Origin of the sequence: Paenibacillus melissococcoides (assembly GCA_944800085.1) — a bacterium.
GTDB classification, from domain to species: domain Bacteria; phylum Bacillota; class Bacilli; order Paenibacillales; family Paenibacillaceae; genus Paenibacillus_B; species Paenibacillus_B melissococcoides.
In genome coordinates this window covers 461,374-518,772 of the sequence record CALYLO010000004.1, presented here as the reverse complement: position 1 = coordinate 518,772, position 57,399 = coordinate 461,374, and the positions used below count along the sequence as shown (strand labels likewise).

56 protein-coding genes and 1 pseudogene (2 of these 57 cut by a window edge) are annotated in these 57,399 nt (G+C 54.8%); 14 read left to right on the top strand and 43 right to left on the bottom strand.

Going from position 1 to position 57,399, the window contains the following annotated elements:
* The 5 genes from OCY70_RS17195 to OCY70_RS17175 all read right to left on the bottom strand — a co-directional run.
* Positions 1-88: the 5' portion of a hypothetical protein gene (locus tag OCY70_RS17195; protein ID WP_197258991.1), read on the bottom strand. Its footprint begins 65 nt before the window's first position; 88 of the gene's 153 nt are visible here — the first part of the coding sequence; the start codon lies at positions 86-88; its stop codon lies beyond the left edge, outside the window.
* A 1-nt stretch (position 89) separates the two neighbouring features.
* Positions 90-854: a hypothetical protein gene (locus tag OCY70_RS17190; RefSeq protein ID WP_213430165.1), complete on the bottom strand. Its 765-nt coding sequence runs from the start codon at positions 852-854 to the stop codon at positions 90-92.
* 130 nt (positions 855-984) lie between these two features.
* Positions 985-1,755, bottom strand: coding sequence for a hypothetical protein (locus OCY70_RS17185; RefSeq protein WP_261944994.1), 771 nt, complete (start codon positions 1,753-1,755; stop codon positions 985-987).
* A 67-nt stretch (positions 1,756-1,822) separates the two neighbouring features.
* Complete coding sequence (locus OCY70_RS17180) at positions 1,823-2,536, bottom strand: hypothetical protein (protein ID WP_213430167.1); 714 nt, start codon at positions 2,534-2,536, stop codon at positions 1,823-1,825.
* An 81-nt stretch (positions 2,537-2,617) separates the two neighbouring features.
* Positions 2,618-4,228 (bottom strand): hypothetical protein, encoded by a 1,611-nt coding sequence (locus OCY70_RS17175; RefSeq protein ID WP_213430168.1) that lies wholly within the window; start codon positions 4,226-4,228, stop codon positions 2,618-2,620.
* Positions 4,229-4,420: 192 nt separating this feature from the next.
* On the opposite strand from OCY70_RS17175, the gene OCY70_RS17170 reads away from it, so the two are divergent.
* Positions 4,421-4,684: a metal-sensitive transcriptional regulator gene (locus tag OCY70_RS17170; RefSeq protein ID WP_006675029.1), complete on the top strand. Its 264-nt coding sequence runs from the start codon at positions 4,421-4,423 to the stop codon at positions 4,682-4,684.
* A gap of 50 nt (positions 4,685-4,734) precedes the next feature.
* On the opposite strand, the gene OCY70_RS17165 is transcribed toward OCY70_RS17170, so the two are convergent.
* Positions 4,735-4,986: a hypothetical protein gene (locus OCY70_RS17165; RefSeq protein ID WP_213430169.1), complete on the bottom strand. Its 252-nt coding sequence runs from the start codon at positions 4,984-4,986 to the stop codon at positions 4,735-4,737.
* Positions 4,968-5,207: a hypothetical protein gene (locus OCY70_RS17160; protein ID WP_213430170.1), complete on the bottom strand. Its 240-nt coding sequence runs from the start codon at positions 5,205-5,207 to the stop codon at positions 4,968-4,970. The genes OCY70_RS17165 and OCY70_RS17160 overlap by 19 nt, the downstream gene beginning before the upstream one ends.
* Positions 5,208-5,498: 291 nt before the next feature.
* Here OCY70_RS17160 and OCY70_RS17155 point away from each other — a divergent pair.
* A protein-coding gene (locus OCY70_RS17155; protein ID WP_249725711.1) for an IS5 family transposase occupies positions 5,499-6,262 on the top strand; the annotation gives its coding sequence in 2 pieces (ribosomal slippage) (positions 5,499-5,835 and positions 5,835-6,262; 765 coding nt in all).
* Positions 6,263-6,278: 16 nt separating this feature from the next.
* Here OCY70_RS17155 and OCY70_RS17150 read toward each other — a convergent pair.
* Positions 6,279-6,938, bottom strand: a complete 660-nt coding sequence (locus tag OCY70_RS17150; RefSeq protein ID WP_213429359.1) for a topoisomerase II — start codon at positions 6,936-6,938, stop codon at positions 6,279-6,281.
* A gap of 1,211 nt (positions 6,939-8,149) precedes the next feature.
* Positions 8,150-9,064: an EamA family transporter gene (locus tag OCY70_RS17145; protein ID WP_213429357.1), complete on the bottom strand. Its 915-nt coding sequence runs from the start codon at positions 9,062-9,064 to the stop codon at positions 8,150-8,152.
* A 348-nt stretch (positions 9,065-9,412) separates the two neighbouring features.
* On the opposite strand from OCY70_RS17145, the gene OCY70_RS17140 reads away from it, so the two are divergent.
* From OCY70_RS17140 to OCY70_RS17130, 3 genes are all read left to right on the top strand, one after another.
* Positions 9,413-10,081 carry a 3'-5' exonuclease gene (locus tag OCY70_RS17140; RefSeq protein WP_213429356.1) on the top strand — a complete coding sequence of 223 codons (669 nt, stop codon included), beginning with the start codon at positions 9,413-9,415 and terminating at the stop codon, positions 10,079-10,081.
* Positions 10,082-10,216: 135 nt separating this feature from the next.
* The gene (locus OCY70_RS17135; RefSeq protein ID WP_213429355.1) at positions 10,217-10,477 is read left to right on the top strand and encodes a hypothetical protein; all 261 of its coding nucleotides are present in this window, start codon (positions 10,217-10,219) and stop codon (positions 10,475-10,477) included.
* A gap of 7 nt (positions 10,478-10,484) precedes the next feature.
* Positions 10,485-10,646, top strand: coding sequence for a hypothetical protein (locus OCY70_RS17130; RefSeq protein ID WP_213429354.1), 162 nt, complete (start codon positions 10,485-10,487; stop codon positions 10,644-10,646).
* 108 nt (positions 10,647-10,754) lie between these two features.
* Here OCY70_RS17130 and OCY70_RS17125 read toward each other — a convergent pair whose 3' ends face one another.
* From OCY70_RS17125 to OCY70_RS17105, 5 genes are all read right to left on the bottom strand, one after another.
* Positions 10,755-11,579 (bottom strand): aldo/keto reductase, encoded by an 825-nt coding sequence (locus OCY70_RS17125; RefSeq protein WP_283776773.1) that lies wholly within the window; start codon positions 11,577-11,579, stop codon positions 10,755-10,757.
* A 216-nt stretch (positions 11,580-11,795) separates the two neighbouring features.
* Positions 11,796-12,311: a spore coat protein GerQ gene (gerQ, locus tag OCY70_RS17120; RefSeq protein ID WP_213429353.1), complete on the bottom strand. Its 516-nt coding sequence runs from the start codon at positions 12,309-12,311 to the stop codon at positions 11,796-11,798.
* A gap of 90 nt (positions 12,312-12,401) precedes the next feature.
* Entirely contained in the window at positions 12,402-12,827 is a 426-nt protein-coding gene (locus OCY70_RS17115) for a cell wall hydrolase (protein WP_213429352.1), read from the bottom strand.
* A gap of 163 nt (positions 12,828-12,990) precedes the next feature.
* A complete protein-coding gene (locus OCY70_RS17110) occupies positions 12,991-13,626 on the bottom strand; it encodes an FMN-dependent NADH-azoreductase (protein ID WP_213429351.1) in 636 nt (211 codons plus the stop codon).
* 190 nt (positions 13,627-13,816) lie between these two features.
* Positions 13,817-15,445 carry a hypothetical protein gene (locus OCY70_RS17105; protein ID WP_261944993.1) on the bottom strand — a complete coding sequence of 543 codons (1,629 nt, stop codon included), beginning with the start codon at positions 15,443-15,445 and terminating at the stop codon, positions 13,817-13,819.
* A 206-nt stretch (positions 15,446-15,651) separates the two neighbouring features.
* Here OCY70_RS17105 and OCY70_RS17100 point away from each other — a divergent pair, with 206 nt between their 5' ends.
* Positions 15,652-16,494, top strand: coding sequence for a DUF368 domain-containing protein (locus OCY70_RS17100; protein ID WP_213429349.1), 843 nt, complete (start codon positions 15,652-15,654; stop codon positions 16,492-16,494).
* A 70-nt stretch (positions 16,495-16,564) separates the two neighbouring features.
* Here OCY70_RS17100 and OCY70_RS17095 read toward each other — a convergent pair whose 3' ends face one another.
* The 3 genes from OCY70_RS17095 to OCY70_RS17085 all read right to left on the bottom strand — a co-directional run bounded on the left by OCY70_RS17095 (position 16,565) and on the right by OCY70_RS17085 (position 19,669).
* Positions 16,565-16,783 (bottom strand): DUF2199 domain-containing protein, encoded by a 219-nt coding sequence (locus OCY70_RS17095; RefSeq protein WP_249725368.1) that lies wholly within the window; start codon positions 16,781-16,783, stop codon positions 16,565-16,567.
* Positions 16,735-17,142, bottom strand: a complete 408-nt coding sequence (locus tag OCY70_RS17090) for a hypothetical protein (RefSeq protein WP_249725366.1) — start codon at positions 17,140-17,142, stop codon at positions 16,735-16,737. The genes OCY70_RS17095 and OCY70_RS17090 overlap by 49 nt, the downstream gene beginning before the upstream one ends.
* A gap of 631 nt (positions 17,143-17,773) precedes the next feature.
* Positions 17,774-19,669 (bottom strand): PrkA family serine protein kinase, encoded by a 1,896-nt coding sequence (locus OCY70_RS17085; RefSeq protein WP_213429348.1) that lies wholly within the window; start codon positions 19,667-19,669, stop codon positions 17,774-17,776.
* Positions 19,670-20,018: 349 nt separating this feature from the next.
* Here OCY70_RS17085 and OCY70_RS17080 point away from each other — a divergent pair, with 349 nt between their 5' ends.
* A complete protein-coding gene (locus OCY70_RS17080; RefSeq protein WP_213429347.1) occupies positions 20,019-20,831 on the top strand; it encodes a DUF2161 family putative PD-(D/E)XK-type phosphodiesterase in 813 nt (270 codons plus the stop codon).
* 19 nt (positions 20,832-20,850) lie between these two features.
* Here OCY70_RS17080 and OCY70_RS17075 read toward each other — a convergent pair whose 3' ends face one another.
* A complete protein-coding gene (locus OCY70_RS17075) occupies positions 20,851-22,062 on the bottom strand; it encodes an aminotransferase-like domain-containing protein (protein WP_213429346.1) in 1,212 nt (403 codons plus the stop codon).
* A gap of 310 nt (positions 22,063-22,372) precedes the next feature.
* Here OCY70_RS17075 and OCY70_RS17070 point away from each other — a divergent pair, with 310 nt between their 5' ends.
* Together OCY70_RS17070 and OCY70_RS17065 are read left to right on the top strand one after the other, a co-directional pair.
* The gene (locus OCY70_RS17070; RefSeq protein WP_213429345.1) at positions 22,373-22,783 is read left to right on the top strand and encodes a hypothetical protein; all 411 of its coding nucleotides are present in this window, start codon (positions 22,373-22,375) and stop codon (positions 22,781-22,783) included.
* 15 nt (positions 22,784-22,798) lie between these two features.
* Positions 22,799-23,860, top strand: a complete 1,062-nt coding sequence (locus OCY70_RS17065) for a phosphodiester glycosidase family protein (RefSeq protein ID WP_213429344.1) — start codon at positions 22,799-22,801, stop codon at positions 23,858-23,860.
* Positions 23,861-24,226: 366 nt separating this feature from the next.
* Here the strand turns inward: OCY70_RS17065 and OCY70_RS17060 are convergent, their stop codons facing one another.
* The 4 genes from OCY70_RS17060 to trmL form a co-directional block, all read right to left on the bottom strand.
* On the bottom strand, positions 24,227-26,425 hold the full coding sequence (locus OCY70_RS17060; RefSeq protein WP_249725364.1) for a hypothetical protein: 2,199 nt from the start codon (positions 26,423-26,425) through the stop codon (positions 24,227-24,229).
* Positions 26,426-26,445: 20 nt separating this feature from the next.
* Entirely contained in the window at positions 26,446-26,571 is a 126-nt protein-coding gene (locus OCY70_RS17055) for a hypothetical protein (protein ID WP_261944992.1), read from the bottom strand.
* Between the two features lie 228 nt (positions 26,572-26,799).
* Positions 26,800-27,048, bottom strand: coding sequence for an AbrB/MazE/SpoVT family DNA-binding domain-containing protein (locus tag OCY70_RS17050; RefSeq protein WP_213429360.1), 249 nt, complete (start codon positions 27,046-27,048; stop codon positions 26,800-26,802).
* A 315-nt stretch (positions 27,049-27,363) separates the two neighbouring features.
* Entirely contained in the window at positions 27,364-27,831 is a 468-nt protein-coding gene (trmL, locus tag OCY70_RS17045; protein ID WP_213429343.1) for a tRNA (uridine(34)/cytosine(34)/5-carboxymethylaminomethyluridine(34)-2'-O)-methyltransferase TrmL, read from the bottom strand.
* Positions 27,832-27,973: 142 nt separating this feature from the next.
* On the opposite strand from trmL, the pseudogene OCY70_RS17040 reads away from it, so the two are divergent.
* Both OCY70_RS17040 and OCY70_RS17035 read left to right on the top strand, forming a co-directional pair.
* Positions 27,974-28,695 (top strand): annotated as a pseudogene (locus OCY70_RS17040) (response regulator transcription factor).
* Positions 28,696-29,048: 353 nt separating this feature from the next.
* The gene (locus tag OCY70_RS17035) at positions 29,049-30,299 is read left to right on the top strand and encodes a lytic polysaccharide monooxygenase (RefSeq protein ID WP_213429342.1); all 1,251 of its coding nucleotides are present in this window, start codon (positions 29,049-29,051) and stop codon (positions 30,297-30,299) included.
* A 175-nt stretch (positions 30,300-30,474) separates the two neighbouring features.
* On the opposite strand, the gene serC is transcribed toward OCY70_RS17035, so the two are convergent.
* The 15 genes from serC to liaF all read right to left on the bottom strand — a co-directional run bounded on the left by serC (position 30,475) and on the right by liaF (position 50,025).
* Positions 30,475-31,569: a 3-phosphoserine/phosphohydroxythreonine transaminase gene (gene serC / locus OCY70_RS17030; RefSeq protein ID WP_213429341.1), complete on the bottom strand. Its 1,095-nt coding sequence runs from the start codon at positions 31,567-31,569 to the stop codon at positions 30,475-30,477.
* A 179-nt stretch (positions 31,570-31,748) separates the two neighbouring features.
* Positions 31,749-35,255 (bottom strand): discoidin domain-containing protein, encoded by a 3,507-nt coding sequence (locus OCY70_RS17025; RefSeq protein ID WP_213429340.1) that lies wholly within the window; start codon positions 35,253-35,255, stop codon positions 31,749-31,751.
* Positions 35,256-35,538: 283 nt separating this feature from the next.
* The gene (locus OCY70_RS17020; RefSeq protein WP_249725370.1) at positions 35,539-35,712 is read right to left on the bottom strand and encodes an alpha/beta hydrolase-fold protein; all 174 of its coding nucleotides are present in this window, start codon (positions 35,710-35,712) and stop codon (positions 35,539-35,541) included.
* A gap of 186 nt (positions 35,713-35,898) precedes the next feature.
* Entirely contained in the window at positions 35,899-37,323 is a 1,425-nt protein-coding gene (gene glnA, locus OCY70_RS17015; protein WP_213429339.1) for a type I glutamate--ammonia ligase, read from the bottom strand.
* 768 nt (positions 37,324-38,091) lie between these two features.
* Positions 38,092-39,131 (bottom strand): IS630 family transposase gene (locus OCY70_RS17010; protein WP_213431522.1). Its coding sequence is split into 2 segments (ribosomal slippage): positions 38,092-38,625 and positions 38,628-39,131, totalling 1,038 coding nucleotides; the frame shifts between segments, so codons are not numbered across the junction.
* Between the two features lie 658 nt (positions 39,132-39,789).
* Entirely contained in the window at positions 39,790-40,851 is a 1,062-nt protein-coding gene (aroF, locus tag OCY70_RS17005) for a 3-deoxy-7-phosphoheptulonate synthase (protein WP_213429643.1), read from the bottom strand.
* A gap of 217 nt (positions 40,852-41,068) precedes the next feature.
* On the bottom strand, positions 41,069-41,536 hold the full coding sequence (locus OCY70_RS17000; RefSeq protein ID WP_249725406.1) for a DUF2062 domain-containing protein: 468 nt from the start codon (positions 41,534-41,536) through the stop codon (positions 41,069-41,071).
* Positions 41,537-41,593: 57 nt separating this feature from the next.
* A complete protein-coding gene (locus OCY70_RS16995; protein WP_213429642.1) occupies positions 41,594-42,544 on the bottom strand; it encodes a 4-hydroxy-3-methylbut-2-enyl diphosphate reductase in 951 nt (316 codons plus the stop codon).
* 48 nt (positions 42,545-42,592) lie between these two features.
* Positions 42,593-44,059 carry a sensor histidine kinase gene (locus tag OCY70_RS16990; RefSeq protein WP_213429641.1) on the bottom strand — a complete coding sequence of 489 codons (1,467 nt, stop codon included), beginning with the start codon at positions 44,057-44,059 and terminating at the stop codon, positions 42,593-42,595.
* Positions 44,059-44,748: a response regulator transcription factor gene (locus OCY70_RS16985; RefSeq protein WP_213429640.1), complete on the bottom strand. Its 690-nt coding sequence runs from the start codon at positions 44,746-44,748 to the stop codon at positions 44,059-44,061. Before OCY70_RS16985 ends, OCY70_RS16990 begins: the two co-directional genes overlap by 1 nt.
* A gap of 177 nt (positions 44,749-44,925) precedes the next feature.
* Entirely contained in the window at positions 44,926-46,560 is a 1,635-nt protein-coding gene (locus tag OCY70_RS16980) for a S1C family serine protease (protein ID WP_213429639.1), read from the bottom strand.
* A 247-nt stretch (positions 46,561-46,807) separates the two neighbouring features.
* Positions 46,808-47,224: a YugN family protein gene (locus tag OCY70_RS16975; RefSeq protein WP_213429638.1), complete on the bottom strand. Its 417-nt coding sequence runs from the start codon at positions 47,222-47,224 to the stop codon at positions 46,808-46,810.
* A 36-nt stretch (positions 47,225-47,260) separates the two neighbouring features.
* Positions 47,261-47,914 (bottom strand): response regulator, encoded by a 654-nt coding sequence (locus tag OCY70_RS16970; RefSeq protein WP_213429644.1) that lies wholly within the window; start codon positions 47,912-47,914, stop codon positions 47,261-47,263.
* A 14-nt stretch (positions 47,915-47,928) separates the two neighbouring features.
* Positions 47,929-49,062, bottom strand: a complete 1,134-nt coding sequence (locus OCY70_RS16965; RefSeq protein WP_213429637.1) for a HAMP domain-containing sensor histidine kinase — start codon at positions 49,060-49,062, stop codon at positions 47,929-47,931.
* A 3-nt stretch (positions 49,063-49,065) separates the two neighbouring features.
* Entirely contained in the window at positions 49,066-50,025 is a 960-nt protein-coding gene (gene liaF, locus OCY70_RS16960; protein WP_213429636.1) for a cell wall-active antibiotics response protein LiaF, read from the bottom strand.
* A 298-nt stretch (positions 50,026-50,323) separates the two neighbouring features.
* Here liaF and OCY70_RS16955 point away from each other — a divergent pair, with 298 nt between their 5' ends.
* The 3 genes from OCY70_RS16955 to OCY70_RS16945 are packed head-to-tail and all read left to right on the top strand — an operon-like array spanning position 50,324 to position 52,203.
* The gene (locus OCY70_RS16955; protein WP_213429635.1) at positions 50,324-50,704 is read left to right on the top strand and encodes a GntR family transcriptional regulator; all 381 of its coding nucleotides are present in this window, start codon (positions 50,324-50,326) and stop codon (positions 50,702-50,704) included.
* Positions 50,701-51,558, top strand: coding sequence for an ABC transporter ATP-binding protein (locus tag OCY70_RS16950; protein ID WP_213429634.1), 858 nt, complete (start codon positions 50,701-50,703; stop codon positions 51,556-51,558). Before OCY70_RS16955 ends, OCY70_RS16950 begins: the two co-directional genes overlap by 4 nt.
* The gene (locus tag OCY70_RS16945; RefSeq protein ID WP_213429633.1) at positions 51,559-52,203 is read left to right on the top strand and encodes an ABC-2 transporter permease; all 645 of its coding nucleotides are present in this window, start codon (positions 51,559-51,561) and stop codon (positions 52,201-52,203) included.
* A 156-nt stretch (positions 52,204-52,359) separates the two neighbouring features.
* On the opposite strand, the gene OCY70_RS16940 is transcribed toward OCY70_RS16945, so the two are convergent.
* From OCY70_RS16940 to OCY70_RS16915, 6 genes are all read right to left on the bottom strand, one after another.
* Positions 52,360-52,674, bottom strand: coding sequence for a hypothetical protein (locus tag OCY70_RS16940; protein WP_213429632.1), 315 nt, complete (start codon positions 52,672-52,674; stop codon positions 52,360-52,362).
* Between the two features lie 110 nt (positions 52,675-52,784).
* Positions 52,785-53,531, bottom strand: a complete 747-nt coding sequence (locus OCY70_RS16935) for a 3D domain-containing protein (protein WP_373871495.1) — start codon at positions 53,529-53,531, stop codon at positions 52,785-52,787.
* A 298-nt stretch (positions 53,532-53,829) separates the two neighbouring features.
* Positions 53,830-54,999 carry an FtsW/RodA/SpoVE family cell cycle protein gene (locus OCY70_RS16930; protein ID WP_213429630.1) on the bottom strand — a complete coding sequence of 390 codons (1,170 nt, stop codon included), beginning with the start codon at positions 54,997-54,999 and terminating at the stop codon, positions 53,830-53,832.
* Positions 55,000-55,158: 159 nt separating this feature from the next.
* On the bottom strand, positions 55,159-56,130 hold the full coding sequence (locus tag OCY70_RS16925; RefSeq protein WP_213429629.1) for an LCP family protein: 972 nt from the start codon (positions 56,128-56,130) through the stop codon (positions 55,159-55,161).
* A complete protein-coding gene (locus OCY70_RS16920; protein ID WP_213429628.1) occupies positions 56,117-56,659 on the bottom strand; it encodes an FG-GAP repeat domain-containing protein in 543 nt (180 codons plus the stop codon). Before OCY70_RS16920 ends, OCY70_RS16925 begins: the two co-directional genes overlap by 14 nt.
* Positions 56,660-56,744: 85 nt before the next feature.
* A protein-coding gene (locus tag OCY70_RS16915) for a sensor histidine kinase (protein ID WP_213429627.1) crosses the window boundary here: on the bottom strand, positions 56,745-57,399 show its 3' end. 728 nt of this gene lie beyond the right edge of the window; the window shows 655 of its 1,383 coding nt (coding positions 729-1,383); its start codon lies off the right edge, out of view; the stop codon is at positions 56,745-56,747.

The window sequence follows — 57,399 nt, the reverse complement described above, 5'->3', positions numbered from 1 at the left end:
CCTGCTCGGCGAAGCCCTCCACTGGCGTCCGGTTCAAAAACTGCAGCAAATTTTTCACCATATGATCCGATAATTCATACTTGGCCATCTTATTGCTCCCCCTTTGCTCCGCGTGCCGATGCCCGGGAGGATGACCGCGTTAACGGGGATGCCGCATCCGGCCCAGAGTCTCCTGTGCTTGCCGCGGTCTCCTTGCCTGCCTGATCTGCGCTGCGTGACTTGCTGCGCTTGCTTCCCTTCTCTTCCGCGATTTCCATATCGATTGCCTTATCCGTCTTCCCTGTCCTATCTGTCTTCTCTGCCTTACCTGTCTTTGTCTTACCTCTCTTATCGTCCTTTCCTGCCGCGCCCGTCTTACCGGTTGCCTTGACAGCCTTGACTGGCTTGCCCGCCTCGTCGGCGGCGTCCGCCTCTTTCGCCTTGGCCAGCTCCGCTTCCATCGCCCGGTTGAACAACTGCAGCGCGTCATTCAGCTCAGTGTACAGCGCGGCCAGTTCGTCCCGGTCGAAGGCTTCGAGGATGCGCTCGGTGTAGCCGCCGTCATGCAGCGCATGGAGCATTTCCATATAATCGTCGAGGGTCGCGGCATCCGTTACGATCGTCGTGAAGTGCTTGATCGCGAGCATCGTCTGCAGCCCGAGCAGCATGCCCGCATCCAGCGGCTTATTCTGCTCCAGCGCCTCCGTCAAGACGCGGATAAGCTCCTTCTTCACGTCGTTTTTAACAGATGGACGAAACCGCAGATCGATGTCCAGCTTCCGATTTTCCCCGAATTCAACCCGCTTCTTCTCCTTGTACCGGTCCTTCATCTCTTTTTTCACTTGCTTGATTGCTAAATTTTTCATCGCGCTCATATCGCTTCTCTCCTTATCTCTGGTAGAATAATTGATATCAAAAACTCTGACTCCGGCCAGAGTTTCTCAATCCAAGCATTCTCCAATGAAAAAGGGGAGTGCCGCCACTCCCCTGCAAAATTACAATCGATTATTCCTCGTAAATGATCATGTCCGCCAACGTATCCGTTCCATTTACCTTCACCGGGAAGATGTCGAAGGTCAGCGTAAGCGAGCTCGGATCGCCTGTCGGGCTCATCGCCAAGGTGAAGTTCGGCTGCAGCTTCGCCTTGTAATACGTCATCTGCATCGGCACCATCTCGCCCGCCGCTTCATCCGCATAGAGCGTATCGCCCACAATCTTCACGTATTTCGGGAAGCCCTTGGCCGTGAAGGAGAGCTTGTTCGCGGAAGCCGACTGGAATTGGTAGTAGACTTCGACCTCCTCGCCTGCCGCTACGGTCGCTTTGTCCGACAAGGCGATTTCGCTGCCGGTGACGGTTTTCACTTCTTGCGCCGCCCCTTTGACGCCATTGGTGAAGGCAAATACCGACACGGCCGTGCTGCCGCCCTGCGGAGCTTTGCTCAGCTTCACTTTTGTGCCGCCGGCGCCATCCTCCTGCACGGTCAGCACTTCCCGCTTATAAATGGTCTGCGGGCCAGTCACAATCTCTTCCCCCGCCAGGAGCGCAAGATGCTCCATCGTAAAGATTTGCGTCTCGATGGTCAACGTCGCTCCCTTTTCCCCATTCCACGCGATGCGCTTCGGGTTGCCGTTGCCGCCGCGGGCATAGACCGTCTCCGCCGTCCATTCATTGGTGGCCGATGTGGCATAATCCATATACATAATCGGTTCATTGGTCGCATAGTCGATAACCTGCGTATTCAAAATCGCTCTAGATCCGTAACGTCCTTGTTCCATAAATCGTTTCCTCCTCGTGGTTGAAGCCCGTGCTTCTTCCATGCTTGTTCTGATTTACAATTTGCTTTTACAATTTGCTTCTTGTCATCCATTCAGGCAGCGATTCATCGCGGCCCAAATATCCATTCGCCCATACCTTCAGCAATCGGGTATGGCGCTCGCGCACATTCAAGCGCTCAAAATGCTCATACACCTGATAAATCGTCAATTCACCCACATTAAAAATATGGATGCCATTGCCCTCCGCATGGCAGAGAATGGACAAAATATCCTTCAAATGAAGCGTATTGTCGTTATCCCGGGCGTGCTTTGCCTTGAAATGCTGAAGCTTGGCGTACAGCTCTTTTGCCTTCTCGTTCTTGAAGCGGACCGGCGGCGTCTCCGCAGCCGCAATGCCGTTCACCAGCTTCACGGCGTGAACGATGTCCCGGTAATTATGCCGATCGATCACCGCCACGTCGCTCACGAAGGCTTGATCGTCCTCATCATAGGCGAACTCCCTTCTCGTAAAAAAACGCAGCGCATCGCAAATACTAACCTGAAGCGCCGGTATCGAGCAGAGCAGCAGGAAATCATCCTCCGCTTCGAGCTGCGCCCAATTGTCATCGTCTACCGAGAATAGCCGCTTCACAACCTCCTCCTTGTCGAAGGTCGCCAGCAAAAGATACAAATTATACAGCGGCTCGCCTATCTCGCCGATCTGATCGACCGTGGGCGAATAGACGCTCACCTTGCCGGCCGCAATCGGCTTCCCGAGAAAACAACGCAGCCGTTCTGTCATCGTGTCATATCTGCACTCCTCTCTATCCCCATGCTTCGGGGAAATGGTCGGGGGGGCGGCCGCTCCAGTCCGGTTGCCTTGTTATGCCAAGGTCCGGCGATGATCCCCTGTACTATAGCTAGTGTCCGAATTCAAACCTGTTTTGCCCGTTTTTTGTGCATCCTTCTTATAGATGCAGGAATATTTGATCAATTGATTGACATGATGCTGGTTCTCCTTGAGATACTGCCTGAAAATCGTCCCGACCCGCTCCATGATTCGCTTTTTCTGCTGCGCCGTCAGAATCGAGAGCGGAGCGTCATGATGCACGATCTCGGCCACCTGCTCCCAATATGTCGCCAGCTTCTGCTGCAGCAGCCGATTCAACGATCCGTACCGCTGGTTCAACCAATTTTCGACAACCCACTCATAGGGAGAATCATCGAAGCTGTAATCCCGCTTGAAAAAGTCAATCTCCTCGTCATCCTCGTCCAGATTATCCTTCAACCAATTGACGAAGATCTGGAACAGCAGCGGATATGCTTTCGTCTCCTCGCCGATGCTGTGGTACACGGTCATATATTCATTGATTTTTTGCGGCAAAGGAACTCGCTTGACGAAGCGGTATTCCTTCCATTTCAAATACGCCTTGCGTATCGTTTCTTTAATCGCGAGCTCGTATTTGCGCACCATCTCCGCCGAGATGCGCCATTGGTACACGCTGTAGAGCTCCGCCGCGATTTGCTTGTACGGCAGCTTGTCCTGCCGCTCGAAGCTTCGGCCCCGATCCGCACCCGCAGATTTATATTCGATATTGCTTTTGATCAAAATGTAGGGATACACCCTCAGCTGCTTCTCCGTCAGCAGCGCCTCAATCTCGATTTCCCGCAAAAATTTGGCGAAGCTGCTCTCTCCCCGGATTTGCTGAAATCTTGCGAAAGCGTACGTATCGTAAGGAGAGTACGCCTGGTCTTCCAGATCCTTGCCGTTCCTCGCCGCCGCTCCATCCTCGAAGCTCCGTTCCCGGCGATCCGGCTCCTGCTCATTGCCCGGAATGATCTTGCCGAAGCTCTTCTCCGTGAACCGCTCCAACGAGTACTTCACATGATGATAGAGCCGGGCCCGCAGCTGGGATTCCGTAAACAGCAGGTTCCTGTCATTTTGGAGAAATTCGATCACGCATTCTACGAAATATCCTTTGATCTCATCGGCTCCGAAATAGTTGATATACTTGCGTTGAATCGAATGGTACATCTTGCGCACCACGCTATGCTTGATGTCCAGCCTGACCTGCACCCCTTGTTTTTGACGTATGATGTGTTGGACAAAAATCCGCTTCAGCGCCGACTCCTTGCTTCCCGCCTGATATTCGGCCACGATGAACGCGAGATCGCGCTCTTGACGAAGTGCGGGTTCATCCTGCCGGAATTGGGCATCCATCCAGCACTGGAATTGATCCGGATGCGCCTCCTCTTCTGCTACCGCCCGCGCGGCCTGCTTGTCCAGGAACAGCAGCAAGTATTCCATAAAGCGGATATCGATCTCATCGCGCTCCATACCGGGGTGTTGCTGCCTTATCGCTTGCAGCACCTCCTGCACATCCTCCAGCTCGAACCGTATGACGCGATTGCGTTCGGATACAATTCCATTGAGCACCGCCTTGTTGCCGCGGCGATATTCTTCCAGCAACCATTTCAAATTCTGTAGTTCCATCGCTCTCAACCCCTTTCTTTCTATCGTAAAGCTGTTTTCGGGATCGAACTTAAACGGGAACGATAGATTTGTTATTATTATTTAACAGAAATATTTAACGTTATTTTTAGTAACCTTATAACGCTTTTTGTCGGATTTCGGGTATACTATACCTATACGCGTATGTGTGTGAGCAGAAAGGAGGGAAATCGTATGAATCATTACTCGGATGACGTGAAAAAACGGCTGAAGCGGATTGAAGGGCAAGTGCGCGGAGTGCTGCGCCTGATGGAAGAGGGAAAACCGTGCAAGGAGGTCGTAAGTCAGTTGTCGGCTGTGCGGAACGCGTCGGACAAGGCGTTGGCCCAGATCGTGGCCGATAATTTGCAGCACTGCCTGCTGGAGGAGCAGGCTTCCGGCGGAGACACGGGGAAGATCGTGAAGGAAGCGGTAGAACTGCTGGTCAAGAGCAGATAACGAAAGGGAGGGCATCGCTGCCGCTCCCTTTCTTCTTGCGCCGAATCGCTTTACGTGCATTGAACCGGGGGCGCGTCCGGCCGGAGACTGTGGCCGCTCGCGGCCGTGTCATGGGCTTGCTTCCGTTCCCGCATGCGCCGCGCCCATTCCTTCATCTCCCGCTCGGTCATCGCGTTATAGGTGCGAATCTCGATCTGCGAACCATCCTCAATCCGCAGCAGGAACTTCGCGAATTCCGGCTTGAACAAGATGCCGACTCGCGCGCCTTCGGCCGTAATCTCCTTCACCTGCGCCCATGGCATAGGCCGATCGCCATCACTCCAGACGGCGGACTCGTCATAATGGAACAGAACATTGCGCGGCCGGAGAGCGCCAGGAACGAGAGAACGAGATTGCTGCCGAAAAATCCGATTCCGGTGAGAGCCGCAGCCCAGGCGGCGATCCGCACGGACAAGGAGAGAGAACCGAACACAGCCCCATAGATTAACCCGGCCGCCCCGGCCAGGCCCAGCATCGACACCAACAGCTAACCGCGGCCCCCCGCCGCCGGTAGCATACATATTCCATCCGCTTATCACCCTCTGCCCGCTGAACGATAAGTTGGAAATGCGTTGCCTGCTTCCGTTCTTGCTCTCTCTTACCGCCTATGTTATCTCCTTTTCCCCTCGTCCAGCAAGCCCGAACCAGCGCCGCTATGGCCTTTTTGTGTTACATTTTTGTTAACGTTCCGGAAGCTCCGCCTGGAATTAAAGCGTAGTTCCTAGGGCGTGTACGCAAACTATCGAAATAGCCAAATATCTGGTAAACTTATCCTATGAGAAGACGATATGAGATACGAGATGACCAATGGGAACGACTCAAAGACCTCTTGCCACCGGAACGGAAACCACAGGGTGGACGTCCGGCAATCGATAACCGAAAAATGTTCAATGCCATGCTTTGGGTGATTCGTTCTGGTGCGCCTTGGCGAGACTTGCCAGAGCATTATGGCTCCTGGAGCAGTGTCTACAGTCGTTTCCGCCGCTGGGAGAAAGCAGGCATCTTTGATCGAATGCTAGAGGTTCTGGCTGCCAATCCCGATGACGAAAGTGTTATGCTCGATGCTTCCATCGTTCGTGTTCACCAACACGGCGCGGGGGCAAAAGGGGGCAGCAATTCCAAGCCATCGGACGATCACGCGGAGGCTTAACCAGCAAGATTCATGCCGTTGTAGACGGCCTTGGCAATCCGCTACGCTTCGAAGTAACCGCAGGCAACATCAATGATTGTGTAACGGGTTATGAGATCCTGCAAACCCAAGACATACAAGGTAAACATGTTTTGGCGGATCGCGGATACGATACCGATAAAATCATTGCGCTTTTGGAAGAGAAACTGGCCCATTCCGTCATTCCCAGTAAGAAGAATCGCACGATCCAACGTACAACCGACTGGTGGTTGTATAAAGAGCGTCATCTGGTCGAATGCCTGTTCAACAAACTCAAACATAATCGTCGGCTGGCAACTCGGTACGATAAATTGGCCTGTACTTTTGTTGCCTTCTTAAAGCTGGCCTCTTCCATGATCTGGTTGGCTTAAGGTTTGCATACACGCCCTAGGCATGCAGCGATGATTCTACCACCTGGCTAATATGCTCATACATTTCCAGGTACAGATCCCGCAGCTCGTCATGGGCCTGCACCGCCTCCAGCACAATCTCGTCCAGCTGCCGCTGAATGGTCCAGTAGGCGCTGGCCGGATTGCCCTCGCGGAGCGGCTCCAGAATGAAGTTGAATTCCGGGAGCTCCCGGAACCATTGCTCCCTTCTCGCGGCAAGCTGATCCGCCTCCTCGTCAATCCGCGGCAGGTCATCCACATTCAGATATACTCCCTGCCGCTCCAACACCAGGCCGCCAGCGGGAACAGAGAGCTCGCAATGGGCTGCCAGCTGCATTCCCGATAAATCCCCGCTTTCTTCCTTTTCGCATTTCAGCACGACCAGCCGGAAGCCGTCCGCTTCCCATGCTCCCAACGGCACCGTCACCTGCTCCGCCCCGGGCACGGCCGGGAAGCCATAGACTTCGCGCACAGTGACCGACCGATGCGGGATGACGGTCAACTCCAGCGGCTCCCCCGCTCCCCAGCCGGCCGGGCTGCCGAAGGACATCTCATTCCCCCTGGCCCAGATGAGAATAATCATAAAAAAAGTGCGGGTCCGCCCCATAAACACATGTCCGCCGCTGCATACGATGCGCATAGAAGGGTTGACTGCCAAGTCGCATTCCTCTTTTCATCTCATAATATTTGAAAATTTAAAGAATTAGAATGAATACGCATATTTCTCTATTATGGACCATTCTCCCTGTATAGTCACCCTTATTTTCCTCCGCTGCCGAAAGTACCCGCAGTCGCGGGCGATAGGCGGGTATGAAGCGCTCCTTCCTGCGCGTGGCAGGAAGGAGCACTTGGCGTTCAGCCGCATAGCGGGGCCGCGGCTGTGCAGGCTGCCCGCTCCGCGCGGCTGCAGGTTGGAGCCGGCTGTGGGGCGGGCGCGCTGCCGCAGGGGGCCGCTCCTACTGGCGGACTGGGCATGCAGCGCAGTCGCAGCTTCCAACCGGGCAGGCCGGATATCAGCCTGATGCGGCAACTGCCCAAGGGCGGACTGGGCACGCAGCGCAGTGGCAGCTTCCCCTGTCCAGCCTGAACCTGCCGCTGCCGCAGAGCAATCCTGCATATGTGCATGATTTTCCCAGCAACCCCTTTTTACGGCAAGAAATCCTGCAAAAATACATCAATTTCACTAAATATCGCCACAACTACAGCTAAATAGTAGAATTCCTGTAGTTTTGCAATAATTTTTCAATATATAGCTATAAAAAGCAATAAAATGCTGTAAATTTGCAGGATTCGCGCTTTTATTGATGCATTCATAAAGACAATTACAGCCGTGCGACTTATCCGTATTACTCCCTCATTTGGCATTCAAGAGCACATTCGCTGTTCTTCACCAGCATCCAGCACACTGAAGCTAGTTCAAGGCAACTTATTGAGTATCCCGAAGTTATTTCAAAGTCCACGCGCTAACAGCCGACTCACCAAAACTACCCCAAGTCCCACGCTCCATTAGCCCGCTCGCCAAAGCTACTACAAGGTCCATAACCCATCATCCGGCTCACATAAACTACCCCAAGTCCCACGCTCCATCAACCGGCTCACAAAACCTACTTCAAAGACTTGGACGAGCGCTCGACGCACGGAAGCTGCTTCCAGACACGTTCCCTTCATCAAGCTTACCGCTGCATCTGCAATCCCGCCTACTCTCACCCGGCGCACCATAAAGCCGCGCCCTCAACATGGCGCATCCAAACACATAAGGTTCCCTTATGCGCACAAAAACCGGAAGCCCTCGGCTCCCGGCCTGTCCCGCGCCAGCAGCGGATTCTCCGCCGCTGGCTGCAAATTCGTCCGCGCCGGCACCTTCGCCAGCTACAGATTCGCCTTCGCCCGCGCCGGCGCGCGCCGATGCCGCTCCTGCCGCACATACGCGAGCTGCGGCAGGCAGATGCCCGCGAAGATCAACGCGATCCCCGCCCATTGGAGCCAAGAGACCTGCTCCTGCAGCACGGTGACGGACATGATGACGGCGGCGGGCAGCTCAGCCGCGCCCAGAATCGTGCCGAGGCCGGGGCCGATCTTCGGCACGCCAAGGCCGAAGAAGACGCCGGGAACGAGCACGCCCAGCAGCCCCATGACGAGGCCGTATTTCCACAAGCCGGACACAAGCGCGCCATCGGCGAGGAAGGCCGGCGGGAATACGAGGAACAGGCTGGCCGCCGCTCCGGTGGTCAGCGACAGGCTCTTGTTCAAGATGGGCATCTCGGTGGCGACACGCCCGTTCACCATAATGTAGAAGGCGAACGATACGGCGGAGATGAGGCCAAAGATCGCGCCCTTCGCGGTCAGGCCGGACAAGCCGTGGTCGGCGAGTCCCCCTGCCAGCACCGTGCCGATGAGCAGGATCAGGACGGAGAGGAGCTTGGCCCGATCCGGCCAGGACCGGTTGATCAGCGCCTCCAGCAAGACGCCGATCCATGTAAATTGGAACAGGAACACGACGGCGATCGAAGCGGGCAGCTGCTCCACCGCGATCCCGTAGGAAATCGAGGTGCAGCTCACCGACAAGCCGCATGCGAGCAGCACCAGCACCTGCTTCCCGCTGACCCGGCGCCGGGAGAACAGAAGCGCGGCGGCGGCCAGAAGCAGCCAGCCGAAGAAATACTGGCTCCCGATAATCTGGGGCACGGTATATCCCTCTCTTATCCCAAGCTTCATAATCGAGGATAATGTCCCATAGCTGCATGCGCCAATAAAGACCAGCAGCGCATAACGGAATAATTTCATATCCTATTACGCTCCCTTCTTGTTGAAAAAACCGTAAATCCACGCAAAAAACCCCCTGTCGCTTGACAGGGGGCGAACGAAACCAGATGCGCTCACGAAGCGGTAACCCATGCGCGCCTCCGCAAAATTTCGCCGCTCAATCCATTGGACTGAGTTTGGTTCATGCCGTACACACCGTACACCGTATTCCATCCGTATTGTATAAATCGGCCTGGAAGATGTCAATGCTTTTTTGCGGACAGGCATGCAAATTGCTCTGTATCCAGCGAGTCCCTTCGGTATTGCCCTCCATCTTATGATAGAATATAAGAATCCAATTTAACTCGGACACAGAATAGGGGATTACTTATGTTAGCCATCATCTATGACCTGGAAATGACCGTAAAGCGGAAAAAAGGGGAATTCGCGGAGATTATCGAGATCGGCGCGGTAAAAGTAGCGGAGCAGGACGGCAAGGCGGCCATCGTCGACACGTTCCAAGCCTTCGTCAAGCCGACGCTCTCCCCCAAGCTGTCGCAGGATACGGTCAATTTCACGGGCATCCGCCAGGAAGACGTCAACGCTTCTCCCGTCCTGCAGAATGTGCTGGATCAATTCGTCGCCTGGATCGATACAGAGGATTACGCGCTCTGTTCCTGGGGACCGGACGACAAAGCCCAATTCCTGAAGGAATGCCGCATGAAGCGCATCCCGCTCCACTGGCTGCGCAACCACAACAATTTGCAGAAGCCGGTGTCTCAGGTCATGAACCGGGGGAGCCACCAGCAGGTCGGACTGAAGACGGCGCTTGACACGCTGCAGGTTCCGTTCGTCGGCACGCAGCACCGGGCGCTCGATGACGCATACAATACGGCGCTGATCTACATCCATATGATCGATCATATCCAGCTTCAGCGGAATGAAGTTCAGGAGCATCCGAGCTATGAGAGCGCGGTCGTCTATCGGGACGAGCCGGAAGACGATACGGATGCGAATCCGTTCGCGGCGCTCGCCCGGCTGCAGCTGCCGAAGGAGTGAGCCGGGGAGAAGCGCCGGCAGCCGGCAGCCGAACGAGCCGGATCGTTCCGCCCCAGCTCTGGCTATCTGCTCCTTGTACGCCGCTTGTCGCTGATCCACGAAAACGGAATGCCCGGCAGGAGCAGCCAGCAGGAGATGACGAAGTTGCGGCTGAAGGCACGGGTTGCCGCAGCGCAGCCGCCTCACTTCCTGCATCTGACCGCCAGATGCTCCGCGAACAACTCCCGCTGCTCCGGCGGAAGGCTCGGCGGCGGCATGGGCACCCTGTTCCCCGATTCCGGCAAGCGCCGTCTCGGCCGACAGCTTCGGCGATGCCATGTTGGCTGCCGGAGCGGGAACGGCCAGCTTCTCCGCCAACTGCCCCTTAAGCGCAGCATCAAGCACCGCGCTCGCTAGCAGCGTATTGGCCGCGAGCATGCGCGCCTCTTCCAGTTCCTCCGTCATATTGGACTGCAGCATCGGGACGATCGGAGCGACGCCAAGCGCGCTGCCCGTCTCATCCGAGCGGATCAAGGCGGAGACCATCGACATGATTGCCGCTTATTTGCTTGGCGCGAAGGAGTAATGCCGCCTGTTCCGATTCCTCGTTCTCCAGGCATATGCAAGAACCGCCCGGCATCTGCCGGACGGTTCCCTGTCCTCGGGACATAGGTCCCGCATATATCAGGTTTTTTTACGCATTATTGAATTCATCCGGATTCGGACCGACGCGCTTATCCTGATTCAGCCCGTTGATATCGGCCATTTCTTCTTGCGTAAGCTCGAAGTCGAATACATCGAAGTTTTCCCGGATGCGCGATGGCGTGACCGATTTCGGAATGACGATGTTGCCCTTCTGCAGATGCCAGCGGATCACCGTCTGCGCAGGCGTCTTCCCATGCCGGCCCGCGATCGCTCCGATCGTCTCGTTCGTCAATATATCGCCGCCCTGCATCAGCGGGCTCCAGGCCTCCAACAGAATCTCGTTGCGCGTGCAGAATTCCCGCAGCTCGTTCTGAGCCAGGCGCGGATGGCATTCCACCTGGTTGACGGTCGGCTTCACGCTGCACTCCTCCAAAATCAGCTCCAGATGCGGGATATGGAAGTTCGATACCCCAATCGCCCGCACGCGGCCGTCGGCATACAATTTTTCCAACGCTTTGTATGTATCGACATATTTATCGTTCGCAGGCACCGGCCAATGAATCAGATACAGGTCGACATAGTCGGTTCCCAGCTTTTCCAGACTGGTCTCGAACGCCCGCAGCGTCTCGTCGTAGCCTTGATCGGAATTCCATACTTTAGTCGTCAGGAAAACATCTTCGCGCTTTACGCCGGACTCGCGCATTCCCTCGCCTACGCCTGCTTCATTCTGATAGATCGCTGCCGTATCAATGAGGCGGTATCCAATCTCCAGCGCCGTCTTGACCGATTCTTTGACTTGCTGCCCTTCTTCTACGCGCCATACCCCCAGGCCAAGCTGCGGCATGCGCACACCATTATTCAAAGTAACGATCACCTTAACAACCTCCTCATTCGTAAAAAAGTGAGTTCATACAGATACTGCGCGATGGCGCTCCCTCTATCCAGTATAGCCCCATTCCGAGCCCCAAATCAAACACTGCCCTATATTACCCGAACCGCGCTGCATCCAATCTTGCCCCCCTGCCGCCCCCCGGGACAAGCCCGCGTCAGAAGAATAGCCGCATCCATGGGAAGCGGCTTGGAATCACGATTATGCCTCATCCTGCAGGCGCGGCGTCACGCCCGGATATTGATACGCCAACGGCTCGTCGAAGGTCGCATAATCGAAATTGACCATCAGCATCACGATACGCTGGCCCGTATTCGGATCGCTGATAATAATATGATCGCGTCCCGCTGCCTCCAGCACGCCGCGGAACACCTTCGCGTTCCATTGGGAGTTATTTTCGTAGGTCATGTAGAAGGTGCCGATTTTTCCCAGATTCAGCCGAAAAATGTTTTCGATGTAGGACTCCTCAAAGAGCTGGGGCGGCGCGACCATCACCGTTCCGCTTGGCGTCATCATGCTGCCGCTTGGCACCGACGGCGGAACCGCGGCCCCCTGCACCTGCTGCGGCGCCATGTATACGGACGTCGTCGGGGCGCCCATATACGGGGTCGGTGTCGGAGCTCCCATGTACGGGGATATACATTTCGACCCGCCCCAAGGTTGCGGCTGATACGCCTGCGGATTGGAATATCCATACGTGGAATAGCTGTAACTCATCTTGCACTCTCTCCTTATCAGCCTTTACGGCTTTTTATTTGTTGTGTCAGAAGCGATATTCATGCTTGACAGCCACTGCAGGATGGAGACTTACCGGTACACATCCGGACAATCGTCGCCAGACGGGGCAAAGAAGCAGTGCGCCTTATACCTGCCGGCATTCGGCTGATTGTACCAGGTTGCCGGACATTCTCCCGACGGGCGGAAGAACCACAGCGCGTAAGTAGCTGGCCATGTACGCTCCCCGTTGATGACACGCCTGGCCAGACGGATTTCGGACTCACGCGGCCTTTGATAGAAATAGCTTTTCTGAACCGCTTCGTATCCTCCCGGGCTCTGATATACCATATCTCTCATCGTCCTTACATTCCTAAAATCAAGACAGTTCGCTAAGATCCGATTTACCCCTACATTGCCAACCATCAGCATGCCGAGTTCTCCTTCGCCTTCCGCTTCGGCCCGCACCAGCCGCGCCAGCAGCCTTGCGTCTTCGGAGTTTGCTTTGATGACCGCCATCTTCGTCCGCTCCCCTCCTTTCTTTCGATATCATCATATGTGCAGGCGCCTATTTGGTGACAACGGACAAGGGCCGCAAAGCAGAAAAGACCGGCTCTCGCAAGAGCCGGTCCGGTAAGACCTCTATAAATCCTATTGATAAGGTCAAATCCTCTACTATTTGTTACACAGAAGCGTACAAACGTGCTACGCTTTCTTCCGCCACGCGCTTGGCATTCTCCAGCAATTCTTCGGCACGGTCCGGAACGGCGTTCATGCCTTCCACGACAATGTTCTCATACTCCGTAATTCCGATGAATCCCATAACCGCCTTCAGATACGAATTCGCGAACTGCAAGGCCTGTGCCGGGCCTTCGGAATAGAAGCCTCCGCGCGCTTCGATATGCACGACGCGTTTGCCTTGAAGCAGGCCTTGAGGGCCTTCGGCCGTATATTTGAACGTGCGGCCAGCAATAATGACATTATCGATATAAGCTTTCAGCATCGTTGGATAGCTCAGGTTCCACATTGGCGTAATGAAGACAATCAGGTCTGCGGCAATGAATTGCTCCAAAATCTCGTTCATGCGGCCGAGCACTTCCGTTTGCTGCGGAGTCAGCGCTTCGCCTTTCGCTGCTTTGCCCCAGCTGTCCAGCACGCTGCCGTCAATGAGAGGAATCGTATCTTCATACAGGTTCACGCGTTCGATGGCAACGTCGCCCTTCGCTTGCAGCGCAGCCAGGTAATGCTCGCCCAGGCGCAGTCCATAGGACATTTCCGTCGGCTTCGGATTGGAATTCACAACGAGTACTTTTTTCATCGTTCTTTCACCTCTGTATCAAATTTGCTATCAATGATCGAGTTGTTGATGTTGACTCAGCACTGTCGCTCATTAAATAACATGAACTTACTTTATGTAAGTATAATAACGAATGTTACTTACGAATGTCAAGCTATATTTTTTAGGCGACAATGAAATAGAAAGGCGGCTCTGGAGAGCCGCCGTGTCGTTACCCCAATTGGTTGTCGGACTGGACGCTTCGCACAAGCTCCGCCGCGCTCGAAGCAGATGCGTTGGAAGACAGCGACGACGTGATGCTTTGCGTTTGACCGCTTGGCTGGAAGCTGCTTGGCACTACATTTTGCTGCGCGCCATGAGTTTGCGCTGTAATGCTTTGCGTTTGGCCGCTTGGCTGGAAGCTGCTTGGCACTACATTTTGCTGCGCGCCATGAGTTTGCGCTGTAATGCTTTGCGTTTGGCCGCTTGGCTGGAAGTTGCTTGGCACTACGTTTTGCTGCGCGCCATGGGTTTGAGCCGTAATGCTTTGCGTTTGACCGCTTGGCTGGAAGTCGCTTGGCACTACGTTTTGCTGCGCGCCATGAGTTTGCGCCGTAATGCTTTGCACTTGGCCGCTTGGCTGGAAGTTGCTTGGCACTACGTTTTGCTGCGCGCCATGAGTTTGCGCCGTAATGCTTTGCGTTTGGCCGCTTGGCTGGAAGTTGCTTGGCACTACGTTTTGCTGCGCGCCATGAGTTTGCGCCGTAATGCTTTGCGTTTGACCGCTTGGCTGGAAGTTGCTTGGCACTACGTTTTGCTGCGCGCCATGAGTTTGAGCTGTAATGCTTTGCACTTGACCGCTTGGCTGGAACGCTTGGCTTGCAAACGATGGGGCTCCATAGCTATGTAAGCCGCTTGGTTGATAAGCTCCATAGTTGGATTGAAGCCCGCTTACGATGCCGCCAGATAAGCCTTGGCCGCCCAGCGCCGAGAAGCTGCCTTGGCCGCTGAAGCGGTTGTATGCCCCTTCGTTCGCCGTGCTGCCCGATGGGCCGGAGTTATTGCCGGCATACGTGCTTGCCACGATGCCGCCGCCGGTCAGACCGCCAGCCATGCCGTAGCCGCTTGTCGGCGCGAAGCTTCCTTGACCGCTGAAGTTGTTATACGCGCCTTGATTCGCCGTGCTGCCCGATGGCCCGGAGCTATTGCCGGCATACGTGCTTGCCACGATGCCGCCGGACAGACCGCCGGTCGCGCCATAGCCGCTTGTCGGCCCGAAGCTTCCTTGACCGCTGAAGTTGTTATACGCGCCTTGATTCGCCGTGCTGCCCGATGGGCCGGAGCTATTGCCGGCATACGTGCTTGCCACGATGCCGCCGGACGGACCGCCAGCCAAGCCATAGCCGCTTGTCGGCGCGAAGCTTCCTTGACCGCTGAAGTTGTTATACGCGCCTTGATTCGCCGTGCTGCCCGATGGGCCGGAGCTATTGCCGGCATACGTGCTCGCCACGATGCCGCCGGACAGACCGCCGGTCGCGCCATAGCCGCTTGTCGGCGCGAAGCTTCCTTGACCGCTGAAGCGGTTGTATGCCCCTTCGTTCGCCGTGCTGCCCGATGGGCCGGAGTTATTGCCGACATACGTGCTTGCCACGATGCCGCCGGACGGACCGCCAGCCAAGCCATAGCCGCTTGTCGGCGCGAAGCTTCCTTGACCGCTGAAGTTGTTATACGCGCCTTGATTCGCCGTGCTGCCCGATGGGCCGGAGCTGTTGCCGCTGTACGTGCTTGCTACGATGCCGCCGGACAATCCGGCTCCGGATGACGGCGCCTGACTTTGAGGTCGAAATTGTTGAAAAGTCATGCCTTTGCCTCCTTATAGGATATGAAAGTGGGCCGAACCTGCGCTCAGCACTCGCCATTATTATGGATAGACAGGCAGGAGGTTTATGCATTTTCCTTATGAAATTGTTATTACATGAACAAGCGAACCTTTGGATTCTCGCGGCAATTGATTGTACAATGGATATGGCTTGTTTTGGGCTTATCGATATGTAAAGGAGCTTATCAATGTTCGAGTGGAAAAATATTTTTCGCGGAATTCTCATTGGCGCCAGCGATCTCATTCCTGGCGTCAGCGGCGGAACAATCGCTCTCGTCCTCGGGATATATGAGCGCCTGATCGCCGCCATCAGCGGGTTCTTCAGCCGGGAATGGAAGAAGCACCTGGGCTTTCTCGTTCCGCTGGGAATCGGTGTCGGCGCCGCCCTGCTGCTGCTCAGCCGCTTGATGAAATGGCTGCTGGCCGAGCATCCCCAGCCGACATTCTTTTTCTTTTTGGGCCTGATTGTAGGCATCCTTCCTTTTCTGTGGAAAGAAGCGGACGCCTCCCGATCCTTCAAGGCCATCCATTACGTATTGGCCATTGCCGCAGGGGCAGCCGTAGCGGCCACCGCTTTCGTCCGTCCCGAGGGACAGGCTCCGGTTATTGAATTGACCGCCTCTTCCGGCGTGTTCTTATTTCTCGCAGGGTGGCTCGGAAGCATGGCCATGATCCTGCCGGGAATCAGCGGCTCGTTCGTGCTGCTGCTGCTCGGCGCCTATCCGACGGCGATCCATGCGCTGTCGACCCTCGATATTCCGTTAATCGCCATCATCGGCAGCGGCGTTATCGTCGGCTTTATCGTCAGCAGCAAATTCATCCGCATGCTCCTCGCCCGCTTCCCTGCCGTGATGTATGCGTTAGTCATCGGGATGGTCGTCGGCTCGCTTGTCGTCGTTTACCCCGGATTGAACGGGTCTGCGGTGACGCTCGTCATCAGCATCGTCACGCTGGCGGCGGGATTTGCCGCCGCGTTCTTGCTGGGACAGCGCCCGACGCAGAAACTAGAAGCAAAAATCAACGTCCAATAACAGAAGGCACCGGCCGTCACGGCCCGTGCCTTCTTCCGCATATATGAAGTCGATCGTAGATGATGTGAGATTATTGCGCGTCGGTATAACGATGATATTCCGCATGCAGCGGGCGAAGCTCCAGCCACCGCTGGAAGGTTACTCCTTCCCGTTGTTCTCTGCTAAGGAGATGCTCCATGTCTTGGATGCGGACATCGGGCAAGGACCCTCTGCCCTGGTAATGCACGTTGACAGCCAGCGTCAACGTATCCGGATAACCGGGAATCGCGGAAGACAGCCGCCCTTCCATGGGCGCATTCCCGATTGGGTACGTACCGCGCTCGGACTTGGGTGTGCCGGTGGCTTCATCCGGGCGGATCTCCACCATACTTCCCAGCGGATATGTCCGCGGCCATTGCCGTACGGTATGCGCAGGCTTCCGCGCACATAATGATAGCGGCCGTCCATGACGATCTCGCCGCCCATGAATCGGCAGCGCTCCTCCCGCTCCCAAGGCTCGATCTCCGTCACATAGAATGGAGCCGAACAATTCGTATATACCCCGGTAGGGGCCTTTTTCTCCGGCTTGCGCAGCCGGATGCGATGGCGCCGTCTCCTCCCGGCGGCGGCTGAATTAGCGTTACCGTTCACATCATCAATCAATTTCATCTCTGTATCTCTCCCTCCAATAATAATTTACTCAAAATTTGGAAGATTGAAAGAGGGAGATTGTGAACATTTTGTAACAAAAAACTACAAAAATCAACACCAATATGTCGAATTATATCAATTTATTTTAAGAACCCGGCGTAACACCCCTGGTGAACATGAGTAAGAACCAACACCGTTTTATAATGGCTCGGATCCGATATTTGTAGTTTCTGGGGAACATCCTTTCATTCCCAGAATTCATAATTCGCTCCAACTATCCGATAAAACATTTATCGAAGAAATAGGGCAAGCTGTTCCCCGCATGAAATTGCTGCACAGGCGCAGCATTTTTAACCTCAAGAGGCTAAATTCCGAGAAAATCCTGCAAAATTACATTATTTCTCCATTTTGAACGCTATTTATGCTTCGCCGCACGGTGGTTGCTGTATTTTTGCAGTAATCGTATTTTCGCAACCTCGTGTCAATGAAATTGCTGCATTCTTGCAGTATTCGTGGAGCAGATGATAGGGATAAAAAACGTAAAGAACTCCCGCGGTTGCAGTATTCGCGGGAGTTTGTCCTTCAATCCGAAACCTGCAAGCCGCTCGCCTGCAGGTTCCCCGTCATGCCCCTATTCGCTTCCGGCCGCTTAGCGGTTCAAGAGGCTGCCCACATAACGCAGCAGCTCGTTCGCGCAGACCGGGCAATACCCGTGCTCCTCCATTAACCGGGCGGATACCTCGTTGATGCGCTTCAATTGGTTCTCATCCGGCGTCTTCGTCGAGGTTGTAATTTTCACGATATCCTTCAGGTCGGCGAACAGCTTCTTCTCCACCGCTTCCCGCAGCCGTTCATGGCTGTTGTAATCGAACTTGCGTCCTTTGCGGGAATATGAGGACAGGCGAATCAGAATTTCCTCGCGGAACGCCTTCTTCGCGTTTTCTGAGACGCCGATTTGCTCCTCGATCGATCGCATCAGCCGCTCATCCGGATCCATCTCCTCGTCTGTCAACGGATCGCGGATTTTTTTCCAATTGCAGAACGCCTCGATGTTATCCAGATAATTCTCGAACAGCGTCTTCGCCGATTCCTCGAAGGAGTAGACGAACGCTTTCTGCACTTCCTTCTTGGCCAGATTGTCGTATTCCTTGCGCGCCACCGAGATGTAATTCAGATACCGCTCCCGCTCCTCCTTCGTGATCGAAGCATGCTGATCCAGACCGTCCTTCAACGCACGCAGCACATCCAACGCGTTTATGCACTGAAGATCTTGCTTGATCAAGGCGCTTGATATCCGGTTAATGACGTAGCGCGGGTCAACCCCTGACATCCCTTCCTCGGAAAATTCGCTCTGCATCTCCTTCAGATCATTCTCTTTATAGCCTTCCACTTCTTCCCCGTCGTACATGCGCATCTTTTTGACCAGATCCATGCCCTGCTTCTTCGACTCCTTGAGCCGGGTCAGGATAGAGAAAATTGCGGCGGCCCGGAGCGCATGCGGCGCGATATGAACATGCTTCATGTCGCTCTGGTTAATCAGCTTGGCGTATATTTTTTCTTCTTCGGATACTTTGAGATTGTATGGTATCGGCATCACGATCATCCGCGATTGAAGCGCTTCATTTTTTTTGTTGGCTATGAAGGCCTTGTACTCGGATTCGTTCGTATGGGCCACGATCAGCTCATCCGCGCTGATCAACGCATATCTTCCCGCTTTGAAATTCCCCTCCTGGGTAAGCGACAGCAGATTCCAGAGGAATTTCTCGTCGCATTTGAGCATCTCCTGGAACTCCATCAAGCCGCGGTTCGCCTTGTTCAATTCCCCGTCGAAGCGGTATGCCCGCGGATCGGACTCCGATCCGTACTCCGTAATCGTCGAGAAGTCGATGCTTCCCGTCAAATCCGCAATATCCTGGGACTTCGGATCGGACGGACTGAAGGTGCCGATGCCAATACGGTTCTCCTCGGAGATCAGCACGCGTTCGACCGGAACTCGCTCGATGTCGTTCCCGTATTCGGTGCGGAGCCGCATCTGGCACGCCGGGCACAGATTGCCCTCGATGCGGACGCCCAGCTCTTGCTCCACTTCGGCTCTCAGTTCATGCGGAATCAGGTGCAAAGGCTCCTCATGCATCGGGCAGCCCTTGATCGCATAGACGGCTCCCTTCTCCGTGCGCGAGAATTGCTCCAGGCCCCGCTTCAGCATCGTGACCAACGTTGATTTGCCGCCGCTGACCGGCCCCATCAGCAGCAGGATGCGCTTGCGCACATCAAGACGCTTGGCTGCCGAATGGAAATACTCCTCTACCAGCTTGTGCACGTCACGGTCCAGACCGAAGATTTCCTTCTCGAAGAAGGCATATCGCTTATGCCCGTCAGCCTCCTCCACGCCGTGCGACGCGATCATCTCATACACGCGTGCATGAGCCGTCATCGCAGGGGTCGGGTCTCGACGCAGCAATTCCACATATTCTTTAAAGGTACCGGTCCAAGCCAATCGTTCGCTCTCGGCGCGGTGCTCCGAAATCCGCTTGAAAATATCCATACTCTATACCTCCATTGCTCCCGATTTGCAACACAGCCCTTCATCGCCGCTTCGCTTCGTATACGGTATGCACGTGTATCAACGATTGCTCATGCTTCTCACAGACTGGCCGCGCCTCGCGGGCTTCCTCAGCCCTTCCGGAGCGGATGCGTGAACAAAGTGTAATACATACTTATGCCGCCCGGACGGATTATTAGCACGATTATTTGCAGACCAACTTGGAGAAAAGCAAGCCTGCCCCGGTCATGTTATACTCGTGTTATCAACGATCCGCGGAGCCCCCTAGCGCGACACGTGACCGGGAAATGCGGGTCGGCCAAGGTTCGGAGGATGAGAGGGGTTGCGGGCAATGGAAGCTTTAGACCATCGTGAAGCAAAGCCGGCCAAAACGGCGGCACGGAAGGAATCGGAGCTGTACGCTCCGTTGAAGGCATTCTTTGAAGCAAGGGGGTACATCGTGCGCGGCGAGGTGCGCCATTGCGATCTGGTCGCGATGCGGCCGGAGGGGCCCGAGGGACAGGAGGAACCGCCGATCATCGTGGAAATGAAGCCTTCCTTCAATCTGACGCTTGTCCTGCAGGCGCTCGAACGGCAGAAGGTGTCGCCGCAGGTGTACGTCGCGGTCGAGAAGAAAAAGGGAGGCAAAGGACACTCCGTCTCTTCCCTGCGCCAGTTGTGCGGCAAGCTCGGCATCGGCTTTCTGCTCGTCACGTTCTACAAGCGCAAGGCGCCGTTCGTCGAGATCGTCTGCACGCCGGCAGGTTCGGAGGCCAGCTACATGGAGACGCGGCCCGTAAAGACCAGAACGGCCCGGCTTGTGCGCGAATTCAGCGCCCGCAGCGGGGATTACAATGTGGGAGGCACGACGAAGCAGCCGCTCGTGACGGCTTATCGGGAGAAGGCGCTGCGCGCGGCGCGCTGCCTGGCGGACGGCCCGCTCCGGGCGGCCGCCGTGCGGGACGGCAGCGGCGTCGGCGATGCGGCCGCCATCCTGCAGCGCAATTATTACGGCTGGTTCGAGCGGGTCAGCCGGGGCGTCTACGCGCTGACCGGGGAAGGGCGTGAGGCGCTGGAGCGCTACGCCCATGTCGTGCGTGAATGGCGCAAGCCCGGGGCCGGGACAGCGGAGGTCGCCGGCCTGCCGATGGCGGGCGATACATAACCCGCCGCCCGGCTGCGGGCTACTCGCCGGCATAGCGGCCGAGGAATTCGGATACGGCTTCGCTCAGCCGCTCCATGCCCGTGCGGATTACGTCCGGCTCCGCGAACGAGTAATTCAGCCGCATCGTATTGCGCTTCGGCTCTCCGGCATAGAATGACGTTCCTGGCACGAAGGCGACGCCCTTGTCGACGGCGCAAGCCAACAGCGTCTGGGAATCCAGTCCCTCCGGCAGCTCCACCCAGAAGAACATGCCGCCCTGCGGCTTGTTCCATACGGAACTGCTCCAACTGTCCCGGGACAGCTCGGCTTCCATCGTCTCCATTCTTTCCTTGTAAATGGAAGACAATTTATGGATATGATCATCAAGCTTAAACACTTCCGGCAGCAGCATTTCGCTCAAAATGAGCTGATCCAGCACACTGGTATGCAGATCAGCCGATTGCTTCACGCGCGCCATCATGCGGATAATCTGGCGATCGGCGACCGTCCACCCTGTTCTTAATCCAGGCGCAACTGTCTTGCTGAACGTGCTCGTATAAGCGACGAGACGATGATCCGTCTCGCCCTCCAGCGCGGCGATATTGGGCACGCGATCCGAAGTGAACCGCAATTCCCCATACGGGTCGTCCTCCAGGATGACCGTTCCGTGCTCCCGGCACAGATTTAGCAGCGCTTGTCTCCGCTCGACGCTCCATACCCGCCCGGTCGGATTCCCGAACGTCGGCACGACGTAGACGAATTTTGGCTTATGCCGCTTCAGCTTCTCCGCCACATCCTCGGGAATCATGCCCTGGTCGTCGCTGTCCACCGGGACGATGTTCGCTTGCTGCATCCGAAGCACCTGCAAGCAGGCCAGATAGGTCGGATTTTCCACGAGGACCGTATCCCCCGGATTCAGCAGGGCCCGCGCGAACAGATCCAACGCCTGCTGCGATCCGTTCGTAATCAGAATCTCGTCGACGCCAGCCGGAATGCTCCGTTGCGAGTGGAGACGCGCACCCAGACGCTCCCGCAGCACGGTCGTCCCTTCCGTCAGACCGTATTGAAGCGCTTGCGGGCTTTGCTGCAGGACGCGATCCGCCGCATATCGAATCGCTTCCATCGGGAAGTATTCTTCGGCCGGCAGGCCTCCTGCAAATGAAATAATCGATTTTCCTTGCGTTAATTTCAAAATATCGCGCACGGCCGAGCTTTCGACGGATGACACGCGGGTAGAGAATGAGTATTGCATTCGGCTATCGCCCTTTCCCATTTTTCAAAAATGATACACCCAATAGTTGTGTTATGCAATGGGATAGTCATTGTTCCAAGTGCGGTCTTATCGCTTGCAACCGTCTGCCCGAGCTTCTCGCGATGTCTTCCGGAAGCTGGTTTTGGCTCGCCCTTTTATTCGGAGCTAGAAAGGGGAAATCTATCGTTTTTTTGTTATATCTATGTCTATTTTGTATGTTTTTTGCAAAATTTTATCCACCAGTGATAGAATACATGCTAGAATAGTAAATGTTTTGACGAAATACGACTTCATTCGAGGTGATTAGACTATGCAGCCATCCACGAATTCTTCTCCCGAGACCTCCCGTCGCGCTCGAACGAAGACTAGCGGTTCGAATGCCAAATGGTTCCTTCTGTTCTGGGTCGTCATGATCGGGATTGGCGTGACGGCGACCTATTTCTATAGTGATTATATGAAAAAGACGATGCTGGAAGATTTGCAGAAACAGACCGAGGCCCAGCTCAAGATCGTGCAGCAGTCCTACGAGCAGCAGTTGGCCGACATGAACAAAAAGCTGGACGAAATGCAGAGCAAGGTGGACACGTTCAACCAGCTTCTCACCTTCACGAAGGACAATGCGTCGGATAAGACCGACAACAGCAACAAGCTGTACACTCAATTGAATGAAGTGAAGAAGCAGTTGAATGAGTTGAAGAAAAAAATGGATCTTTTGAAATAGCAGTGAGGCGATACGATGAATGTGCGAGTAAAACAAATAAACCGGCTGTTCATGCTGATTACCGCCCCATTCATAGGGATGATGATCTGGATGCTGGCTTCCACGCTGCACGTCACGGCGGAGGTGAATTGGTCGCCTCCTTCCGAGCCGGCGGGCTGGACGGACAAGAATGAGAAGCTATACATAAGCTTGGACGAGGCGGAGCATACCGCCTCCTTCACGGTAGAATCTATAAAGAAGACGTCGGTTCTGTATCGGCAGACCACCGAGGCGATGAATGATATCGTCAGCACCGCCGTCACGCAGGCGAAGCGTCCGGAGCAAATCTATGACCGGCGCATCTCGGCCAAGCTTGGCACCGTGCGGGAACGAATCGACAGCGACAAGCTGCGGGCCGAATTGTACCGGATTAACCAGCCGACCTACCAGGGCTATGCCATGAAGGTGAAGCTGAAGGATCCGTCCGCCATGCGCCTGACGCTGGGCAAGGACAAGTACGGCGGGGACGAGACGACCTTGCAGGCCGTCAAGCGCTACGGCGCCGTCGCCGGAGTCAATGCCGGCGGGTTCGCGGACGGAAAGGGCAACCGGTATCCGCTCGGAACGACGGTCATGAACGGCGAATATGTCAACTCGTTCGAACCGACCTACAAAGACCTGGCCTTCGTCGGGCTCGATGTCGGCGGGAAGCTGATCGGCGGCAAATTTTCGGAAAAGGAGCAATTGGATACATTGAAGCCGCAGCACGGTGCTACCTTCGTGCCGGCGCTGCTCAAGAACGGCCGCAAGCTGGCCATTCCGCAGAAATGGCAATCATCCCGGGCTCCGCGGACCGTAATCGGCAATTATAAGGATGATCAATTATTAATCCTTGTCGCGGATGGGTATGATGAGAATGGAAGCTCCGGCGCCAAGCTGGAGGAACTGCAGGCGAAGCTGTCGAACCTCGGCGTCATCGATGCCTATAATCTCGACGGCGGCGGCTCCTCGTCGCTCATTTTCAACGGCAGAGTGGTGAACAACCCTTCGGACGGAGAGCTTCGGGCACTGCCGACTCACTTTTTGTTTTTCAAATAAATAGGGGCTGCAGCACCGAGCGACAAAAAACCTAATAGAATACCACAGAATGCGTTCGTCGCGCCGTGCGATTTTTCACGTTTATCATTTCCTTTTTGGCATGTCTTGGTTATAATGAGATTAGATCAATGGAGGTGGGCGTACCATGACGACGACGTTCTGGATTATCGTGCTCGTGATGGCCATGTTCTTGACAGCTATCTTAACAGCAGGTTATAACGACGATAAGACCAAAGGCTTATAAAGACGAAGAAGCTTCCCGGACGCAGGGGAGCTTTTTCTGTAGCGGGGACAAGCTGCATTGGCCGCCGGAAGCCAATGCAAAGCCGCGGCACTTCAGCCGCGGCTTCGTTCGCTCGACAGGATTTAGCTCGCTTTTTGCCCATTTTCGTATGAGTTAATTTCAAAGGTAATAATTTTATCATAGATAATGACATCTTTGCGTTGCTTGAACGGGCCTTTATTGTTGCCGTGCTTGTCGATAAAAAATGTGACGGGTCCCGTTCCGCCAGCCCGGCCTTCATACCAACTGATGAACGCGTCGACTTCCTGCATGGACAAGTCGTATTCCTTGTCCGCCCCGTTAATCAGTGTAATCCGGAGCAATGCGCGATCCCCCGCACCGCCTGGCTCTCCAGGTTCGCCCGGCTCACCTGGTTCTCCGGGTCCCGGCCCCGGCTTGTTCCCCGCCTGCGGCGTCACGGCCACTTCATTGGATGTCGCCAACTCCTCGGCTTCATATAATGCCGTGACGACATAATAGCAGACGGTTCCGTTCACGACACTCGTATCGATATAACCGTAAGTGCTCGATGTAACGGTAGCAATCGTGGCATAAGGCCCTCCCGTCGTTTCGGAGCGTTTCACGTTGTAGCCTGTCGCGTCATTGATGGTGTTCCAGCTTAACGTCACACTCGCGTCTCCTGCCGTTCCGTTCAAGACAATCGGCTCCGCTGGCGGCACGCCGGTCGTCTTCCCGAACACATTCCACTCCGCAATGGTGGAATAGGAGCCGGTCGATTTCATTACTACCGTCTTCACGTTACTTACGGGAACGGGCAACGAATCAATGCCATCGTTAACGACAGGGTTATAGGATAACAGCAGCTGGTCGTCCGCATCATAGAACTCGATAACAGCATTCGTGCCTGCGGTTTTGTTCATAATAACAGCGGTGATTTCGGCCGGTGCGGAAAAGGTGTGCCAAACGAATTTGCCTGCGTTGATCTGATAGCGGGACGACGCGTTATTATCGGTCAATATCCGAACGGATTCTGACGGATTCGCCAACGAAGCGCCTGCCTTCAGCGTCAATCCGTCTAACAGACCTCCCGTATACTTGGTAGCGTTAGGACGGATGCTCTTCTCACCGGAATGAGCGCTCTCGCCCGCTTCGTTAAGCGCGCTCACCACATAATAGTACGTCACGCCGTTCGTCACAGCCTTGTCCGTATAAGCAGTTCCCTTTACATTCGAAGCAAGCATGGCGTATGGACCGCCGGGAGATGTTGCCCGCTTGACATGGTAGGCTTTCGCCCCCGTCGATCCCCATTCGAGCGTTACCGTCTGGTCCCCGCCGTAGATCCAGTTAATGGCCGGTACGGAAGGCGGAAAGGAAGGAGTGGCGAACACGTTCCACTCCGCTATCGTCGAATAGGAGCCTGTCGGTTTCAACACGACCGTCTTTACATTATTGACGGGAACAGGCAACGATACAATGCCGTCGTTAACGACAGGCTGATAGGATAACAGCAGATGAGCGTCTGCATCATAGAACTCGATAACGGCATTAGTGCCCGCGGTTTTATTCACAATAACTGCGGTGATTTCAGCCGGATCGGAAAAGGTGTGCCAGACGAATTTGCCTGCATTCACCTGATAGCGGGACGACGGGTTATTATCGGTCAATACCCGTACGGATTCGGTCGGATTGGCCAGAGATGTGCCTGCCTTCAGCGTTAGCCCCTCCAACAGGCCGCCGGTATACCTGGTGGCGTTCGGACGGATGCTCTTCTCGCCGGAATGGGCGCTCTCACCAGCCTCGTTGACGGAACTTACGACATAGTAATAGGTAACGCCGTTCGTGACGGACTTGTCCGTATAAGCAGGTTCCTTCACATTCGCCGCGAGCATGGCATAAGGGCCTCCCGGGGACGTTGCCCGCTTGACATGGTATGATTTCGCCCCTGTCGATCCCCATTCGAGCGTTACCGTCTTGTCGCCTGCCTGAATCCAATTGATAGCGGGAACGTAAGGCGGCGCCGAAGGCGTAGTAAACACATTCCACTCCGCAATCGTCGAATAGGAGCCTGTCGGTTTCAATACTGCCGTCTTCACATTCTTGATCGGAACAGGTAAAGATACAATGCCATCATTGACGACAGGCTGATAGGATAAGAGCAGATGGTCGTCCGCATCATAGAATTCAATAACGGTACTAGTGCCTGCGGTCTTATTCACAATAACAGCGGAAATTTCAGCCGGAGCGGAAAAGGTGTGCCAGACGAATTTGCCTGCGTTTAACTGAAATCTTGTTGCCGCATTGTTGTCCGTCAATTGCGTCACCGGACTTCCTGACGGCTGCCCTATGGCGCTTCCCGTTGGCAGCGGAACGCCGTCCAGGCCGCAGCGGCGTTTACGGGCACGGCGTGAAGCAACCCTGCAATCAACGTCAACACAATGCACAACCAGCCGATCTTGTATAACTTCATCTTGTTACCCCCTAGAAAATGAAAATTTAAGTAATAATATGTAATTACATTCCCATTATATAGCATTCTATCTGGCGGAGGTATTGTATTTTTTATGACTTTTTACAAAAAACAGAGGTGATTAGAAGAAAAAAATCATCATACAGCCTTTATTAGAATATCCGCAGATGAATGAGTCTTCGAAATGGATATAAAAAAAGAAGCATCTTGCGATGCTTCTTGGCCCGGCTAGCGAATGAGATGCGTCATCTCATTCATGCATGGAGAACATATGTATCGTTCCTTGAATTCAGCGACTCCATCCATGGACCCGCAGAATACGCACTTCGGACGGTAGCGCTCCAAAATAATATGGTCGCCTTGCACCAAAATTTCGACAGGATCCCCCTCGTTCATCTGGTAACGTTTTCTCAATGATTTGGGCAACACAATGCGTCCCAGTTGATCGACTTTACGGACTACTCCGGCAGGTTTCATCTGTTCCACCCTCTCTTGTATATACTCCTCATGACTACCCTTAGAAAACTCTGCTTCTATTACTTCTACTTCGATACTATAGACAAAATTCCTGCTGAAAAATACCAATCAATTTCGATTTTGTCTATTCTGTTCATCATTTGTCTATAAGTGCCTGGCAGGAAAGTACGCCGCATTCCGTTACAGGCGGGCGATCTCTCCGCCCATCATCTAAGTATATCGTCGCATTTTTTCTTCGAATTTTCTATGAAATTAGACTCAGGGGGGCGAAGATTGTTCCTGCCAGACCGCAGCAACAAACCTTCCCTTCGCCGCCTATTTGATCAACCCGGGAAAACCGAGCTGGCGCAGCGCTTCATAGACCATGATCGCGGCCGAATTCGACAAATTGAGCGAGCGGACCTTGTCGGTCATGGGCATGCGCATGCACGTTTCGCGGTTCGCTTCGATCAGCTCGGGAGGCAGGCCTTTCGTCTCTTTGCCGAAGACGAGGAAGTCGCCGTCCCGGAACGAGAAGTCGCTGTAGCATTTGTCCGCCTTGGTCGTGGCATAAAAAAAACGCGAACCCGCGTATTGATCCAGCACCTCTTGGAACGAATCATGATATTCGATATGGACAGCGTACCAATAATCCAGACCGGCACGCTTCAACGTCGCGTCATCCGTGCGGAAGCCCAGCGGCCGCACAAGATGCAGGTGGGTGCCTGTCGCGGCACAGGTGCGGGCGATGTTGCCGGTATTAGCCGGAATTTCCGGTTCCACAAGCACGATATGCAGTGCCATTCTGTTCACCTCACATTCTGAACTCATTATACAACATCATGCCAAAAATCGCGATTTAACATCCCGTTTACGTTTGTTTAATATAACGCTGACGATCCTATTGCATAATAGAAGCAGGATGGAATCGATGGGAGGGAAAGTTATGAAGTCCAAAATACTTGTCGTTGACGATGAGCCATCCATCTCTACCCTCATTGAATATAATCTGAAGCTGGCCGGTTACGAGGTCATGTGTGTGTGTACGATGGAGAAGCGGTCTTCGAAGTACTGCCTACCTTCCGGCCCGATCTGATTGTGCTGGATCGGATGCTGCCGAAAAGCAGCGGCCTGGAGGTCTGCCGCAAGCTGCGCGAGCGGAGCAATATGGTGCCGGTGATTATGCTGACCGCCATGCAGGAGGTCGGAGACAAGATCGACGGGCTGAACAACGGGGCCGACGATTATATGACGAAGCCCTTCTCTCCGCAGGAGCTGATCTCCCGCATTCAGGCGGTCATGCGCCGCATCCGTTCCTTGCCGCTTCATGACGATGGCCAGGTCTATCAGATCGGGCCGCTCACCGTCATGGCCGATCAGCGGGAAGTGAAGCTGGACGATCGCCCCATCGACCTGACGCCGAAGGAGTTCGAGCTGCTCGTCTTTCTGTGCCGGCACCGCGGCAAAGTGCTCAGCCGACAGCAGCTTCTGCAGGGCGTCTGGGACTATCATTTTCTCGGGGATACGCGCATCGTCGACGTCCATATCAGCCACCTGCGCGACAAGCTGGAGAAGAATGCGCGCAATCCCGAATATATTATGACGATCCGGAACGTCGGCTATAAGCTGACCGAGCCGGTGCGGCGCCATCTCGCCGCCGAAGGATAGGCCTGCCATCCTCATTCCTGAATCCGTACCCGCTTGTTCTGAAGAGCATGCGGGTATTGGTGCGCTTCCATCCTCCTAGTCCTATATACCTACGACCTAAATTCTCCCTCTACTCCTCCAGAAGAGTCGTTTCTTCAAATTTCGACAAAAATCATCCCGGAAGTTCAGGATTATCGACGGATTGATCGCTTTGCGGCGCTGCCTGTTCCGCCAGGTTTGGTAATGTGGAGGGCCTTTTAAAATAGGTTGATATGTTCATATGAATTCATACCATTGATTGATAGAATTTAACCGCTTTTATATTTACACTGGTATGGTATCGCTATCAATTACAAGCCAAGGAGTTGACACCAATGGCAAGACGAATCGGCAGCACTCTGCTGTCCAAAGTATCCCCTCTGTTCACCGCATTCGGGCTTATCGTGCTCGGACTGGCCGCGAGCGCCATCTTCGCGGATAGCGCATCGGCTCACGGCTACATCGAATCTCCGGCCAGCCGTGCCTATCAATGCAAGCTGGGCCTGAACACGGATTGCGGACGCGTCATGTATGAGCCGCAAAGCGTGGAAGCCAAAGGCAACTTCCCGCAAGGCGGACCGGCTGACGGACATATTGCCGGCGCCGGCATCTTCGCTCCGCTGGATGAGCAATCGTCCGATCGGTGGAACAAGGTGAAGATGCAAGGCGGAACGAATACGTTCCAATGGTACCTGACAAAGCCGCATAAGACAACGGAATGGAAATACTATATTACAAAAAAAGACTGGGATCCGAACAAGCCCCTTACTCGCGCGGATCTGGATCCGGTGCCGTTCTGCACGATTCAGGAAGGAGGCCAAATGCCGCCTGAGAGGGTAACGCATGAATGCATCGTGCCGACCGATCGCAGCGGCTATCATCTGATTCTCGGCGTCTGGGAGATCGCGGACACAGGCAATGCGTTCTATCAAGTGATCGACGTCGATCTCGTCAATGACGGTTCGGCAATCGAACTGCCGACGGCTCCGGGACACCTCGCGGCTTCCGCTCGGACCGAGACTTCGATCACGTTGAACTGGACATCCTCTTCCTCTTCGAACGGGATTAAGGCTTACGAAGTATTCCGCAACGGCGCTTCGCTGGGACAGACGGCCGGAACATCATATCGCGATGCGGGGCTGACTCCGGATACATCCTATACGTATACGGTGCGGGCCATCGATCAGGCGGGCAATGTCTCGCCGTTATCCGCGCCCCTTGCTGCGGCGACGCTGCCGCAGGACAATAACGGCGGAGGCGGCGACGGAGAAGACGGCGATGGAGAAGGCGGCACCGAGCTTCCGCCGACCGGCGAGACGACCTGGAAATCCGACGTCATCTACAACCGGGGCGACCGCGTACTCTACGACGGCTTGGAATACGAAGCCCAATATTGGACGCAGAACAATCGCCCTGACGTGTCGGATGCGTGGAAGCTGATCAGCAACGTCATCCTGGATTGGAGCAAGGATAGAGCCTACAATGGCGGAGACAAGGTGAAGCATAACGGCGCCGTCTACCAGGCACGCTGGTGGACCCGCGGCGAGGAGCCGGGGCGCGCCGATGTATGGCAAGCCGTGAAGTAGACATCCATAGAGCGGTTCAAGGCGATGCTTTGAACCGCTCTTTTGGCTTATTGCACGATAAGCCCGCCTCGACCACCTTTTGACCCCCGCGCATTCTTATATTCGCAGAGGGATATATTTTGGGCAAACCCAACGCCCCGCGAGAAAACCTCGCGGGGCGTCATCAACTTATATTTTAGCCGTTCTTCTGTTGGAATTGCTTCATGAACTGCGCCAACGCCTCGCAGCTCGCATAAGGGACCGCATTGTAGATTGAGGCGCGCAACCCGCCGACGCTGCGGTGTCCCTTCAGACCGACGAAGCCCGCTTCCCCGGCTTCCTTGATGAACGCTTTCTCCAGTTCCTCATCCTCGAGCCGGAAGGTGACGTTCATCATCGAGCGGCTGTCATGCGCCGCGCAGCCACGGTAGAAGCCGCCGCTCTGGTCGATGGCGCCGTACAGCAGCTCCGCCTTCGCCTGATTGTCCCGCTCGACCTGCGCCAATCCGCCGCGTTCCTTGAGCCATTGCAGCACCAGGTTCACCATATAGATGGAGAAAGAGGATGGCGTATTGTATAAAGAATTATTTTTATAATGAGTGCTGTAACGAAGCATGGTCGGAATCGTCGCCGGGCTGTCCGCCAGCAGTTCTTCCTTGGCGATGACGACCGTAACGCCGGACGGACCGAGATTTTTCTGCGCGCCCGCATAGATCATCCCGAACTTCGAGACATCGATCGGACGGCACAAAATGTCGCTCGACATATCGGCGATAAGAGGCACCGCCCCCGTATCCGGATAAGCGGCGAACTGCGTTCCCTCAATCGTCTCATTGGAGGTGAGGTGAACATAGGCGGCGTTCTCCGGAGCAACGATCTCCTCCGGTGCCGGCATGCGCATGAAGCGATCGGATTCGGTCGAGGCGATGACCCGGGTCTCGCCGATAAGCTCCGCTTCCTTGATCGCCTTGCTGGCCCAGCTTCCGGTATGAACGTAAGCGCCCACCTTGCCTGCGGCGAGCAGGTTCATCGGCACCATGGCGAACTGCGTGCTCGCTCCTCCCTGCAAGAACAACACATCGTAGCCGTCCGGAATCTGGAACAGCCCCTTCAATAATTGCTTCGCTTCATTATGAACCTGTTCGTAGACGGCGCCGCGGTGCGACATTTCCATGATGGACATGCCATGGCCCCGGAAATCGATGAATTCGGACTGAGCCCGCTCCAATACTTCCAATGGCAAAGCTGCCGGACCGGAATTGAAATTGTACGCGCGTTGATGTTGTTCCATCCGTTTCTCCCACCTTCGTGTTCTTGTCTATCCAATATTTTATCGATAATCATAGCAGTAATTGAAGTTCGCTTCAAGGAGGTAACGCAAAAAAGTCTGCCCTCCTCAGGCATCCTCAGCCGTAAAAAAAACCCGCATCCTTCCTGGATACGGGGCTGTACGGCCGTGCGTCCGGCCTATTATTTCTTCTGAGCCCGCTGCAGCAGATCCTGCATCAGGCGAAGCTCGCGCGTCGCGTCATACGGGTAGCGGTTCAACACTTGCAGCAGCAGCTGGCGCAAGGTCTCCTGCTTCTTCAAGCGTGGCAGCAATTGCTCCATCAAGCCGATCAGGCGCTTATATTCTTGGATATGATCCGGCGAATACACCTCGAACTCGTAAATGGAGTACCCGAAGACCGTTGCCCGCTTCACGCCCTGGAATTTGACATAGCGCGCCGTCTTCGGCTCGAAGGTCACGATGTCCAATTTCCCTTGGGACGTAATCATTCCTCCATCGCCGGAGACATTCGTCCAGTTCTTTTTGTCATCGGAGACGAGCAACTGATACTTCTCCGCGCCCGCCTGCCACTTAATAATGACTTTATTGATGTCTGTCGGCTCGCCCAAATCTACGATCAACCAGGCGTCATCCACATAGGCGCTGGACCATCTGGAGTTGATCGATACCACTCCGTCCACCGCCATATCAGGCGAGTAATACGGGAACTCGGTTGCGGAGGACTCGGCCGGTTGATGAAGCGCCTTATTGTCCGTATAGAGAAGCTCGATCGGCTTATTGTACATGATGACATTATCAAGCACGCCCCGGAACGCGTTCGTCTCGCTGCCGATGCGCAGCGCCGGAAGCACGAGGGTATGCAGCTTAGGATACGCATTCTCGAGCCGCTCCACATACTCATCCACATTGATGAACAGCGTCACGCCCTTATTGTCGCCTTTCAGTAAAATATGAGTCCACTTGTCTTCCGGCACAACGTAATTGAACGTGCTGTCATAGTGCTCCTTCGTAAACCCGAGCTTGCCTGTCTTGCCCTGCTTGAGCTTCAGCGTTCCGGCCGGAGACTCCATCAGGATCGCGTCATCCGGGTTCCCCCGATCCGGCTTCACCCATATCGAGAGCGTCCAGCCGAATCCCAACGCCTCGACCGGCGTCTCGATATAGCTGGTCCCGCCCTTCAAGCGCACGCCCTGCTCGTATTTCCCTTCCGTTATCTCCACATTGACGCCCTTCCCGTCGAAGCCATTGCCTGAACCATCCTTGAACTGGTCCTCGAACAGGTACTGAATGACCTGGTTTTCCTCGTTATCGACCTTCATCTTGTGGGGAAAATTTGCATTCGGCGCATCGCCGATGGCATCCGCCCGCTTCATATAGCGTTCAAAAGATCGGTCGTCCCGCGTGCCGGTCCACATTTTCTCGGACACGACTTGAATTCCGGGCAGCATCCGCTCATGGGAGTCATCCATAGACACCCCATTGGCGTCCGACACATCGTTCCACAAGGCGAACATGCCGCCTTTGACCTGCGGATGCCCGAGCGGCAGCGTCGTATGCTCCCACTTGATCGGCTCCCATTCATTGTACAGAAACTGGGAATTCAAATAGTCTCCATATAGGGTAGGCACGATATACATATAAATATTTTGGACGTTCAGCACGTCATACCCGAGATCGACCGCCTGCTGCGGCGCCCCATACGGCTCATACCAGATATCCATCGTCGCTTCATTGCTGACCGGCGTCGTTCCGTTGTATTGCGTCAATCCGCCCCATAAATGCGGGTGCTTGCCTTTGTCGTTGATATGCTTCACGAGCGTATCCATGTACCAACGGAAGTGCTCCACGTCCGGGCCCCAATATTCATCGGTGCCGATATGGACTTCCGGACCGACGAAGGTCGGATCGCTTCCATCCAAATATTCGTTGAACAGATTTTTCACGAACTCCACGGTTTCCGGCTTGGAAATGTCGAGGGCGTGATCGTTCCCCAGCGCAGGATTATAGGAGGTGAAGGCACGGGAATGTCCGGGCGTGTCAATCTCCGGAATCACGTTGACTCCGTAATCCATGCCCAGAAGCTGGAGTTCCTTGAATTCCTGCTTCGTATAATGTCCGTTCGGGCTGGCCAATCCGGGATACGTGGTGCTTTCCAGCCGGTAAGCCGCCCTCGTTCCGTCCGCGAACGGGGTGCCGACATCATCGTTCAGGTGAATTTGGAACATGTTCATTTTGTACCAGGACAGCAGCTTCACATAGCTTCTCAGAAAATCGATCGTGTAAAATTTGCGCGCCACGTCGATCATGAGGCCCCGCTTCTCATACTTCGGATAATCTCTCGCTTCTCCGCGGGGAATCGTCAGGTCCGGATGCTGCTTCAGAATCTGAAGCGCGGTTCTCGTGCCGAAGAACGCCCCTGTCGCCGAAGACGAGGCGATCGACACATAGTCGCCGGCCTGGAAGACATTGCCTTCCTCGCCCAGCCACGCTAACGACGGATCCAGCGACAGGTACAGATCGCCGGTCTGCGGCTGGCCATAGACAATCTCAAGCTGATATCCCGTCAGATAGGCCACATCCTCGCGCGTCAGCTCCGCCGCCTTGCGCAGCGCCGCTTCGTCCTCCGGGCGGACGACAATGCGCGACGACTCCGTCAACGTATAGCTCCCCGATCCGCCATACCATTCCCGTAAGGACGGAATGACGTCCGGCTCCGCATTGCGATCCGGGGTCTGCTTATATTGGCCCGGCACCGTAACCGCAATATTGTCCGACAGCACCTTCCGGTTCGGATCGTTCAGATCCTCCACCTGCACGATCAGATTCACTTTGGCATCGACCAGCGGCATCCGGATATGGCCTTCGCGATCGATGACAGGCAGCCGGTCGCTGCCATACACGCTGGAGCGGTACCCTTCCGGCACTTCGGCCGCGGACCAATCCAGCTCGGTCTGTCCGGCCTGCACCGTCAATGTCGCCTCAATCCGGTCTGCGATAGATTGCAAGTCATTCAATTGGTACACCTCGAATTCATAGAAGGAGTAACCGTACAGAATGCCTTCGACAGGCGCCCGCTTCACTCCCTGGAACTTCACATATCTCGCTTGAAGCGGCGCGAAATCGATAACTTCGGTGCCTCCCTTGCATGGGATGACGCCGTCGCCATCCTTCACATTGGTCCACTGCTCCCCGTCATCCGATACCAGGATCTTGTATGTATCGGCCGGCGTCTGCCAGCGGATGACGACGCGATCGATCGCGGTCCGCTCTCCCAGATCGACATAGAACCATTGATCATCCTGCTTCGCGGAAGACCATCTTGTATTGGCCTTCCCGTCCACGGCCAGATCCGGAGTCAAGTAATCGACTTCATTGCCCGACGAGTAAGCCGGCTTGTTCAGGGCGAGATTCGTACCGTCGAATGCGGCCGGGAGAAGGCGGTCCGCCCCTTCATCCGGGGAAGGCTCCGTCGGGAATGCGCTTCCATTTTTATCATAGACGGCCTCAGTCACGGTCTCCGGATCGGTCCCGTTTGTCGGAACATCCGGCGCTTCGGCCGCAAAGGCCGCCTGCCCGTTCGGTTGGGCATAGGCATGCGCAGGCGGAATGCCGGGCAGAACGCTCGCCATCGCCAATACGATACTAAGCATCCATCCAAGCGCTTTTTTGTTCATCGTCTTCTTCATTTCCCTCCATATCATCGTGGATTCTACCGCGTCCGTTGACACCAATTTTTTCGTTTATCGCCTCCTTTTTTCCAATCCTATACTGTTCAACATTACGCCGCAACAAAAAATAAGCATAAGTAAAGAGATGTATATTCCTCGCTCTAACCCAATCCATCATCAGCAAAAAGGCATGAGGGCACATGCTTTTCCATGACGAGAAGCCCTTCGCGGCTGCCCAGATCGATCCATATTTTCTTGATCGGCGGCTTGACGGAGAAGGTATGATACAGCGGCACTTCTGTCAATCAGGATATACGCAATACATGTATGGAGATAGCATGCCGAACACGTCGGGACGCCGCAGCCCGATATGATACGTAACCTGCCCGCCCCTTGAGGAGCCCATTAAGGCCGTATGCTCCGGCTCCGGTTGCGTGCGGAACAAGACGTCCACATAGGGCTTGACCTCTTCAATCAGGAAGCGCTCATACAGATGGCCGCGCGGGTGAACCGGGAACTTGTCGTCCGGATGCTCCCGCCCTTTCTGCCAAATGATAGCGCAACGTTGTCGAAGCCGTCAACAATCATTCCTTTCCCCTTCCGTGTATAAAAAAATCCTCCCCATCCAAGCTGGATGCGGAGGATCGTTAGAGCGATGTGATTAGCAGTCGAAATAAAGGCTGTATTCCTGCGGATGAATGCGTATCGCAACGGATTGGGCTTCTTTTCGCTTGATGCTGACATAGTTGTCGATAAAGGCGCGGGTGAATACGCCGCCTTCGAGCAAAAATTCATGATCCGCCATCAAAGCATCGAGCGCCTCTTCCATCGTAGCCGGGACGCGGCGAATCTCCAGCTTCTCCGCCTCGGACAGCTCATATAGATTGCGGTCATACGGACCAAAGCCGGCTGCGGTCGGGTCGATCTTGCGCTTGATTCCGTCCAGCCCTGCCATCAGCATCGCCGCGAACGCCAGGTACGGGTTCGCTGTCGAATCCGGCGTGCGGAACTCGATGCGGCAGCCCTTCGGCGTGACGGCGGCCACCGGGATCCGAATCGCGGCGGAACGGTTGCCTTTGGAGAAGACCAGATTGACCGGAGCTTCAAAGCCGGGAACGAGCCGCTTGAACGAGTTCGTGCTCGGGTTCGTCAAGGCGATAAGCGCAGGCGCGTGATGCAGAATCCCGCCGATATAATGGAGGGCCATCTGGCTCAGATTGGCATACCCGCCCTTCTCGTAGAACAGTGGCGTATCCCCGTTGAATATCGATTGATGCACGTGCATCCCGCTGCCGTTGTCGCCGAACAGCGGCTTCGGCATGAAGGTGGCCGCCTTGCCGAACTGCCGTGCCGTATTATGAACGATATATTTATATTTCATCAGATTATCGGCCGTGGCCGTCAACGTATCGAACCGGAAGTTAATCTCCCCCTGCCCCGCCGTCGCCACTTCATGATGATGGCGTTCGACGCGAATGCCGCATTCCTGAAGCAGGCGGCACATCTCGCTGCGGATGTCCTGCTGCGTATCGACCGGAGCGACCGGCACGTATCCGCCCTTGGCCGGAATTTTGCCCCCGAGGTTGCCCCCGGCTTCCTCGCGGTTCGTATTCCAGGATGCCTCCACCGAGTCGACATAGAAGGAGGAACGGTTCATCGTATTCTCATACCGCACCTCATCGAAGATGAAAAATTCCGACTCCGGAGCAAAAAATGCGGCCGTACCGATCCCGGACGTTTGCAAATACGCTTCCGCCTTCTGCGCGATGCTGCGCGGATCGCGGTCATAGCGTTCGCCATCCGGTGTAAAAATATCGCACATGATGATAAGCGTCGGATGCGCCGTGAACGGATCGACGTAGCAGGAGTTCGCGTCCGGCATCATCACCATGTCAGATTCTTCAATTCCGCGGAATCCTTTGATGGAGGAACCGTCGAATGCAACTCCGTTCGTGAACGTGCTCTCATCCACCTCTGAAGCGGGAAGGGTAATATGATGCGCCCGACCGACCAAATCAACAAAGCGAAAATCTACATACTGGATTTTTTTCTCCTGAATAACCATCAAAGCTGGATTTGTCGACATGATGATTCCTCCCATTTCCGAACAATACACGTTCATCACGCATTCATTGTTCCACTTTCAAAATTAAGTTGTTGTCATTATAATCGCTGCGGAGAAATCTCGTCAATACCCATGTCAGGTATTTTTATGTTTTATGTTAGGTATTCTAACATCAAATGTTGGGAAACGGCAGAAAATCCGCTTTTTTCCTGCGTTTGTCGCTTGCCCTCTCAGGGAGAGCGAACGAATTGGCGCCTCGGATTAAGAGTTCCTTTGACCTAGTCCTATGGGCCCGCCGATGAACTGGCCTGCGGCATCGCCTCATTTGGCTTGTAAAAGTCGCCTGTTGTCTAGCTTCGCTTGCCTCGCTCACCATGACCACTTCCTCGATTTGTAGGGGCTCGCCTTTTCCTCACTCGCCATTGCCACTTCCTCGTTGTGTAGAGCCTCGCCTCTTTTCTCGCCTTAATATGGGCTTATTTTGATTGGCATATCTTGGCTTGAAACTCGCCTCTTACGCGGTCTGGGCCTTTGCTATCCTTGGCCGCCCTTTGTCCGGGTTCGGCATTGCCCTTTCTTGGCTTGCAGATCCCGCCGTTTGCCCGGCTTCTACAATGCACCTTCTTGGCTTAGAACTCGCTATACACGTTCGGCTGCTCCGAAATGTTGCAAAACTACAGGATTTATAGAACGCTCGATTTCCGAGTAAGTGAATCCTGCAAAAGCGCAGGAATTTCTCTCGCTTTGGGTCCGATCGAACTATATAAGTTGAACTATTGAACCATTCAACTAGAACCTAATACACAGGCGATCAATAATGGACCATGGAGATTTCATGATCTCGTTCATAAACTGCAGGACATTCTTGCGAATATCGGCAACCGTGTGATAGAACACATTGTTAATGACATCGGACTTCAGCCATTTCCATAGCCCTTCAACAATATTGAGTTGAGGGCTGTAAGGGGGCAGGAAAACAAGTTCAAGCCGCCTTTTCATTTCGTCCAAAAACGGCCGGAGCAGCTTGGCATGATGAATGCGAGCATTATCTAACACGATGACGATTTTGCCTGCAGGATAGTGAGCAACAACCTTTTGGAGAAAACTCAAAAAGGTCTCGGCTGTGTATTGCTCGTCTTCCTGCCAAACCACCTTGCCGGTGGAATAGTCAAGCGTGGCCAGCAGCTTGACTCCACGGTGTTTGCCTGCCGTTCGAATCATTCGCTGTTTGCCCCTAAGAAACCATGTTTTTTGAATGGCTTGGTAGTCACGGATCATGGACTCATCTTCAAATAGCAAATGGTCGATCTCATCATTCATCAGTCTTTTTTTAACGCAGGAAAAATGGTTTCCGAGAACTGGCGTTGCTTCTCCTCGTCTGCTGCAGCTAAAGTGTATGTCGGTTTGGTGTAGCTTAACCCTTGGCGGTGCATCATCTTCGAGACCCCGCGAAGCGAATACGTTTGCCCAAATTCACGCTTAATAAAGGCTGCAATCAGTTCCAGCGTCCAGTTATGGCGAGCGGTAAAGCCCACCTCATGAGGAACACAATGAGCTATGGTCTGCTTCAGCTTTTCCTGCTGCTCTTTTGTTAAGCGAACAGGCGCGCCCGGCGAATGATTCATTTGCAGTCCGGAAAGTCCGCCCTGATCATAAGCCTTGATATATGCCTTTACCGTTTGAACGCTTCGGTCCAACGTATGGGCAATCTCTTTTACCGGAGCCCCTTGGAGATGTAAATATAATGCCTGGTAGCGCTCGTACATTCGGCGATCCTTTGCTTTTCTCATGGCTTGCTTCACTTCGTCAAGCTTCGTTGGGTTTTCCATGTTCTACTCCCTACCTGTCTTTTTGTGGTCCTTTATTCATTCGACATGCAGGTATGAAATTCCTTACCATAATTCTCTAAAACTTTAATTCAATTTATATAGAAATGGGCAAATTGATGTATTTTTTCATCATTTTCACTTAATCTTCCTAATAGAGGAATAAAATACTGTAAATTTGCAGCAATCGTTGATCACAGACCGGGAAACGATGCATTACGCGGCAGTAGGCTATCCCCACCCGTCGCGGATAGGTGTAGGCAACTTTACGTCAGCCCATAGTCACGCATAATGGCGAGCACTCGTTGCAAAACACGCTTGCCCGCTCACGCGCACATAGGCGCATGCCTCTCAACGCTTTGCCCACAGCAGCCCCTAAGACACACGGTCACAGCCGCTGAGCACCCCTGCCGCATGACCCCTGTACACGCATACCGCATGGCCCCTGAGCACGCATACGCTTGGCCCCTGAGCACGCATACGCTTGGGCCCCTGAGCACGCATACGCTTGGCCCCTGAGCACGCATACGCTTGGCCAAGACCAAGCGCATCATCGGCGCGTCCGATGCGCGGCAATACGCCAACCAGCGCCCCCGCCCTATTCCAGCCAAAGAAAAAACAGTCTTTTTCCTCACGAAAAGAGACTGTTCTTCTACAAGGTTTACTTGACCCATGTCGCGAAATGGGGCGGCTCCATTTTCTCCGTATTGAAGGTCTTGCCGCACAGCGGGGCGAGCTGCTCCAGTTCGCGCAGAAGATTGGCGAATTGATCCGGGAACAGCGACTGCACCCCGTCCCCGGTCATCGAGTTGTCCGGATCGGTATGCATCTCGATGATCAAGCCGTCCGCGCCGGCGGCCACCGATGCCTTGGACATCGTCTCCACCAGCTCGCGGCGGCCCGTGCCGTGGCTCGGATCGGAGATGACCGGCAGATGGCTTAACTGCTTCACGACCGGAATGGCGGTCAGGTCCAGCGTGTTGCGCGTGTATGTCTCGAAGGTGCGAATGCCGCGCTCGCACAGCATAACATTCGGATTGCCGCCGGCCAATATATATTCGGCCGCATTCAACCACTCATCATAGGTGGCGCTGAATCCGCGCTTGAGCAAGACCGGCTTGCCGCATTCGCCCAGCTTGCGCAGCAGATCGAAGTTCTGCATATTGCGCGTTCCGACCTGGAGAATATCCGCGTACTCCGCACAAATATCGACGTATTCCGGCGTCATGACCTCCGTAATCGTCAACAGGCCGTGCTTCCGGCCGGCCTCGGCCATCATGATCAGCCCTTCCACGCCGATCCCTTGGAAGCTGTACGGGCCTGTCCGCGGCTTGAAGGCCCCTCCGCGCAAGATTTGTCCGCCCGCCGCCTTCACCAGGCGCGCGATCTCGTCAATCTGCGCCGGCGATTCGACTGCGCACGGTCCGCCCATGACGACCAGATTGCCACCGCCGATTTCTACGCCTTTAATATGGATGACCGTATCTTCCGGATGGAAGTCACGGCTAGCCAGCTTATATGATTTCGTAATCTTAATCACGTTCTCTACGCCTTTCATTTGTCTAAGATGCTCAGCCAGTTGAGGCTCTGCTTTACCGATAATGCCAATGACGGTTCGATCTGTGCCGCGCGAGATATGGGCTTGGTTGCCCGCTTTCTCGATGATGCTTACGAGTTCGGCGACCCGCTCTTCCGGAGTCTGATTCGAGACGATAACGATCACGGGGCTACATCCTTTCTGTTCTGTCGATTCATAGCTTTCTCGTTTCAACGCTTATACGCTTTTAAGCTTTTATCCGTTAAAGCAACTATATCGAATATTGTCCCATTCGTCAATTCTTTTTTTCTTCATCCGGAGTCCCGCCTCTCATTATGTCCCGGGAAATAGAAGAAAGCCCTTTTCTGCCCCGACCGTTCGGCCGGCAGAAAAGAGCTGTGCCTTATCCGTGAGCGTGGCCTTGACGATGGCGGGGCTTCTGTCGGCGCCGCACCTGCATGACCAGCAGGATCTGCTTCATTGGGATATACAACAGAAGCGCCAACAAGACACCGTCAATCATTCCGCCTACAATCAGATTTATGTTGATGGTCAGAAGCCGGTTCAGCCAGTCCGGCAGCGCGGCCGCATGAACCGACCAATGCAGGGGCAGAATCCAATGCCCTACCCGCTCATTGACGACAGCGATCGGAATATAGATCAGCTTCCCGAATGCGAAGCCGATCAAGGCGGCGGCCAGCCGCCCCCTCATCAAGTACGCCAAAGGAAAGATGAGGAAGAACGCCGGCCCAGCCGCCGGGAGAGTGAACATTTCAAGGGCCAGTCCGATACAGAACCCTCTCGCCACCTGTGCGGCGGCGCCGCGGGTACGAATCAGCTTCAGGAACTGGCACTTCAACCATCTCTTCACAATATTCCATCTCTCGAGATGTGCCGTCAATCCGGTTGATGGCAGCCCTTGCCCTGGTTACGACTTCGACTTCTCGCGGATGACCGGAAGCAGCTTCTTCATGTTCACGGTTCGCTTCAATTCCCATGTCTCCGGATTATTCTCGTCGTACTGCTCCAAATAAGCAATGACTTCCTTCGTAATCGGCGTCGGCGTTGACGCGCCGGAGGTTACGCCGACGATCCGGACCCCATCGAGCCATTCCCGCTTCAATTCCGACAGATCGGAGATGCGATAGGCGCGCACGCCGGCGATCTCCTCCGAGACCTGGGCCAGACGATTGGAGTTATTGCTTCGCGGATCGCCCACGACGATGACGAGGTCGCAGCCTGTGGCCTGCTCGGCCACCGCCGCCTGTCTCTCCTGCGTCGCCATGCAGATCTCGTTATGAATCTCGGCCGTCGGGAACCGGGCGATAAGCCGATTCATTATGTGCTTGATATCCCACTGGCTCATCGTCGTCTGATTCGTAATGACGAGGCGATCCGTGCCCACCTTCAGATCGGCGATCTCCGCTTCCGTCTCGATCAGATGCACCTTGTCCGGGGCCACGCCGATGGCGCCCTCCGGTTCGGGATGCCCTTTTTTGCCGATATAAATAATCTCGTAGCCTTCGGCCGTCTTCTCCCGAATCAGATCATGCGTGCGCGTCACATCGGGACATGTCGCATCGACGGTGGTCAGCCCCTTCTCCCGCGCCTTCTTCCGCACTTCCGGGGATACGCCGTGCGCCGTAAAGATTACCGTCCCGGATTCGATCTGATCCAGAATATCCAAGCGGTTCGCCCCATCGAGCGTAATGATGCCCTCGTCCTCGAACGCATCCGTTACGTGACGGTTATGAACGATCATCCCTAATATATATATCGGACGGGGCAAATCCAGATTGCGCGCCGTCTGTTGTGCCAGCACCATCGCATCCACGACGCCATAGCAATAGCCACGCGGTGTAATTTTTCTGACTTCCATCGGTACACCCGCCTTCTCATTATACTGCGTCTGACTTCCGCCCCTCCATTATACCGGATAATCTCCGCTTCCGTCGACCGTAGCCAGCGGCAGCCACACGATGAACGAGGTCCCTTTCCCCGGCTTCGTGACGACCTCTACCGAACCCCGGTGCTCATCGATAATCCATTTGGCAATCGCCAGCCCGAGCCCGGTGCCCGATGTCACGCCGCGGGAGACGTCGGCGCGATAGAAGCGCTCGAAGATGTACGGCACTTCCTTCTCGTTCATGCCGATCCCCGTATCGTCCACCTTCAGTCCGATCTGATTGTCCTGCCGGATCGCCGTTAACCGAACCTTGCCTTCCGGGGTATATTTGAACGCATTCTCAATGAAAATGAACAGCATCTGCTGCAAATAATCTTTGTTGCCGTACACGTACAAATCTTCCAGCACATCGATATTGCCCAATTCCCATTCGGCCTTGCGCGGCAGGAACTGCGCCCGGCGCACGACCTCCTCGACCATCGGCTTCAGCTCGACGAGCACCTTGCTCATCACATAGCCGGCATCGGCGCGGGCGAGCGACAGCAGATCATTCACGAGATGGCTCATGCGCTCCGACTCGTCCGCGATATCGCGCAGCGCTTCCAGCGACATCTGCTCCCGCTCGCTCTGGCTCATCTGGTTCGGCTCCTGCAGCTGCATCCACATTTTCTGAAGCAGATCGACATTGCCGCGAATCGTCGTCAACGGCGTCCGCAGCTCATGAGACGCATCGGATACGAACCGCCGCTGGGCCCGATACGCCTCGTCGAGCTCGTTATAGAACGTCTCCATCCGGCCCAGCATGCTGTTGATCCGGTCGGTGAGCTGTCCGATCTCGTCGTCGGGCGGACCTTCGCGCGGAATGCGGACGCTCAGGTCAGCCCCCTTCTGAATGCGGTCCGTGGCCCGGATGATATTCTCGATCGGCCGCAGCGATTTCTGCGCCAGGAACAGACCAAGCGAGAAGGCCAGCACGATCGTGACCATCGACGCGATGATCAGGATGCTGCGCAGTTCTTTCGTGAACAGGGCTTCGCGCCCGGTGAAGGCGAATACCTGGAGTGCCCCCCCAACCTGGTCACCCAGCATAATCGCATTTTCATAGACAAGAAATTCATAGCCGCTAATTTCGATCTTGCGGTAGCCTTCTTTAATCTGCGACGCCTTTTGCGGCATCGGTATATTAAGACCTAGCTCCAACAGATTCGGCGACTTGCGCGGCGTTTTGTTGCTGAAGTTGATAATCTGAATATACAGCTCGGCATCTTCCAGCCGCTTCAAGTCGGATTTGGGAACATCGAAGTCGAAGCGATTCTGCAGATCGAGCGTCGGCAGCACCTTCAACTGGGTGACCTGGGCTTGGATGCGGGACTTAATATGCGCGTAGGTGTTGTAGTCGACAAAGGTGTAGATGGCAATTCCGAATAAGAGCAGGGTAAACGCGAGCAGGACGGAATACCATACCGTAAGCCGCAGCCGAATCGACATTAATGATCTCCTCTCAAGACGTAGCCCGTTCCCCGAATGGTCTGGATGATACGCTTGCCTCCATGTTCTTCCGTCTTCTGGCGCAGCATGGCGATATACACCTCAAGCACATTCGATTCTCCGCTGTAGTCATAGCCCCATATTTTCTCCATAATGACGTCCCGCGGCAGCACCCGCTTCGGATTCTGCATGAACAGATGGAGCAGCTCGAACTCCTTCGCCGTCAGCTCGATCGGCTTGCCGTCGCGAAGCACTTCGCGGGTATGCAGATCAAGCACGACATCCTCGAACGTCAAGCGGTGCGTCCCGCCTTCGCCCTCGGTCCGGCGGCGCAGCAAGGCGCGCACGCGGGCCAGCAGCTCCTCCAGCGCGAACGGCTTGACGAGATAATCGTCCGCTCCGAGATCAAGCCCGTGCACCCGGTCCTGCACCTCGTCCTTCGCGGTCAGCATCAGAACCGGCACGTTGCTGCCCGCTTCCCGCAGCCTGCGGCACACCTCCCAGCCGTCCACCTCCGGCATCATCACGTCCAGGATCAGCAAATCGGGCTCGCGGATCATCATCTCGCGCAAGCCCTCGCTGCCATTCGCCGCCGTCCGGACCTCATATCCTTCGAACACCAGGCCACGCCTCAGCATGGACGTAATTTTCTCATCGTCATCGACTACCATAATCGTTGAACGCGTCATCCTACCAGCCTCTCTTCACCCGTAGATTGATCCTTCTCTTCCCTGCTTCTTCCTTACGGCACTGCCATTCGCCGCCCGAATAGCGAAAAGGAAGCCAAGAACGGCGCAGGCCATCCTATGCTTCCTCTCCCGCTGCGCCCGGGCCGCAGCACCCGGATTCGTCATAAGCCGCGCGGCTTATGGCTGCTGTTGCTGCGACTGAATCTGCTTGTCGAACTTGTTCCGGTCGCCGAGCTTAATCTTCAATTCCGTCTCTTTGCCGTTGCGTACCACCTGCATCGTGACGGTATCGTCAACCTTCTTCTTCTGTATCGCTTCGATCAATTCCTCTTTGGTCGCGTACTTCGTGCCGTCCATACCTACAATAATATCATAGGCGCGCAAATCCGCCTCATAGGCCGGGGAACCGAACATCACATTGAGCACGAGAGAGCCTTCGACATTTTTGATGCCCATTTCCTGCGCAATGTCGCTGGTCATCGTCTGCAGCGTAGCGCCAATGAACGGAATCGGCTCCTTCGGTATTTCACGGTTCGCCTTCAGATCGTCAACGACCTTCTTGATCACATTCGAAGGGATGGCGAATCCGATGCCTTGCGCCTGCTTGCTCACCGCAACGTTCATGCCGATGACTTCGCCCTTCATATTCAAGAGCGGTCCGCCCGAGTTGCCGGGATTGATGGACGCGTCCGTCTGGAGCAAATGCTCGTATTCCCGAGCGCTGCCGTTATCATCGACATTGATCGAGCGCTCGCGGGCGCTCAGCACGCCGGACGTAACCGTATGGTCGAAGCCGGACGGGTTGCCGATCGCGACGACCTGCTCCCCGACCTCCGCCGCGTCGGAATCGCCCAGCGGCACCGTTGGAAAATCGCCTTCGCCGTCAATCTTGATGACCGCCAGATCCAGATCCTCGCTCTGGCCGAGCAGCGTTCCCTTGAGCGGCTTCTTGTATCCTTCCACCGTGACCTGGATGACTTCCGCTCCGGAAATCACGTGCTGGTTCGTCAAAATATAGCCCGACTTATCGAAGATGAAGCCGGTCCCGATGCCGAGCGGCTGGAGCTGCTGGCTCTGGCTCGAGCTGTTGTTCCCGCTGCCGCCGAAGGAATCGCCGAAGAACTGGCGGAAGAACGGATCGTTCATCCAAGGGTTGTTGCCATAGCCGTTCTGCGTGCTCACGCGGGCCAGCGTCTCGATCTTGACCACCGCCGGACTCGTCTTCTTCACCACCTCCGGAACGCTGCTGGCGCCATTCGGGAACGGAGCCGGCGTCCCATTGGTCACGACCGCGCTCTCCGACGAGCTGGCCGTGCTACCCAGCTCCTGTCTGCCCTTGAACAGATTGGTGCTGTCCGCGGCATACATCAGGCCGGTGATGACCAGCATCCCCGCCAGGAAGGAAGCGAATATCGCGCGGAACGAAGCGCCCCGCTTGCGCTTCGGTTCATTGAACTGCCAATTGCCCTGCGGCGGCTGGGGAGGCAGATTGCCTCCGCCTCCACCGGAATGGAAGCTTCCTTGGCCGGTCGCTCTGGAGAATGGCAGCGGCTTGACGGGAGCAGGCGGCGTCACCTCGACTTCATTCACCTTGCCGGATGCCTCCGTAGTCGTCGTGCTTGCTTCGGATTGCTTGACAGACTGATAAGGGCCGTAAGCGAAATAATACGAACCGCCATCCTCGGGCTTACGCGCCTGGGCATCGCCCGCGTGCGGGCCGTCCTGCGCGCCGCGAGTCTCATCCGGTGCTGTTGTATAAGAATCCGAATCGGAGTCGGATGTAAAAAATAATTTGCGTTGTTGTTCGTCCATAGTTCTTACCTCCCAATAAGCTGATCTTCACTCGAATCAATAAGCGTTTTAGGTATGAATGATATATTTATATATTGTACCATCAACCTTAAGCTCAGCTTAAAAAGATTATAAAACCCAATAAAAAGATAATCCTCCGGAGGCATGCCGCCACATCTTCCAAGCGGCACCCCTGGCCGGATATCGACGATATGGACGCAAAAAACAGGCCCATGGACCTGTTTTACGATTCGAACGGGCGGCGCCGCTAACTCATCCGCCCCAATACATTTTCTGCTTCATCCAGCTTCGCCCGCGCCCGGCGCAGCTCGGCCGGGGACAGCGAAGCGTCCGGATTGGATGGCGCCTGGAACTGGTTCACGACGGCGCCGAACAGCTGCACGCCGGCATCCGGATCATTGCCGACCCGATACTCGTGCTTCAGCACGAACGGCTGCTTCATCTGAACGAAGACCGATTCGTTGGCTTCCCCGTCGAACGGACCGTTCACCGCCGCGAACGGCAGACGGAGCCACAGGGTGCGCTCCTCGTTCAATGCGCAATCGAAGCTGCCCCCTTCATAATCCCAATTGCCGGAGACGGCGAAGCCAAGCGGCTCCAACACGCGCACCAGTTCATCGGTGCCGAACTTGCGGCCGGCGAACGTCCCTTCCAACTGCTGCATGGCATGCAACCTCCTTCCTCCATAGTGTGGACGAAGTCAGTCGCTTTTAACCCAACCTTTGCGGTGCGCATGGACGCCTAGCTGCGTCCGATCCTGCACCTCGCATTTCATGAGCAGATTGGACACATGCGTCTTGACCGTCTTGATGCTGATATGAAGCTCTTCCGCGATGTCCTTGTTCGTCTTCCCGTCGGCGATGAGCAGCAGCACTTCCCGCTCCCGCTCGGTCAGCGCCTCGTCATCCGACTGCGACGCCTGCTTGCGCAAGCCGCGGGTCAGCGCCTGCGACACCTCTCCGCTCATCACCGGCATGCCGCGCAAGGCGCCGCGAAGCGCATAGACCAGTTCCTCCGCGGATACGGTCTTCAGCACATAACTGATTGCCCCGGCCTGAATCGCTTCGAATACTTGGTTATCCTCCATGAAGCTCGTCAGCATGACGATCTTGAGCTCCGGGTAGCGGCGCGTCAATTCGCGCGTCGCCTCGACGCCATTCATGTCCGGCATCATCAGATCCATCAGGACGAGATCGGGCAGCCGCTCTCCCCGCTCCGCCCGGGCCGAGATCGACTGGATCGCTTCAAGCCCGCCTCCGGCTTCTCCGATGACCTCAATATCCGGATCCAGCATCAAATATGTTTTCAATCCCATTCGGACCATCTCATGATCATCCACGAGAAATACGGTCATTACCGTCTGTTCCACTATGAAATCCCTCCGTCTGCCTCCGGCTCATCCTGCTCCGGGCCGCTTCCCCTCTTCCATTCGCTTCCTGGCGGAGCTGGACCCTCCGCCTCTTCCTCTTGTTCGCGAAATAACGGGATATGAACGCGAATCGTCGTTCCCGCGCCGGGCTGGCTGATGACGTCCAGATTGCCGCCCAACTTGTCTACCCGTTCCTTCATCGTCGTCAGACCGTAGCTTCCGGTCTTATAGGACGCGCCCTTCAGATCGAAGCCCTGGCCGTCATCCGCGATGGCCAGGATGAGCTGCGCCGGCGTCGCGTGCATCGTAAGCGTAACCTGCGTCGCGTGCGCATGCTTCACGACATTGGCCATCGCCTCCTGGATCATCAGGAAGCTCTGGTGCTCGATCGCCTCGGACAGCTTGATATTCATGTCGACATCGAACTTGCCCTGAAGGCCGTTCTGCCGGCAGTAGTCGGGGAACCAATGATCGAGCGCCTCCTGCAGCGTGCGCCCGTCCAGCTCCAATGGGCGGAGCTGGGCGATCAGGCTCCGCATTTGCCGTTGGGCGATATGCGACATCTGAATCAATTGGCTGACCACCATTTCCGCCCGCTTCATATCCCGTTCCATCACTTTGGGAAGAGAAGAAGAGGCCATATGCAGGGCGAACAACTGCTGGCTGACCGTATCATGCAGATCTCTGGCCAGCCTGCGGCGCTCTTCCAGCACAACCGCCTCGCATTCCTTCTCCCGATCCATCACCTGCTGCTCCGACATCTTCTGCAGAAGGCGAAGCTTCTTCTCCATCGCGTCGACCATCGTATTGAAATCTTCATAGAGCCGATCGAAAGAGGCATCGTCGCCGAGCGGAATCCGCTCCGACCAATTGCCCTTGATCACCTGCATCATGCTCAGATGCAGCACATCGAGGCGGCGCTGCAGCCGGACGCCGGCGACGTAGCCCATAATGAGCGACACGACGATAACCGTGCTGATGCCGAACAACCACCAGTTCATGCCGTGGTACCATGCGCCGCCGTACACAATTCCAATCCAGAAGACGCTCATAATAAGGCCGCCCGAGATAAGGAAGGTAAGGAGAAGCTCCCATTTGACGCTCCGGGAACGGCGAACCCAATTCATCAGCATCCGTTATCCTACCCTTGTCACCTTCACATCACCGATGAACGTGCTGACGACGATGCGAATTTTTTTGCCAGCCTCATAGAAATAAGGAGTCTCCATCTGAACGCTGCTCATAAATCCGTCCTTCTTTTGGTCGAATATTTTGACATCGCCCAAGAAGGAGCTAGAGGTTACGATAACCCCCAAATCCATATCATTCGGAACGAAGACCTTCACATCTCCAATGAAGGAAGAGACCGTAATCTTCGTCTCCCCATAAGGGACCTGCGCCTTCGTCAAATCAATGAACGTATCGCCGATGAAATGAGAGAGATTCGTCGGTTTCAGCTCCCAATAATCGCTGCCCAGATGGGTATCGCCGATAAACGCCGCTTTGTTGAACATCTCCCGCTTCGGGTTCCCGGACATTCCTCCCATCGAAGGAGGCGGCGGAACCGACCCGGCGAAGGAGCCCGACTGGCCATGGAAATCATTGCTCTTCGTTTCTTTATTCGTATAGTTCGTGCCGAATTGCTCATCGAACTTGCTGTCGAAATCATAGTCCGTCGGCGGCGGCGGTGGCGGGGCCTGCGTATGCGCATCGAATCCCCAATCGTCCTCCTTCCAATCCTTCCGACGATGACGATCCCGGTCAGGCCGCGGATAATCCCGCTTTTTGAACAGCATCCAGAATCCGCCTACGATAAGGGCAAGCGGGAACAGCATTTTGAAGAAATCGCCCGGCGACATATAGATGTACCCCAGATTCGACAGCAGGAAGTAGCCGCCGACCCCAAGCAGAATGACTCCCCAGAAGGCGCCATGCAGGAGCGAATTCAAGCCAATGATGATCAAGATGACCGGCCAGAAAGTGCGGAACAAATCCCCGATATTCATATCGATGTAGCCCAACTGGCTGAGCATAAAGAAAGCACCGAGCGCGATGAGCACCAGACCGCCGAACCATCGTCCCCGATTATGTTGCATGTTTCATCCCTCGCTTCTATCCAAATGCGGCTCAGGCTTATGCCGCTTCTTGTATCTCTAGTGTAAGCGATGACTCGTCCGGGCGCCAGCGGCGTGAGGTTGAAATCGGCCTCGGTCTCCAGACCGAGAGGCTGGAATCTGATTCCAGCTTATCAGGCAAGGCCTGTTCATTCCCAGGGCAGGCAGAGCCGGAGGCGAATGGAACGAAGCTTGTTAGCAGCGTTGTGATTGACAACGATGTGCTATAAGTATATGATGTGTATGTAATACATACACAGTTGATTTTGATGGAGGTCCTATGAAAATTATTATTTCCAACGTATCGGATCCGCCGATTTATCAGCAAATCAAGGACCAGATCAAGGATGCCATCCTCTACGGCGAGCTGAAGGAGGGCGAATTGCTGCCGTCCATTCGGGCGCTGGCCAATGATCTCCATGTGAGCGTGCTGACGACGCGGAGAGTGTATGATGAACTGGAATCCGAAGGATTTATTACAACCAGGCCGGGGAAAGGCTCCTTTGTCGCGAAGGAGAACCTGGAGCTGCTGCTGGAATCGAAGCGGCATATGGTGGAAGTCAAGCTGACAGAAGCATGGACAACCGCCCGCGCGCTCGGCATCAGCAAGGAAGAGCTCATGGCCATGATGGAGATACTTTTCGAGGAGGAAGACCAATGAATTCGATACTCGAAGTTACAGGACTTCACAAACAAATTGGCTCATTCAGCCTGCAAGATATCAGCTTCTCTCTGCAGGAAGGCTGCATTACCGGGCTCGTCGGGATTAACGGGGCAGGCAAGACGACGACGATCAAAGCAATCCTCGGCTTGGGGGAGGCGGATGCCGGACGCATCGCCCTATTCGGCAAGGACATGGCCGGTCATGAACGGGAGCTGAAAAACCGGATCGGCATCGTGATGGATGAAGGCTACTTTTATGAGGATCTGACCTTGCAGGAAATGAAAAGCATCGTCGCGCCGGCCTATTCCAAGTGGGATGAGTCCGCATTCAAGCAATATATGAGTCGCTTCAACCTGGATCCCGGCCAAAAAATCTCGACCTTGTCGAAAGGGATGCGCATGAAATACGCCCTTTCCCTGGCGCTCTCCCATCATGCCGAGCTGTTGATTATGGATGAGCCTACCAGCGGCCTGGACCCTTTGGTGCGAAGCGAGCTGATGGATATTCTGCTCGATTTTATGAATTCCGGCGGAAAATCCGTATTCTTCTCCACCCATATCACATCCGATCTGGACAAAGTGGCCGATGCGCTCATTTTCATGGATAAAGGCAAAGTCAAATTTATGGAAGATAAGGACGCTTTGTTGGACTCGCATGCGGTCGTCAAAGGGCACAGAGCGGCGCTGAACGAGGAGACGAGAGCATTGTTTTTGAGCCTGGACGAGACCCATTACGGCTTTGCGGGCTTGACCAACAATAAGATGGCCGTGCGCCAACAAATGAACAACGTGCTGATCGAACGGCCGACGATCGAAGATGTGATGCTTGGTTATTTAAAGGGGGCAAAATAGATGCTGTTACATCTTGTGAAAAAAGACTTTCTTCTGGCAAAAAAGCATTTGGCCTTCATGCTGGCGGCGGCATTTGTGTTGCCGGTTTTTATTTCCTCGAAGCTTCCTGTCGCCGGCAGCTTTTTGGCGTTTTTTATTAGCTGGCTTTATTTTGTGTATCTGCTTTTCAACACCGTGTCTATGATGGAATACAAATATAAGGGCGCGGCCTTGCTTTGCGCTACCCCCTATACTCGCCAAGCTTTAGTCAAAGCAAAATATTTATTTATCGGCATCCTGTTTGTCGTTTGCTACTTGATTTATACGATTACAGCCCTGATTTTGCCGTCGAAGCTTGAATTATTGTCCGCGGCTTCGTTCGCCGGATCGTTTCTGCTCTTTTCCCTTATCTTCGGGATTCTGCTGCCGTTTCAATATCATTTCGGCTACGAGAAGTCCAAATATGTATTTATGATTTTTGTCTTTCTGACGCCGTTTGTATCGCCGGTCATCGCGCGGGCGGCGCATGATTCCCGCTTCAGCCTGGGCCTGGATCTTCCACTCCCGCCTGCCATGCAAGCTTGGCTTCCCGCGCTGCTCGGATTATTGATTGGATGGGTGTCGATGCGCCTGTCGCTAACCATCTATTCGCGGCAAAATCTGTGATTCCGGTATCCGGCGCTGCGAACGGAACCGATATGCCGTCTGAGCGCCAACACCAACCGGGTCCATTGGATGTAAAAAAGACCGCCTTATCGGCGGTCATTGCATCTCTTTATAACCAAGGAACAATCCGTTGCCGGCGCTCCCATGGCCGCGTAATTACAATTGTTCCGGCTGTTTTTTGTTGATACGGTTCGCTTGCGGCTTGTTCAGAGCGCCTGCAGCGCCTTCCGATTCAACCGCAAATTCCGTGTCCGCAGCTTCGTTACCAGCTGCGAATTCCGTATCCGCAAAAGCATTTCCCGCTGCAAAATTCGTGTTCGCAGCCGCGTTTCTTCCTGCAATTCCTCCCGGAACTGCACCCGCGTTTCTTGCTGCAACTCCCGTATCTGCAACCGTGTTTTCTGCTGCAAATTCAGCGTCAACATATTTCGAATTCGCTGGGGACATTCTGTTCGCTTTGTTGTTTTTCATCGCATTTCACCTCCTGAGTGTTCGCCATCGTTGGCGAGCATGTCAAGGAAACGTCGTTTCCCACGACAAATAGTATGCGATGGTCCGCCCCGCTTTATTCGCGCGGCGGGCTACTGCAGCGATTTAGGAATCGAGCCGGTTTTGAAGACGGCTTCGTTCAGTTGGTTCAGCATGTCCTCCGACACCTTGCCGCTGCCTTCCTGGATAAGCTGAACTTCCACTTCTTTCTTGCCCCACTGCTTATATACCTGCTTCGTTGTATGGAAATACAAATCGATTTTATTTCCCTTTATTTTCGAACCGATATCCGTCACGATGCCGTATCCGTAGCCGGGAATATATAATATGCTGCCGAGCGGGAAAACGGACAGATCGGCGGCGATGGTGGATACGTAATCTCTACGCACCTTCACCCCGGAGTAGGTGATGCCGTATTCCGGATGGCCCGGTTTTTTCCCGGTCGATTCCACACCTGCCGTATAGCCCGTGGAGATGACCTTCACTCTCTTGATCACCTGCTGCTTCCCCGGAGCCAGATTGATGTCGGAATACGACATCGAGGAAGTCGGCACGGCCCTGCGCGGCTCCTTCTGTGAAGATTGCGCCACTTGATCCGGACGGGCCGGCGGATTGACATATACGAGCGGAACCGGCGGAGACTGCTCGCTCCTTGCATGATACGCTTCAAGCGCGGCCAACCGATTCCAGGCCATCGAAGCCGCACCGTACACCATCGGCGGAAGAGCCGCATACCGATTCCATGCGTCCTGGGGAAGGGTTGAGCCCTCCCATACCGGCGCTGATGCCGGCAATCGTCCCTGCTGCATCGCGGCAGGCATCGATCCTTGCGCCACCATGTCCTGATAGCGGTACGGATAGGCATCCGCCTCTCCCCCGTCTGGCATCAAGGCAATGGCGATCGCGACGAGCAGAAGAATGGCCGCGAATCGAAGCCGCGAATAATTGGCAATGCCGCCAGTTGACTTCAGCATCGAGCGTTCTTCCCAATTTGGTTCCTTGTTCATTCCTGTCAACATATGGTTACCCCTCCCTTAGTGGGAAGGATGTCCACGGCTCATTTATTTTATGCATCATCGAAAAAAAAGAACCCCCTCCGCTAAAGAAGGGGTCTTTCGACATTATCCAGCGGCCAATCTATTTTGGGCCCAATAAGGCAGGTTCGGCGGGCAATGGGCCGCCAACATCCAGGATGACGTCATCCTTATGAATCTGGACGCTCAGCACCAGCCCGATCGACACCATATTCACCAATAGAGAGCTGCCGCCATAGCTGATGAACGGCAGCGACAAGCCGGTTAACGGAACCAAGCCGATATGCATGCCGATATTGACGAAGATTTGAAAGACGAGCATCCCGGCAAGTCCGATAACGAGATAGGATCCGGCCAGATCGCGGCTCGCGCGCGCGATAAGCATCATGCGATAGATCAGAAGAAAATAGATCAGCAGCAGCGTCGAGGATCCTAAAAACCCGTATTTCTCGCCGATGACCACATAGATGGAATCCGAATACGCATACGGTATGTAGCCGCGCTCGATATAGAATCCCGAATCTCCGCCCAGTCCCCCCGAGCCGATCGCATGGATGGCATTGTTGACATGCCATGATTTATCGGGATCGCTGGCCGGGTCGAGAAAGGTCTGTATTCTCGACAATTGATGCGGCTTGACCAGCTTGGCCAGCAAATCGTGATCCGCGTAATACAACCAGCAAATCGTCCCGATCGCCACCGCGATCGTGCCAAGCAGCAAGGCCATTTGGGAGGTGCGGATGTTGCCCATCCATAACATGGCGAGCAGGACCCCGACGAAGACAAGCGCAGTGCCGAGATCGGGCTGCTTCATAATCAGGATCGTCGGGACGAAGAACATGACGCCGATCGGCAGCAGATCGGGGAGCAGACGAAGCGTCCGGCCCGACCGCTTGTGCAGCAGATCGGCGGCCACCAATACCGTGGCTATTTTAATCAACTCGGAGGGCTGAAGCTGGAAGCTGCCGATGCTCAGCCACCGGACCGCTCCGTTGATATTTTCTCCAACGAACATCACGAGCAGCAGGAGAGCAATTCCGATTCCGTATAACACGTAGGCCACGGCGCCCAAGAGCATCGAATAATCGAATACCGCGACAACCAGCGTCGGAATGGTGAACAAGGCAAATAAAACGATGTTGTTCACATATAATCCGTCCAGCTTGGTTCCGGTAGTCGCTCCATGCACGGCTATTGTGCCAATGACAATGAGCGCGAGCATGAAAATGACGGTCGGTCTATCCATTTTTTTAAGCTTGCGAATATAGATCATATCAGTACCTCTTATTCCTTGGTGCGGAAGATTGCCCGCTCCTCTGCGCGCGCAGTCCGCTTGTTATCCCGAACAATCAGAATGGGAAGCATGCCCGTTCCCCCAGTACCAGCCATAAAATTAAAGCGATTAAACTTTCAACTTGGATACAGGCGCTCGCTATCCCTTTACCTCCGGAGATAACAATTCCTCGGAAGGCACCTCCGGATCGAGCCAATTGCCAATCAGCTTCCGCGCATAATCGAGGTTCTCTTCATCCAGTATGCCATACCAGATATCATCCATAATTTTTCCTTCTTCAACCAATGAATAACTGGTGAATGAAGGGAGGCTGTCCTTCAATAACATCATTTTGGCCAAGCCAATCATATCGCCGGGCAAAATATCAGTGTCCAGGTTGTCACCGGCAATCTCCAGAAGCTCGGGCAAATGGCTGATCTTGTCAAGCTGTACCATTCGCTTTATCAAGGCCTGCAAAAAGATACGGTTGCGCTCCATCCGGTTCATGTCCGAATCTTCGCGATAGCGGACATAGTTCAGCGCCTCCAGTCCGGTATAGATGGGCTTGTTCGCTTCGATCAGGAATTTGTCATGATAAGGGCTCTGGTTCCGAATGTCCTCCGTGATCGGCAATTCGACGCCGCCCAGCGCATCAACGACATCCCTGAATCCTTTAAAGTTGATGGCCGCGTAATGATTCACCGGATGCTGGAGCAGGTGTTCCACGCTCTCGACGCTCATTTTCGCGCCCCCGAAGGCATAGGCATGGGCGATTTTGTCTTGCTTGTCCTTGCCGACAATCTCAGCGTAGGAATCCCTCGGGATGGACAAGAGCAGAATCCGGTTATCCTTCGGCCTCACGACGGTATAGAGAATCGAATCGGAGCGTCCAATCTCCTTGTCGCGCTGATCGATTCCGAGCAGCAAGAGCGAGAACGGATTATCTTCAATACCGATGGTGTCCTTCGTCTCATAAATCGGTTTATAGGTCCGATCCAAGGATTGCTCCACCTTATCCGACAGGAACATATCGAAGGCAAGTACGGCTAGCTGCTTGCGAAATAAAAAGGCGCCAACGAGCACAATTCCCGCAGCAAGCGCAATAATCGCCCACTTTTTATTTAATTTCATCGTTCATCTCTCCTAAACTCATTTGGCCGCGGTATGCTTGTTTTCTCCACAATTCGATGCCATCGTCTTTCCATACATAGACATCCATGCCCTTTTCTCCGCCGCCCAGAGCCCAGCCAAGCACAATATCGGGATAGCCGTCCTGGTTCAGATCGGCCAGCCCTGCGTAATCCAGGCCATGACCGAAGCCCTTCGTATCCCACACGACCCGCCACGCTTCATCCTCCCGCTTCAGCAAGGCCGCCTTCTGCACCTTCTCGTCTTGAATATTCGCTTCATATACGACGACGACCTCATCGTTGCCGTCCCCATCCACATCCCCGACCGAGATGCCGCTGCCCTCTTCGCCGAGAGCCGGAATCAATAATCTGGAAAATCCGGGAATGTCGCTTAACACAAGGTCGCTGCGATGATGGGGCTCGGGCCGCGGCGGCTGAACCAAATCGGCCGGAGCGGAAGGCATACTGCATCCGCCTATCCACAGCAAGGAAGCCGCTGCGAGCGCTCCCCATCTCCGTATGTCTCTCATTGCATCCCCTTCTCTGCCTGTCTTCCACTCTAGTGTATTAGTTCATAACCAAAAATAGGTTATGAAAAGGTTAAAATTATGCTATCTAACGCGGAAGGAACGCCTGAATCTTTGTTCCCCGCCCCGGCTCGCTCTCTATTTTCAGATACCCGCCGTGCAGCTTCACGATCTCGTGGCAGATCGACAAGCCCAGCCCGCTGCCGGCCCCGCTGTTGCTGCCTTTATAAAATTTTTGCAGGACGTTCCCGATATCCGCCTCGGGAATCCCCGCCCCCGTATCCTCGACCGTAAGAACAATATATTCCTTCAGCGTATCCGCACGCATCGTAATGGTCCCCCCCGGCGGAGTGAACTTTATCGCATTGTCCAACAAATTGAGAAGCACCTGCTTCAAGCGATTGGCGTCCGCATCGATGACGGGCAGGTCATCTCCCGCCTTGATTTCCAGCACCAGGCCCAGTCTGGCCGCCCTTGGCGCAAGCTGTATCCCGACATGCTGCAGCAGCTCCGGAATAGGTACCGGGGCTCGGGACAACGTAATTTTTCCATTCGCCAGCTTGGAGAAGTCAAGCAGTTCATCCACCAGCTCGGTCAAGCGGTCGCTTTCCGATTCAATCACGTCCAGCCCCTCCTCCAGCAAAGCCTTGCTGTCGCCGCCCGCAGCCTTCAACGTCACCGTCCACCCCTTAATGGACGTTAACGGCGTTCGAATCTCATGGGATACCGAGGAGATAAATTCA

Excerpts from the sequence above, each read along its gene's own strand:
- OCY70_RS17190 (WP_213430165.1), bottom strand. The coding sequence starts at position 854 with ATGAGCGCGATGAAAAATTTAGCAATCAAGCAAGTGAAAAAAGAGATG.
- OCY70_RS17185 (WP_261944994.1), bottom strand. The coding sequence starts at position 1,755 with ATGGAACAAGGACGTTACGGATCTAGAGCGATTTTGAATACGCAGGTT.
- OCY70_RS17180 (WP_213430167.1), bottom strand. The coding sequence starts at position 2,536 with ATGACAGAACGGCTGCGTTGTTTTCTCGGGAAGCCGATTGCGGCCGGC.
- OCY70_RS17175 (WP_213430168.1), bottom strand. The coding sequence starts at position 4,228 with ATGGAACTACAGAATTTGAAATGGTTGCTGGAAGAATATCGCCGCGGC.
- OCY70_RS17170 (WP_006675029.1), top strand. The coding sequence starts at position 4,421 with ATGAATCATTACTCGGATGACGTGAAAAAACGGCTGAAGCGGATTGAA.
- OCY70_RS17165 (WP_213430169.1), bottom strand. The coding sequence starts at position 4,986 with ATGCCATGGGCGCAGGTGAAGGAGATTACGGCCGAAGGCGCGCGAGTC.
- OCY70_RS17145 (WP_213429357.1), bottom strand. The coding sequence starts at position 9,064 with ATGAAATTATTCCGTTATGCGCTGCTGGTCTTTATTGGCGCATGCAGC.
- OCY70_RS17140 (WP_213429356.1), top strand. The coding sequence starts at position 9,413 with ATGTTAGCCATCATCTATGACCTGGAAATGACCGTAAAGCGGAAAAAA.
- OCY70_RS17135 (WP_213429355.1), top strand. The coding sequence starts at position 10,217 with ATGACGAAGTTGCGGCTGAAGGCACGGGTTGCCGCAGCGCAGCCGCCT.
- gerQ (WP_213429353.1), bottom strand. The coding sequence starts at position 12,311 with ATGAGTTACAGCTATTCCACGTATGGATATTCCAATCCGCAGGCGTAT.
- OCY70_RS17115 (WP_213429352.1), bottom strand. The coding sequence starts at position 12,827 with ATGGCGGTCATCAAAGCAAACTCCGAAGACGCAAGGCTGCTGGCGCGG.
- OCY70_RS17110 (WP_213429351.1), bottom strand. The coding sequence starts at position 13,626 with ATGAAAAAAGTACTCGTTGTGAATTCCAATCCGAAGCCGACGGAAATG.
- OCY70_RS17105 (WP_261944993.1), bottom strand. The coding sequence starts at position 15,445 with ATGACTTTTCAACAATTTCGACCTCAAAGTCAGGCGCCGTCATCCGGA.
- OCY70_RS17100 (WP_213429349.1), top strand. The coding sequence starts at position 15,652 with ATGTTCGAGTGGAAAAATATTTTTCGCGGAATTCTCATTGGCGCCAGC.
- OCY70_RS17095 (WP_249725368.1), bottom strand. The coding sequence starts at position 16,783 with ATGGAAGGGCGGCTGTCTTCCGCGATTCCCGGTTATCCGGATACGTTG.
- OCY70_RS17090 (WP_249725366.1), bottom strand. The coding sequence starts at position 17,142 with ATGAAATTGATTGATGATGTGAACGGTAACGCTAATTCAGCCGCCGCC.
- OCY70_RS17085 (WP_213429348.1), bottom strand. The coding sequence starts at position 19,669 with ATGGATATTTTCAAGCGGATTTCGGAGCACCGCGCCGAGAGCGAACGA.
- OCY70_RS17080 (WP_213429347.1), top strand. The coding sequence starts at position 20,019 with ATGGAAGCTTTAGACCATCGTGAAGCAAAGCCGGCCAAAACGGCGGCA.
- OCY70_RS17075 (WP_213429346.1), bottom strand. The coding sequence starts at position 22,062 with ATGCAATACTCATTCTCTACCCGCGTGTCATCCGTCGAAAGCTCGGCC.
- OCY70_RS17070 (WP_213429345.1), top strand. The coding sequence starts at position 22,373 with ATGCAGCCATCCACGAATTCTTCTCCCGAGACCTCCCGTCGCGCTCGA.
- OCY70_RS17065 (WP_213429344.1), top strand. The coding sequence starts at position 22,799 with ATGAATGTGCGAGTAAAACAAATAAACCGGCTGTTCATGCTGATTACC.
- OCY70_RS17055 (WP_261944992.1), bottom strand. The coding sequence starts at position 26,571 with ATGAAGTTATACAAGATCGGCTGGTTGTGCATTGTGTTGACGTTGATT.
- OCY70_RS17050 (WP_213429360.1), bottom strand. The coding sequence starts at position 27,048 with ATGAAACCTGCCGGAGTAGTCCGTAAAGTCGATCAACTGGGACGCATT.
- trmL (WP_213429343.1), bottom strand. The coding sequence starts at position 27,831 with ATGGCACTGCATATCGTGCTTGTGGAACCGGAAATTCCGGCTAATACC.
- OCY70_RS17035 (WP_213429342.1), top strand. The coding sequence starts at position 29,049 with ATGGCAAGACGAATCGGCAGCACTCTGCTGTCCAAAGTATCCCCTCTG.
- serC (WP_213429341.1), bottom strand. The coding sequence starts at position 31,569 with ATGGAACAACATCAACGCGCGTACAATTTCAATTCCGGTCCGGCAGCT.
- OCY70_RS17025 (WP_213429340.1), bottom strand. The coding sequence starts at position 35,255 with ATGAAGAAGACGATGAACAAAAAAGCGCTTGGATGGATGCTTAGTATC.
- glnA (WP_213429339.1), bottom strand. The coding sequence starts at position 37,323 with ATGTCGACAAATCCAGCTTTGATGGTTATTCAGGAGAAAAAAATCCAG.
- OCY70_RS16995 (WP_213429642.1), bottom strand. The coding sequence starts at position 42,544 with ATGGAAGTCAGAAAAATTACACCGCGTGGCTATTGCTATGGCGTCGTG.
- OCY70_RS16990 (WP_213429641.1), bottom strand. The coding sequence starts at position 44,059 with ATGTCGATTCGGCTGCGGCTTACGGTATGGTATTCCGTCCTGCTCGCG.
- OCY70_RS16985 (WP_213429640.1), bottom strand. The coding sequence starts at position 44,748 with ATGACGCGTTCAACGATTATGGTAGTCGATGACGATGAGAAAATTACG.
- OCY70_RS16980 (WP_213429639.1), bottom strand. The coding sequence starts at position 46,560 with ATGGACGAACAACAACGCAAATTATTTTTTACATCCGACTCCGATTCG.
- OCY70_RS16975 (WP_213429638.1), bottom strand. The coding sequence starts at position 47,224 with ATGCAGCAGTTGGAAGGGACGTTCGCCGGCCGCAAGTTCGGCACCGAT.
- OCY70_RS16970 (WP_213429644.1), bottom strand. The coding sequence starts at position 47,914 with ATGACCGTATTTCTCGTGGATGATCATGAGATGGTCCGAATGGGATTG.
- OCY70_RS16965 (WP_213429637.1), bottom strand. The coding sequence starts at position 49,062 with ATGCTGATGAATTGGGTTCGCCGTTCCCGGAGCGTCAAATGGGAGCTT.
- liaF (WP_213429636.1), bottom strand. The coding sequence starts at position 50,025 with ATGCAACATAATCGGGGACGATGGTTCGGCGGTCTGGTGCTCATCGCG.
- OCY70_RS16955 (WP_213429635.1), top strand. The coding sequence starts at position 50,324 with ATGAAAATTATTATTTCCAACGTATCGGATCCGCCGATTTATCAGCAA.
- OCY70_RS16950 (WP_213429634.1), top strand. The coding sequence starts at position 50,701 with ATGAATTCGATACTCGAAGTTACAGGACTTCACAAACAAATTGGCTCA.
- OCY70_RS16945 (WP_213429633.1), top strand. The coding sequence starts at position 51,559 with ATGCTGTTACATCTTGTGAAAAAAGACTTTCTTCTGGCAAAAAAGCAT.
- OCY70_RS16940 (WP_213429632.1), bottom strand. The coding sequence starts at position 52,674 with ATGAAAAACAACAAAGCGAACAGAATGTCCCCAGCGAATTCGAAATAT.
- OCY70_RS16935 (WP_373871495.1), bottom strand. The coding sequence starts at position 53,531 with ATGGTGGCGCAAGGATCGATGCCTGCCGCGATGCAGCAGGGACGATTG.
- OCY70_RS16930 (WP_213429630.1), bottom strand. The coding sequence starts at position 54,999 with ATGATCTATATTCGCAAGCTTAAAAAAATGGATAGACCGACCGTCATT.
- OCY70_RS16925 (WP_213429629.1), bottom strand. The coding sequence starts at position 56,130 with ATGAAATTAAATAAAAAGTGGGCGATTATTGCGCTTGCTGCGGGAATT.
- OCY70_RS16920 (WP_213429628.1), bottom strand. The coding sequence starts at position 56,659 with ATGAGAGACATACGGAGATGGGGAGCGCTCGCAGCGGCTTCCTTGCTG.